This is a genomic window from Actinospica acidithermotolerans, assembly GCF_018139625.1.
Classification (GTDB): Bacteria; Actinomycetota; Actinomycetes; order Streptomycetales; family Catenulisporaceae; genus Actinospica; species Actinospica acidithermotolerans.
Map to the genome: position 1 here is coordinate 1 of NZ_JAGSOH010000020.1, position 57,671 is coordinate 57,671.

31 protein-coding genes (1 of these 31 running past the window's edge) are annotated in these 57,671 nt (G+C 67.4%); 21 read left to right on the forward strand and 10 right to left on the reverse strand.

The features are described 5' to 3' along the window. Positions 1-51: 51 nt before the first annotated feature. From KDK95_RS09870 to KDK95_RS09910, 9 genes are all read left to right on the forward strand, one after another. Positions 52-1,038 (forward strand): TRM11 family SAM-dependent methyltransferase, encoded by a 987-nt coding sequence (locus KDK95_RS09870; protein ID WP_212517765.1) that lies wholly within the window; start codon positions 52-54, stop codon positions 1,036-1,038. After that, positions 1,035-1,313: a hypothetical protein gene (locus KDK95_RS09875; protein WP_212517766.1), complete on the forward strand. Its 279-nt coding sequence runs from the start codon at positions 1,035-1,037 to the stop codon at positions 1,311-1,313. Before KDK95_RS09870 ends, KDK95_RS09875 begins: the two co-directional genes overlap by 4 nt. A 33-nt stretch (positions 1,314-1,346) precedes the next feature. Beyond that, positions 1,347-1,838 (forward strand): hypothetical protein, encoded by a 492-nt coding sequence (locus KDK95_RS09880; RefSeq protein WP_212517767.1) that lies wholly within the window; start codon positions 1,347-1,349, stop codon positions 1,836-1,838. 86 nt (positions 1,839-1,924) lie between these two features. Next, complete coding sequence (locus KDK95_RS09885) at positions 1,925-2,893, forward strand: adenine nucleotide alpha hydrolase family protein (protein WP_249160810.1); 969 nt, start codon at positions 1,925-1,927, stop codon at positions 2,891-2,893. After that, a complete protein-coding gene (locus KDK95_RS37635) occupies positions 2,890-3,300 on the forward strand; it encodes a helix-turn-helix domain-containing protein (protein ID WP_212517768.1) in 411 nt (136 codons plus the stop codon). Before KDK95_RS09885 ends, KDK95_RS37635 begins: the two co-directional genes overlap by 4 nt. Positions 3,301-3,438: 138 nt before the next feature. Next, positions 3,439-4,761: a tyrosine-type recombinase/integrase gene (locus tag KDK95_RS09895; RefSeq protein WP_212517769.1), complete on the forward strand. Its 1,323-nt coding sequence runs from the start codon at positions 3,439-3,441 to the stop codon at positions 4,759-4,761. A 628-nt stretch (positions 4,762-5,389) separates the two neighbouring features. Continuing rightward, the gene (locus tag KDK95_RS09900; RefSeq protein ID WP_249160813.1) at positions 5,390-11,707 is read left to right on the forward strand and encodes a protein kinase domain-containing protein; all 6,318 of its coding nucleotides are present in this window, start codon (positions 5,390-5,392) and stop codon (positions 11,705-11,707) included. Beyond that, on the forward strand, positions 11,708-14,629 hold the full coding sequence (locus KDK95_RS09905) for a DEAD/DEAH box helicase (RefSeq protein WP_212517771.1): 2,922 nt from the start codon (positions 11,708-11,710) through the stop codon (positions 14,627-14,629). Next, on the forward strand, positions 14,629-18,750 hold the full coding sequence (locus tag KDK95_RS09910; RefSeq protein WP_212517772.1) for an Eco57I restriction-modification methylase domain-containing protein: 4,122 nt from the start codon (positions 14,629-14,631) through the stop codon (positions 18,748-18,750). Before KDK95_RS09905 ends, KDK95_RS09910 begins: the two co-directional genes overlap by 1 nt. Before the next feature lie 70 nt (positions 18,751-18,820). Here KDK95_RS09910 and KDK95_RS09915 read toward each other — a convergent pair whose 3' ends face one another. Beyond that, the gene (locus KDK95_RS09915; RefSeq protein WP_212517773.1) at positions 18,821-20,491 is read right to left on the reverse strand and encodes an N-6 DNA methylase; all 1,671 of its coding nucleotides are present in this window, start codon (positions 20,489-20,491) and stop codon (positions 18,821-18,823) included. A 132-nt stretch (positions 20,492-20,623) separates the two neighbouring features. Between KDK95_RS09915 and KDK95_RS09920 the strand changes: the two genes are divergently transcribed. From KDK95_RS09920 to KDK95_RS09930, 3 genes are all read left to right on the forward strand, one after another. Then, positions 20,624-21,406, forward strand: a complete 783-nt coding sequence (locus KDK95_RS09920; protein ID WP_212517774.1) for a Hachiman antiphage defense system protein HamA — start codon at positions 20,624-20,626, stop codon at positions 21,404-21,406. After that, the gene (locus KDK95_RS09925; protein ID WP_212517775.1) at positions 21,403-24,990 is read left to right on the forward strand and encodes a DEAD/DEAH box helicase; all 3,588 of its coding nucleotides are present in this window, start codon (positions 21,403-21,405) and stop codon (positions 24,988-24,990) included. The genes KDK95_RS09920 and KDK95_RS09925 overlap by 4 nt, the downstream gene beginning before the upstream one ends. A 489-nt stretch (positions 24,991-25,479) precedes the next feature. Next, complete coding sequence (locus tag KDK95_RS09930) at positions 25,480-27,033, forward strand: endonuclease NucS domain-containing protein (protein WP_212517776.1); 1,554 nt, start codon at positions 25,480-25,482, stop codon at positions 27,031-27,033. A 3-nt stretch (positions 27,034-27,036) separates the two neighbouring features. On the opposite strand, the gene KDK95_RS09935 is transcribed toward KDK95_RS09930, so the two are convergent. Continuing rightward, positions 27,037-28,488 (reverse strand): hypothetical protein, encoded by a 1,452-nt coding sequence (locus KDK95_RS09935; RefSeq protein WP_212517777.1) that lies wholly within the window; start codon positions 28,486-28,488, stop codon positions 27,037-27,039. Between the two features lie 373 nt (positions 28,489-28,861). Here KDK95_RS09935 and KDK95_RS09940 point away from each other — a divergent pair, with 373 nt between their 5' ends. From KDK95_RS09940 to KDK95_RS09965, 6 genes are all read left to right on the forward strand, one after another. Next, positions 28,862-30,049, forward strand: coding sequence for a restriction endonuclease-related protein (locus tag KDK95_RS09940; RefSeq protein WP_212517778.1), 1,188 nt, complete (start codon positions 28,862-28,864; stop codon positions 30,047-30,049). Further along, entirely contained in the window at positions 30,046-33,384 is a 3,339-nt protein-coding gene (locus tag KDK95_RS09945; protein WP_212517779.1) for a hypothetical protein, read from the forward strand. Before KDK95_RS09940 ends, KDK95_RS09945 begins: the two co-directional genes overlap by 4 nt. Further along, complete coding sequence (locus KDK95_RS09950; RefSeq protein ID WP_212517780.1) at positions 33,378-35,966, forward strand: RNaseH domain-containing protein; 2,589 nt, start codon at positions 33,378-33,380, stop codon at positions 35,964-35,966. The genes KDK95_RS09945 and KDK95_RS09950 overlap by 7 nt, the downstream gene beginning before the upstream one ends. A 567-nt stretch (positions 35,967-36,533) precedes the next feature. After that, on the forward strand, positions 36,534-37,133 hold the full coding sequence (locus tag KDK95_RS09955; RefSeq protein ID WP_212517781.1) for a hypothetical protein: 600 nt from the start codon (positions 36,534-36,536) through the stop codon (positions 37,131-37,133). After that, on the forward strand, positions 37,099-38,691 hold the full coding sequence (locus tag KDK95_RS09960) for a hypothetical protein (RefSeq protein ID WP_212517782.1): 1,593 nt from the start codon (positions 37,099-37,101) through the stop codon (positions 38,689-38,691). Before KDK95_RS09955 ends, KDK95_RS09960 begins: the two co-directional genes overlap by 35 nt. Positions 38,692-38,820: 129 nt before the next feature. Then, the gene (locus KDK95_RS09965; RefSeq protein ID WP_212517783.1) at positions 38,821-39,900 is read left to right on the forward strand and encodes a hypothetical protein; all 1,080 of its coding nucleotides are present in this window, start codon (positions 38,821-38,823) and stop codon (positions 39,898-39,900) included. A gap of 28 nt (positions 39,901-39,928) precedes the next feature. On the opposite strand, the gene KDK95_RS09970 is transcribed toward KDK95_RS09965, so the two are convergent. The 5 genes from KDK95_RS09970 to KDK95_RS09985 all read right to left on the reverse strand — a co-directional run bounded on the left by KDK95_RS09970 (position 39,929) and on the right by KDK95_RS09985 (position 49,730). After that, positions 39,929-45,109: a sacsin N-terminal ATP-binding-like domain-containing protein gene (locus KDK95_RS09970; RefSeq protein WP_212517784.1), complete on the reverse strand. Its 5,181-nt coding sequence runs from the start codon at positions 45,107-45,109 to the stop codon at positions 39,929-39,931. 216 nt (positions 45,110-45,325) lie between these two features. Then, a complete protein-coding gene (locus KDK95_RS09975; RefSeq protein ID WP_212517785.1) occupies positions 45,326-47,329 on the reverse strand; it encodes a hypothetical protein in 2,004 nt (667 codons plus the stop codon). A 392-nt stretch (positions 47,330-47,721) separates the two neighbouring features. Then, complete coding sequence (locus KDK95_RS09980; RefSeq protein ID WP_212517786.1) at positions 47,722-49,119, reverse strand: competence protein CoiA; 1,398 nt, start codon at positions 49,117-49,119, stop codon at positions 47,722-47,724. A gap of 187 nt (positions 49,120-49,306) precedes the next feature. After that, positions 49,307-49,432, reverse strand: a complete 126-nt coding sequence (locus KDK95_RS36800; RefSeq protein ID WP_282971289.1) for a hypothetical protein — start codon at positions 49,430-49,432, stop codon at positions 49,307-49,309. A 7-nt stretch (positions 49,433-49,439) separates the two neighbouring features. Continuing rightward, a complete protein-coding gene (locus KDK95_RS09985; RefSeq protein WP_212517787.1) occupies positions 49,440-49,730 on the reverse strand; it encodes a hypothetical protein in 291 nt (96 codons plus the stop codon). A 300-nt stretch (positions 49,731-50,030) separates the two neighbouring features. Between KDK95_RS09985 and KDK95_RS09990 the strand changes: the two genes are divergently transcribed. From KDK95_RS09990 to KDK95_RS10000, 3 genes are read left to right on the forward strand one after another with little or no spacing between them, the layout of a single operon-like run. After that, positions 50,031-50,354 carry a CU044_2847 family protein gene (locus tag KDK95_RS09990; protein WP_212517788.1) on the forward strand — a complete coding sequence of 108 codons (324 nt, stop codon included), beginning with the start codon at positions 50,031-50,033 and terminating at the stop codon, positions 50,352-50,354. A 13-nt stretch (positions 50,355-50,367) separates the two neighbouring features. Beyond that, positions 50,368-51,174 carry a S1 family peptidase gene (locus KDK95_RS09995; RefSeq protein WP_212517789.1) on the forward strand — a complete coding sequence of 269 codons (807 nt, stop codon included), beginning with the start codon at positions 50,368-50,370 and terminating at the stop codon, positions 51,172-51,174. Continuing rightward, the gene (locus KDK95_RS10000; protein ID WP_212517790.1) at positions 51,171-53,621 is read left to right on the forward strand and encodes a S8 family serine peptidase; all 2,451 of its coding nucleotides are present in this window, start codon (positions 51,171-51,173) and stop codon (positions 53,619-53,621) included. Before KDK95_RS09995 ends, KDK95_RS10000 begins: the two co-directional genes overlap by 4 nt. A gap of 789 nt (positions 53,622-54,410) precedes the next feature. On the opposite strand, the gene KDK95_RS10005 is transcribed toward KDK95_RS10000, so the two are convergent. From KDK95_RS10005 to ltrA, 3 genes are all read right to left on the reverse strand, one after another. Then, the gene (locus tag KDK95_RS10005) at positions 54,411-54,659 is read right to left on the reverse strand and encodes a hypothetical protein (protein ID WP_212517804.1); all 249 of its coding nucleotides are present in this window, start codon (positions 54,657-54,659) and stop codon (positions 54,411-54,413) included. Between the two features lie 171 nt (positions 54,660-54,830). Next, a complete protein-coding gene (locus KDK95_RS10010) occupies positions 54,831-56,036 on the reverse strand; it encodes a hypothetical protein (protein WP_212517791.1) in 1,206 nt (401 codons plus the stop codon). A 936-nt stretch (positions 56,037-56,972) separates the two neighbouring features. Further along, positions 56,973-57,671, reverse strand: partial view of a group II intron reverse transcriptase/maturase gene (gene ltrA, locus KDK95_RS10015; RefSeq protein WP_372463297.1) — the 3' portion only. 573 nt of this gene lie beyond the right edge of the window; 699 of the gene's 1,272 nt are visible here — the last part of the coding sequence; the start codon falls outside the window, past its right edge; the stop codon is at positions 56,973-56,975.

Below are 57,671 nucleotides of genomic sequence, written 5' to 3' on the forward strand. Positions count from 1 at the left end.
CCCCCGCCCATATCGACCTGGTCATCACGACCCTCACCGGCAAGGAGCCGCGTGCCTGACACCCCCGCCCACCGTCCCGGAACCGACCGGCTCGGGGCCACCGTGTGGCTCACCGCGCAGCGCAACTCCCGCGCCCAGCGCTCCGGCCGCTACCTGCCCGCCTCCGTCGCCCACCCGGCGAAAATGCTCCCGGCGATCGCCCGCGAAGCCATCGAGCGCTACACCGAACCCGGCGACCTCGTCATCGATCCGATGTGCGGAATCGGCACCACCCTCGTCGAAGCAAGCCACCTGAATCGGCGCGGTTTCGGCGTCGAGTACGAGCCGCGCTGGGCCAAGCTCGCCGAGAAAAACCTCGCCCACGCCCGCGCCCAAGGCGCCACCGGCGAGACCCGGATCGTGGCCGGAGATGCGCGGAACATCGCCGCACTCACCCCCACCGAACTGCTCGGAACGGCGGCGCTGGTCATCACCTCCCCGCCTTACGGAGCCTCCCTGCACGGGCAGGTCCGCTCCACCGCCGAGACTGGACAACGCGGGGTGAAGAAGTTCGACTACACCTACTCCCGCGACCGCGGCAACCTCGCCCACCTCCCGGTACACGAGCTGATCGAGGGCTTCGCGCGGATCCTCGAAGGCTGCGCGGCCCTGCTGCGCGACGGCGGAATCATCGCCATCACCGCCCGGCCGTGGCGCGCACACGGCGCCCTGATCGACCTGCCCGGCGAAGTCCTGAACGCCGGCGAGATCGCCGGGCTCACCCCTGTCGCCCGGTGCGTCGCACTGCTCGCCGGAATCCGCGACGGGCAGCAGATCGCGCGCCCGTCCTTCTTCCAACTCCACAACATCCGCACCGCCCGTGACGCCGGCGAACCCCAGTCCGTCATCGTCCACGAGGACCTGATCCTGCTCCAGAAGGACCCGAATCCGAGCGGACGCGACAACGAAGGCGCCGCGCTGCCGCTGCTGCACCCGGGCATCGAGGCGGACGACGCAGATCCTTGGGTGGACGCCTGCTGCACCTCGAGGACGGCGTGAGCGTACCGGGCGAGCCGGACCGGGTCTGCGCCGGCCAACCGCCGATGTGCCCGCACTGCCAGGTCCCGCTCATCGCCGACCCCACCGGGCCGTGGTGCCGACGATGCCGCCGCGCCTGGCCCGGATTCCGGGCCCACCCCCGCTGCCCGAACACCGCGATCGCCACCGGAAACACCCCGCGCACCCGCGGACTTCGCCTGTGCCGCGCCCACGCCCGGCTGCTCACCGACCTAGGCGGACCCGGCACCGCGATCCTCGACAACCCGCCCCGCTAACCACCGCCGACACGCCACGCTCACGGGAGATCCATGCCTGAAAACACCCCACCGAACACGCCCCAACGGGTAGCGCCCGCCCCCGCGAACCACGCCGACCAGGCGCAGAAGGCAGTCGCCGTCGCGGTCGGCGCCAGCGCGATCCTCACCGCCGGATGGGTCCTTCTGTCCGGGCTGACCGGGCGGCACTACACGATCGTGCTGCCCCTCATCGGCGCCGCCATCGCCCTCGCGCTCACCTCCACCCCGGCCCGCCGCCCGTGGTTTCCGGTGCTGGCCGCCGTGCTCGGATTCGCCGTCGGATACCTCGGCGACATCGCCGCGGTCACCCTCCTGCTCTGGCGCGACGGGGTCAGCCTCACCGTCATCGCCAACCATGCCCCGGCGCTGGTCCGCGCGGTCAACGACGGCCACTCCGCCTCTGACTGGGCCTTCTTCCTCGGATCCGCGGCCATCGCCGCCGCCGCGACCGCGGCGCGACAAAAGGCCCGTCCGACCCACGCCGAGCCCGCCGAGCCCCGGTAGCCGCACCGCCTGGTGCGGGACGGGATCACCCCCGCCGCGCACCGGGTTCCACCGGGTCTGACCGCTTCGAACAAAGGTCTTCGCTGTTGCCTCGCACCCCCTCCACAACTCCCACCGCGCCGCTGTTCCAGGCCCTCTCGCTCGGCGCCGGCGTCCAATCCAGCGCCCTGCTCCTGCTCTCCGCCCACGGAGTCCTGCCCAAGCTCGACTACGCCGCCTTCGCCGACCCCGGATGGGAACGACCCGAAACCTACGCCGCACTCGACCGCCTCGAACGCGAAGTAGCAAACCCCGCAGGTATCCCGATCGTGCGCCTCTCGGCCGGCGACATCCGCCACGACGCCCTCGACCCGCACTCGCGCTTCTCGACGATGCCGCTGTTCGTGAAGAACAAGGACGGCAGCCGGGGCATGCTCCGGCGCCAGTGCACCTCCACCTACAAGATCAAGGTGCTGCTCGCTGAAGCGCGCCGCCGGCTCGGCGCCGAACAACTGCCCGAAGGCCGGGTCGGACGCACCAAGCGCGGCCTGTTCCTCGAGCAGTGGGTCGGGATCTCCACCGACGAAATCCACCGCGCGAAAGACTCCGGCGTCTCCTACGCCCGCAACATCTTCCCACTCCTCGACCTCGGAATGTCGCGCACCGACTGCGAGAACTACCTCGCCAAGCACGGCTTCTCCGCCGTCTCACGCAGCGCCTGCGTCGGCTGCCCCTACACCAGCGACAAAGGCTGGAGAACCCTCCGAGACGGGCACCCCGAACAGTGGCAGCAGGCCGTCGAATTCGACCGCGCCATCCGCGCAGGCTCCGCCCGCGCCAACGCCAACGGCATCCCCCTGCGCGGCCAGGCATACCTGCACCCCTCCCTCAAACCCCTCGACGAAGCACCCATCGACCCGCCCCGAGTGGACCGGAAGTTCCGGCACCTACGCCTCGTCGACACCAGCGAGAGGTGGGAAGGCGACCCCGACGGCTGCTCCCCGTGGGCGTGCCGTTCAGGATCATCGATCGCACGGGAACCGGGTCAGGCACAACCGCTCGGGAGGGCAGCGTGAGCGGCTCCAGGATCCTCGGAACCGGCCAGAACTCGCACGGCACCGCCCCATCCGATGCGCGATCACGCGGGCTGCATGTCGATGGCGGCAGAACGGGCTTTCACCATCCGCTCGCCGACCTCCCGGGCCGCTCGGATCTCACTCCGGAACCAGAACGCGAGCAAGCTAATCAGACGAGTGCCGTTCCCGGCCTAGAGCTTTTCCCATGCACTCCGCACGGCATCCGGCAACTGCTTTATACGCCGGAACAAGCCGCAGTACTGCTCACCGTACGCCCTTCGTGGCTCCGACGGGCCGCGGCTGAAGGCGAGATCGCGTGCACCTATCTCGGCAAGCACCTGCGCTTCTCCGACGCCGACCTGCACGCGATCATCGCCGACAACGCGTTCGGACCCCGCTCGGAATAGCAATGCCTCCACACATCACGAAGAACACAAGGACTTGATCCCCGCCGGGCGGCGAGCGTGGATGGACCCGCCCGCCGCCCGGCGGGAGCCGAACGCGGAAGCGTTCGCCCCGAGAACCACTTTCCAGGAGCACACCGCATGGCATGGGTCGAACCCAAGGGCGCCGGATTCCGCGTCCGGCACCGCCACCCCGACGGCACCGTCGAAACCCTCGGCCGCTACGACACCAAGATCGAAGCACGCCGCCACGCCAAGAACTTCAACGCCGACCCCACCGGCCCCGCCCCCACGCCGGACCGGGCTTCGGCGACGCATGCGGACTGCGATCCGGCGCTCACGCCGCCCCCCTCCGAGACCGCCGTCTCCATGCCCACCGTCGGGTTTGGTGCCGTGATCCCCGCACCCATCCGTCCGGCGCGCCGCACCGCGCCCAAACGCCCGCGCCAGGAATCACCCGTGAATCTGACGGCCACCACCGGGCCGCTCACCCTCGGTCAGTGGGTCGAGACGTGGAGCCGTGCACACCAGGTCGCCCCCACGACCGCGGCCAGATACGAATCCCACCTGCGCCTGCACATCCTGCCCAAGTTCGGCGCGACCCCGATCGCGGCCATCACCAGGATCGAGGTCAAGGCCTGGGCCAAGGAGCTGACCGAGCGCATGGCCACCTCCAGCGCCCACTCCATCCTCACCCTGCTCTCCACCGTGATGGCGGAGGCCGCAAACGACCGGCACGTGCTGGCAAACCCCTGCCAGGGGCTGCGCCTTTCCCACCGCAAGCGCGACGAGAAGGTCATCGCGACCCCGCTGCAGGTCCTGCAGATCGCCGACCGCATGGACCCGCTCTCGGCCGCCATGGTCATCACCGCCGCCTACACCGGCATGCGGTGGGGCGAACTCGCCGCGCTCGCCTGGCACAACGTCCTGCTCGATCAGGACACCCCGGAGATCGTCATCGACCCGGACGAGGGCAACCTGCGCGAGCTCGCTGGGAAGGTATGGCTCGATGTGCCCAAGACCGAGAACTCCGTGCGCACCATCCCCATCCCACCATTCCTCGCGAAACTCCTCACCACCAAGCTCGCCGTCGCCCGCCACGACACCGTCTTCACCGGAGCGCGCGGCGCCTACCTGCGCCGCTCCAACTTCCGCCAACGCGTCTGGGACCCCGCCGCCGGCGGTGTACCCAGCCACGACAACCCCGACCGTCGCGAGCCGATCACCCCCGGCATGACCTTCCACGGGCTGCGCCACTCGCACAAAACCTGGATGAAAGAAGACGGCATCGACGGCTTCGTCCAGGACAAGCGACTCGGCCACGCCACCCCCAGCATCGGCGACCGCTACTCCCACATCACCCCCGCCATGACCAACACCCTGCTCGACAAGCTCGAAACCCGCTACCAGCAATCCGTACGCGAGTTCGCCGCGCTGCCGAAGACACCGGGCCACGCCGTCTAATCGGCTCGGCACAGACCGCAGGCGAGCGCGCGCACGGTCCCGCACCGGCGTGTGAGCGTTCCGTTGCGCGCCCCAGCCATCGGGGCCCGGGTAGTCCCCCGCCATGTCGGGACCGACGATCGCATGGCAGAGCGCCATGCGCCCTGTGGCGGCCACGCGCAATACGTGACAGATCGCGCTGCACGCAGCCGTTACGAACGGGTGCGGGCAGGCTCTTGGACTTGTGCCGGGGCGGCGCGATCGACCACATCTCCGCCGGATCGTCCCCATAGCCGCCCATCCCGCGAGGTCACAGCGCCGCCCATGGCGTCGGTGTATGTTCACTTTCGCAATGTTCGTCGATACGAGGCGCCACCATCCAGCCACGCGTCGACCTGACAGGTGTCCGCAACAGGCTGCCTTGGCGCTCGCCGCGCCGTAGCACGTGTGACACGGCGGGACGCGGGGCGACGCGGAGCGATCACAGCCACCTCCTGTGTGTTTACTAAGTAAACAGCTCGAAGAGTATCCATTAGCGGCAACTTCGTGTACAGTGGCGGAGCGTAAGGCCTCGTTCGCCCAGCCTTCGGGCACCGGAGTCCGGGGGTTGGGACGAGAATGGGAAGCGCGGCACCTGGGGTGCTGGTCGATGAGCAAGGGAGTGCCCGTGGACCGGGAGAGTATCGCTGGGCGATTCCGCCTCGAGGGTGTGGTGGGCCGCGGCAACGTCGGTGAGGTCTATCGAGCCGAGGATCTCCACGCGCCGGAAGGCTCAGCTGACCGTCTCGTGGCGGTCAAGACGCTGCTGCGTCGCCGTTCTGGCGCCTCGTTCGACTCGCAGGCTGATGCCAAGGCGGTGGAACGGTTCGCGCGCGAGGTGCGGATCATGCGCGTGCTTGGGCACCCGAATCTTCCCCGGATCGTCGATGGCGGCGTGGACGAGCGGCTGGGCGGGCTTCCGTACCTGGCCATGGAGCTGTTGGACGGCCGGACCCTGGCCGATCTGATCGCGGAGGAGCCGCAGCTTCCGATCGCGTGGGCGGCGGCGGTCGGCGCCCAGATCGCTGCCGGGCTTACAGCCGCCCACGCCGAGGGCGTTGTGCACCGGGACCTCAAGCCGGCGAATGTGATGCTGACACGCGGCGGGATCGTGAAGGTGCTGGACTTCGGAATGGGTCGGCTCGCGGATGATCCCGAGGGCACCCGCTTGACGAGTACGGGGATGACGGTCGGTACTGCCCGGTATATGGCGCCCGAGCAGTTCGAGGTGAGCCGGGTGACCCCGTCGGCGGACCTGTACGCGCTCGGCTGTGTGCTCTACGAGCTGCTCGTCGGGGTGCCGCCGTTCGTCTCGCAGAGCGCGTTCGAGCTCGGTATGAAGCACCGTCAGGACACCCCGCCCCCGCTGCGGCTGATCCGCGGCGACATCCCCCTCGAGCTTGCTCGGCTGGTTGAGCGGCTGCTGGCCAAGAAGCCCGAGGACCGGCCCGTCGACGCGGTCGCGGTGCGCGAGTCGCTGCTCGAGATCGCCCAGGAAGCGCCTATCTCTTCCGGGGTCGCTGACTGGGCCGAGCTCGATCCGACTGCCTACCTCGCCACGCTCGTCACGCACGCGGCGGCGTCGGCCGATCCGGGCTCTGGCGGCGAGTTTGTGCTGCCGAGCGCGCCCGGCATGGATGTGTTCGAGGTTCACAGGAAGCTGATCGACGACTATCGCGCGTTCACCGAGGGCGGTACGACCATTCGCGACGAGCGCATTCGTGCGTTCGTTCAGCAGGATCTGGACGCCAAGTCTCAGTGGCCTGAGCCGTGGCTCTCGCTCAACCCGTTCTTCGCCTCGGCGGGGACGGTCGCCGAACTGGCTGCGCAGGGCGTGCTGCATGCCGAGTGCGCGAAGATCTTTCAGTTCGGTAAGCGCCCCGACAAGACGGTGTGCGACGGGCGGCCGCTGAGCCTGCACCGCCACCAGCTTGAGGCTCTGGAGGCGGCGAAGACCGGCGCGAGCTATGTGCTGACCACGGGCACTGGATCGGGTAAGTCGCTCGGCTACATCGTCCCGATCGTTGACCGGGTGCTGCGCGAGCGTGAGGCCGAAGGGCCCGGGGCGCGCAGGCGGGTGCGGGCGATCATCGTGTATCCGATGAACGCGCTGGCCAACAGCCAGCTCGGTGAGCTGCGCAAGTACCTGCGCGACGGATACGGGGAGGGTCATGAGCCGGTCACCTTCGCGCGCTACACCGGGCAGGAGGATGACGCGCGGCGCAAGGAGATCCGCGACAACCCGCCGGACATCCTGCTGACCAACTACGTCATGCTTGAGCTGATGCTTACCCGCCCCGCTGACCGGCAGTCGCTGATCCGGATGGCGGCCGGGCTGGAGTTCCTGGTTCTCGATGAGCTGCACACCTACCGCGGTCGGCAGGGCGCGGATGTCGCGTTGCTGGTGCGGCGGGTGCGTGAGGGCTGCCAGGCGGAGAACCTTCAGTGTGTGGGCACGTCGGCGACGATGTCCACGGAGGGCAACGCGGCCGAGCGGAAGCTGGCGGTCGCGCAGGTGGCCGGCAAACTCTTCGGCGCCGCGGTCGATCCCGAGCGGGTGATCGGCGAGACGCTCGTGCGTGCGACCGCCGCCGCTCCTGCGGCCGTCCCGGCTGCCCGGCTGCGTGCTGCGCGCGCGCCGCGCAGCTATGACGAACTGGTGGCCGATCCGCTCGCCTGCTGGATCGAGTCGTTCTTCGGCCTGACCACCGATGAGGAGGGCAGGCTGGTGCGGCAGAGGCCGGCCACGGTCGCGGACGCCGCCGCGGCCTTGTCCGCCGAGAGCGGCGTGGAGGCCTCCGTGTGCGCCGCGGCGATTCGCGCGACCCTCGAGGCTGGATCGCAGGCCGAGCACCCGGTCACGGGTCGACCGCTGTTCGCGTTCCGGCTGCACCAGTTCCTGTCCAAGGGCGACACGGTGTATGTCACGTTGGAGGACCCGGAGGTGCGGCATCGCACGCGCACCTACCAGCGCGAGCAGCCCGGTTCCGGCGGGAAGATCCTGGTGCCGCTCGCGTTCTGCCGCGAGTGCGGTCAGGAGTACCTGACCGTGTGGCGGACCGTCAAGGGCGGCGACACGGTTTACGAGCCGCGCCGGGACACGATGGCCACCGGCGGCAGGGCGGGCGATGGCTACCTCTACATCGACGCGGACCGGCCCTGGCCCGCCTCGGCCGAACAGGCGGTGGCCGAGCGGCGCCTTCCTGAGTCCTGGCTGGAGATCGATGACAAGGGTCAGGAAGTGGTCGCGAAGTCCTATCGCGACCGGCTGCCGGTCGCGGTGACCGTCGATGCGTACGGAACCGAGGGGCGCGGGGAGCTTCAGGCGGCGTTCATTCCCGCGCCGTTCCTGTTCTGCCCGCACTGCAACGTCAGCTACGAGCAGACCCGCGGTAAGGACTTCGCGAAACTCGCCACGCTCGATCAGGAGGGCCGCTCGTCCGCGACGTCCCTGGTGTCCGCCTCGATCGTCCGCTCGCTCGACGCGGTCCCGGACCAGGCGCTCGACAAGGCGGCGCGCAAGCTGCTCACCTTCGTCGACAACCGGCAGGACGCTTCGCTGCAGGCCGGTCACTTCAACGACTTCGCGCAGGTCACCCAGCTGCGCAGCGCCCTGTACCAGGCCGTGCTCGCCGCCGGGTCTGCGGGCATCGCGCACGAGGAGCTCGCCACGCGCGTCGCGGAGATCCTCGACCTCAAGCCGATCGCCTACACCGGGCAAGCAGACCTCTCCCCCGCCCTGGCCCGCAACGCCGCCAAGACGCTGCGCGACGTGGTCGCCTTCCGCCTGTACCTCGACCTCGAACGCGGCTGGCGGGTGACGATGCCCAACCTCGAGCAGACGGGCCTGCTCACGATCGGCTATGCGGATCTGCACTGGCTTGCCGGCGAGGACGAGCGCTGGCAGGGCACGCACCGCGCGCTGCGGGAGGCGGATCCGGCGCTGCGGGCGGAGGTGATGACGGCGCTGCTCGATGAGATGCGCCGGAACCTGGCGATCGACGTGCAGTACTTCCGCGACGACTTCGAGGTGCTCCAGCGCGCGAGCGAGGAGCGGCTGATCGACCCGTGGGTGCTCACCCGCAGCGACCGGCCGAAGGTCGGCACCGCCTACCCGCAGCCGTCCCGGCCGGGCATGGACCGCGCCGGGCTGTTCCTCTCAGCCCGCGGGAAGTACGGCAAGTACCTGCGCCGCGCCGACGAGACATTCCGGGCGCTGGACCGCGACGACCTGCAGGCGGTCATCGAGCAACTCCTGCAGGTGCTCGCCCGGGCCGGCCTGGTAACGACGGTCACCAACGCCCCGGCGCAGGCGCGCGGCTTCCACCGACCGTCAGGACCGGCTATCACCGGCTACCAGGTGGCCGCCGCCGCGCTGATCTGGCGCGCCGGGGCCGGCGAGACCGGCTCGCACGACCCGCTCACCCGCACCTACGCCAGCGGCGACGGCCCGCGCGTGAATACCTTCTTCCGCGACCTGTACCGCAGCGGAGCGGGCGCGCTGGCGGGCCTGTACGCCCGCGAGCATACCGCCCAGGTCGACCCGGCCACCCGCGAGCAGCGCGAGCAGGCATTTCGCCGCGCGGACCTCAAACTGCTCTACTGCTCGCCCACGATGGAACTGGGCGTGGACATCTCCTCGCTCAACGCCGTGATGATGCGCAACGTCCCGCCGACCCCCGCGAACTACGCCCAGCGCTCTGGTCGGGCCGGGCGAAGCGGACAACCCGCGCTGGTGACCACCTACTGCGCGACCGGCAACAGCCACGACCAGTACTACTTCCGCCGCTCCGAGCTCATGGTCGCCGGATCCGTCGCCCCGCCGCGCCTGGACCTGTCGAACGAGGACCTGGTGCTCTCGCACCTGCACGGCATCTGGCTGGCCGAAACCGACCTGCAACTCGGCCGCGCCATCCCGGAGGTCGTCGATATCGGCCAGACCGAGGGTTCGGGCCAGATTCCCACCGATCTCGCCCTGCACGAGCACGTCACGGCGAAGATCGCCGATCCAGGGGCGCAGGCGCGCACCATCGAAGCCGCCTACCGGGTCCTCGGCGCGCTCCTGCCCGAGTTCGCCAAGACGATCTGGTGGGACGAGTCGTGGATCGAGCAGCGCGTCCGACTCGCACCGGAGATGTTCAAGCAGGCCTTCCGCCGCTGGTGGGGACTGTACACCGCGGCCCTGTACGACCAGCACGCCCAGAACAAGCGGGTGCTCGACCACAGCCTGACAGAACGCGACCGACGCCTGGCCGTGCGCCGCCGGGACGCGGCCGAAACCCAGCTGCGGCTGCTGAAGAACGAAACCCCGGATGCCAAGTCGGTGCTCTCGGACTTCAACCCGTACCGGTACCTGGCCTCCGAGGGGTTCTTGCCCGGCTACTCCTTCCCCCGCCTGCCGCTGGCCGCCTACATCCCGGACTCGGCGCGCCGCTTCGGCGACGGCGACTACCTGCAGCGACCCCGGTTCCTGGCCATCCGCGAGTTCGGCCCCGGCGCCCTGATCTACCACGAAGGCGCCCGCTACCAGGTCACACGCATCCAACTGCCCCCCGGCTCGACCGGCGAGGTCGTCACCACGGAGGCCATGCGCTGCGGGCAGTGCGGCTACCACCACGACCCGGCCGAACGCGCCGACCGCTGCCAGATGTGTGGCATGCCGCTTTCCGCGCCGACCGTGGGACTAATGCATCTCGACACCGTCTACACCACGCGCCGCGAGCGGATCTCCTCCGACGAGGAAGAACGGCGCCGCGCCGGGTTCCGCCTGGTCACCTCCTATCGGTTCCACCACCACGGTGCGCGTCTGGGCCGCCAAGACGCTCAGGTCGCCGACACGCACGGAACGCTGGCGACGATCTCCTACGGGGATTCGGCGACCGTGCGGATCACCAACCTCGGACGGGCGCGGGCCAAGCCGGGCGAGCCCGACGGGTTCTGGCTCGATCCCGGCGACGGACGCTGGATGAACGAACGGGACGCCGCGGAAGCCTCCGGCGACTCGAGCGAGATGCCCGTCGTTGACGCCGAGGGCAACGAGAAGCGCCAGAAAAAGCGCGTCATCCCCTACGTCGAGGACCGCCGCAACATCCTGGTGCTCACGCTGGCTTCCCCGCTCGAGGAGGGTGCGGCGCTTTCGCTGATGTACGCGCTCGAGCGTGGCATCGAGGCCGCCTTCGAGCTCGAGGACGCGGAGCTGACCAGCGAACTGCTTCCGCCCGACGAGGGGCCGCGCGAACGGATGCTGCTGACCGAGGCCGCCGAAGGCGGCGCCGGCGTGCTGCGGCGGCTGCAGGCCGAGCCCGACGCGCTCGCCAGAGCCGCCCGCTACGCCCTGGCGATCTGCCACTTCGACGAGCACGGCAACGACCTTGCCGACCCGGCCACCGGCACCGATCGGCCGTGCGCCCGCGGCTGCTACGACTGCCTGCTGACCTACGGCAACCAGCTCAACCACGGCCAGATCGACCGGCACCTGATCAAGGACCTGCTGCTGCGGCTGGCCGACTCCCATGCTGCGAGCACCGCGGCCGGCGAAACCCGCACCGAGCAGCTCGCGCGGCTTGCCGCCCAGTCCGACACCAGCCTCGAACGCGACCTGATCACCTGGCTCAAGGAGCGCGGCCTGCGCCTGCCCGACGCGGCGCAGCTCTACATCCCCGAAGCCGCATCGCGCCCCGACTTCGTCTACCGCCTGCCCGGCGCGAACGTCGCGGTGTTCGTCGACGGACCCGTCCACGACGACGCCACGATCGCCGAACGCGACCAGGACGCCGAGGAACGGCTCTACGACCACTCCTGGGACGTGGTGCGCTTCCGCTACGGCGGGGCCAGCAACGGCGAGTGGCAGGCTATCGTCGAACGCCACGCCCGCTACTTCGGCACACCCACCCGGCCCCGACTGAATTCACGGACAAGGACACGCTAGATGCCCCCCACCTTCGCCGTCGGATCCCTGGTCACCGCGCGCGGCCGGGACTGGGTCGTACAGCCCGCCTCCGCCGAGGACCTGCTCGTGCTGCGCCCGCTCGGCGGCTCGGACGACGAGATCGCCGCCGCGTTCCCCGACGAGGTCGAAACCGCCAGCTTCGCCCCACCCCAGGCTAGCGACCTCGGCGACGCCCAGGCAGCCGGGCTGCTGCGCAGCGCCCTGCGCATCGGCTTCCGCTCCGGCGCGGGCCCCCTACGCTCGCTAGCGGGCATCGCCGTCGAGCCGCGCGCCTACCAACTCGTCCCGCTGCTGATGGCGCTGCGCCAACCCACCGTCAGGATGCTGATCTCCGACGACGTCGGGATCGGCAAGACCGTCGAAGCAGGGCTCATCGCCAGCGAACTGCTCGCCCAAGGCGACGCCAAGGGCCTGGCGGTGCTCTGCGCCCCGGCGCTGGCCGAACAGTGGCAGCAGGAGTTGCGCACCAAGTTCGCCATCGACGCCGAGCTCGTCCTCGCCTCCACCGTCTCGCGCCTCGAACGCGACCTCGACCTCGGCCAGTCGCTGTTCACCAAGCACCCCAACGTCATCGTCTCCACCGACTTCATCAAATCCACCCGGCACCGCGACGACTTCGTGCGCTACTGCCCGGACCTGGTCATCGTCGACGAAGCCCACACCTGCGTCGCCGCCGACGAGCGCACCGGCTCCCAGAACCAGCTGCGCTACGAACTGCTCAAACTGATCGCCGCCGAGGCGGACCGGCACCTGCTGCTGGTCACCGCCACACCGCACAGCGGCAAGGAAGCCGCCTTCCGCAACCTGCTCGCCCTGGTCAACCCGAAACTCGCGGACGCCGACCTGGACACCGACACCGGCCGGCGCCTCCTGGCAGAGCACTTCGTCCAACGCAAGCGCGCCGACGTGCGCCACTACCTCAGCACCGAAGACGGCCTCGACGACGACCGGCTGAAAGAAACCACCGCCTTCCCCTCCGACCGCCAGTTCAAGGACGAGACCTACAAACTCACCCCCGCCTACCGTGCCCTGCTCGAAGACGCCTTGACCTACGCGAGCGAACGCGTGACTGCAGCTGGAAGCCAAGGCAAACGCGAAGCGCGCATCGCCTGGTGGTCCGCCATCGCCCTGCTGCGCTCCCTAGTCTCCTCCCCACGCGCCGCAGCCCAGACGCTGCGGACCCGCTCGGCCACCGCGGCGGCCGCCTCCGCCGAGGAAGCCGACCGCCTCGGCGCCCCCCTGACCTGGGACTCGGCCGAGAACGACGCGCTCGAAGGCCTGGATGCGGCACCCGGCGCCGACCCCGGCGACACCCCAGGGCCGCTGGCCGAACTCGCCGCCCGCGCCGCCGCCCTCGAAGGCCCGACCGGCGACGCTAAACTCAAAGCCCTCATCACACACCTCAAGGCCCTGCTCAACGACGGCCACCACCCGATCGTCTTCTGCCGCTACATCCCCACCGCCGAATACGTCGCCGAACACCTCGACGGCAAACTCGGACGCCACACCGTCGTCAAGGCCGTCACCGGCACCCTCTCCCCCCAACAGCGCATCGCCCGGATCGAAGAACTCGCCGACGCTGCCGGCACCGACCCCGACGCGCGCCGCGTCCTGATCGCCACCGACTGCCTCTCGGAAGGCGTCAACCTCCAGCACCACTTCGACGCCGTCGTCCACTACGACCTCGCCTGGAACCCCACCCGCCACGACCAGCGCGAAGGCCGCGTCGACCGGTACGGCCAGAAACGTGATGTCGTGCGCGTGATCACCCTGTACGGCGCCGACAACGGCATCGACGGCAAGGTCCTCGAAGTCCTGATCAAAAAGCACCGGCAGATCCGCAAGGACCTCGGTATCTCAGTGTCCGTGCCCGACGAGGCATCCACGGCGGTCACCGACGCGATCCTCGAATGGATGCTTCTGCGCGACGCCAAACCCGGTCAAGAAACCCTGTTCGACCTCGAAGCGCTCCAGCCGATCGAGGCGGAGGCCGCCGCCCTCGAGCAGGAATGGAACTCAGCCGTCGAGCGCGAACGCACCTCTCGCTCTCGCTTCGCCCAGCGCTCCATCCACCCCCAGGACGTCGCCCGCGAAGTCATCGAAATCCGCCAGGCACTCGGCGAGCCCGGAGAAATCCGCGCCTTCGCCCACCGCTCCCTCACCGCCCTCGGCGCCATCCTGCGCGAAGAGCCCGGCGACGGCGAAACCCGCACGCCCGAGTTCACCGCCGAGCTCAGCGGCACACCCGCCGGCCTGCGTGATGCGCTCTCCCCCGTTCTCGGCGGCGGCATCATCGACCGCGCAGCACACCTCCCGTTCTACGCCGACGCCGCCGTCGCCCGCGGCGAAGCGGCCCTCGTACGCACCGACCCCGTCCTCGGCGCCCTAGCCAGCCACGTCCTCAATGCCGCCCTCGACCCGCACACCGACGGCGCCCGACCGGCCCGCCGCTGCGGAGTGATCACCACCGACGCGGTTGCCGTCCGCACCACACTCCTGCTGGTGCGCTACCGATTCCACCTCACCCTGCCCTCCCGCCACGGCGAACGGCAACTGGTCGCCGAAGACGCCCGCCTCCTCGCCTTCCAAGGATCCCCGCGCAGCGCCACCTGGCTCGACCCCGAGCAAGCCCGCGCCCTAACCGACGCCACAGCCACCCGGAACACCGACCCGCTGTTCGGCGAGAACACCATCGACCGCATCCTGAGCCAGCTCAGTGAGACCGAGGGGCACCTCGCCGCGGTTGGCGAACGCCTCGCCAACGACCTCTACGAATCCCACCGCCGGGTGCGCCGCGCCTCCCGCGAAATCGTCCAAGGCCTGAAAGTCGCCGTCCACGAACACGCCGACATCCTCGGCGTCTACGTCTACCTGCCCGCCGCACCCGGAGGCACCGCCTGATGTCCGCCACCTCCCGCAACCAGGTCTCCTCCGCCGTGCACACCGTCGGCGGGCTCCTGCCCAACGACATGCTCACCCGCATCGCCGAAGAGAGCGTCGCAGGCTGCGAACCCGCCACCTACCACATCATCGGCACCCGCACAGTACGCGACGAAGCCGAACGGCACTGGGACTACCTCAAAGCGATCTGGCGCGAACTACGCGAGAAACTCCAACCGGCACCTGAAGCCGAAACACCGCCCGACCCGACGGGCACCGCCGTCAGCGACTGGATCGAGCCGCTCTTCGCCGAACTCGGCTACGGCCGGCTCACCCCGCTCGCCGCCACCGGCATCCCCGCCGACGACGGCACCAAGACTTTCCCCGTCAGCCACTGCTGGAACCACGTACCCATCCACATCACCGCCTGGAACACGACGCTCGACAAACGCCCCGGCGGCCCCGGAACCGTCCCGCCGCAGTCACTCCTGCAGGAATGCCTCAACCGCACCGACGCACACCTGTGGGGCATGCTGACCAACGGCCGGCAACTCCGGTTGCTGCGTGACTCCAACGCCCTGGCCAGCGCCGCGTACGTCGAGTTCGACCTCGAAGCCATCTTCGACGGCGAACTGCTCAGCGAGTTCGTCCGGCTCTACCGCCTGGCACACGTCTCGCGCTTCGAAGTACCCGAAAAGGCGGCCCCTGCAGCATGCTGGCTCGAGAAATGGCGCCTGGAAGCGATCGAAACCGGAACCCGGGCCCTGGACCACCATCGCGACGGCGTCCAGAACGCCATCACGACCCTGGGCACCGGCTTCCTTCAGCACCCCGCCAACACCGCGCTGCGCCGCGACCTCGACGTTCAGAAATACCACGCCGCGCTCCTGCGCCTCGCGTACCGGCTGATCTTCCTGTTCGTCGCCGAAGACCGCGACGCCCTGCACCCCCCGAACACGCCGGCCCTCGCCCGAGAGCGCTACAAAGTCTACTTCTCCACCTCCCGCCTGCGCCGACTCGCTTCCCGCCGCCGCGGCACCTCCCACACCGACCTCTACCAGACCCTGCGCATCGTCCTCGACGCGCTCAGCGACGAAGACGGCAAGCCCGCCCTCGGCCTTCCCGGACTCGGCGGCATCTTCGACAACACCGAGGCAGACGCCCCACTGCACGGAGCGCTCATCTCCAACGCCCACCTCCTCGAAGCAGTCCGCCACCTCTCCAGAGTCCGCGACGCATCCTCGTCCCGCTGGCGGCAGGTCGACTACCGCAACATGGGCGCGGAAGAACTCGGCTCCATCTACGAATCGCTCCTGGAACTCGTCCCGCAGCACAGCGCTAGCGACTCCACCTTCGAACTCGTCGACCGTCTCGGCAACGACCGCAAGAAGACCGGCTCCTACTACACGCCGGCCTCCCTGATTGAGACCCTGCTCGACTCGACGCTCGATCCGGTGATCGACGACGCGGTCAAGCGCGGCGAACAGCGCGCCAGTGCAGAAGGCAAGGCAGACGCCAGCGATGCGATCATCGCCGAACTGCTCTCGCTGACCGTGTGCGACCCCGCATGCGGATCCGGCCACTTCCTCGTCGCCGCCGCACGACGCATCGCCAAGCGCATCGCCGCCGTCCGCGAGGCCAACCCGGAACCTACTGCCGAGTCCGTCCGTCACGCCCTGCACGAAGTCGTCGCCCGCTGCCTGTACGGCGTCGACCTCAACCCTATGGCCGTTGATCTCGCCAAGATGTCGCTGTGGATCGAATCACTCGAACCCGGCAAGCCGCTCGGCTTCCTCGACGCGCACATCCTCCACGGCAACGGCCTGATCGGCGCAACCCCTGCCCTCCTCGAAGCCGGAATCCCTGACGCAGCCTTCAAGGCCATCGAAGGCGACGATCCGAAGGTCGCCAAGACCTTCGCCGTTCAAAACGAGAAGGAGCGCGGGAAACAGGAGAGCCTCTTCGATATCGAAGTCGCCCTCACGGCCGCAAACACGGCGATCGCCGCGAGTGCACGCCGCATCACCCACGCCCCGGCCGACACGCTTCGCGACGTCCGCCGCCAGGCGGCTGCATACCGGGAGCTCCGCCGCTCCCCCGCCTACCTTCGCGACTGTCACATCGCGGACGTGTGGTGCTCAGCCTTCGTCTGGCGTAAGACCACGGACGCCCCTGCCCCGCCCACACACGACGTCTTCAACGCGCTGCAGAAGTCGCCTGACATCGTGACCCCGGATCTCGTCCGCGACGAAGTCAAACGCCTGCACAAGCAGTACCAGTTCTTCCACTGGCACCTCGAGTTCCCGGAAATCTTCAACGTCGGGGAGGGCACGTCGTCTGCCGACCCGAGGACCGGTTGGGAAGGCGGATTCAGTTGCGTGGTCGGCAACCCGCCGTGGGACAAGGTCGACTTCGAGGACAAGAAGTACTTCAGCGTCATCGAGCCGTCGATCGCATCGATCGCGGGTACTGCACGCCGCACGCGCATCCAGACGTGGAGAACCGAGAACCCCGAAGCCGGCAACCGCTACCACGAAGCGCGGCGCACCGTCAAGGGAACATTTCATTTCGCGGGCGACTCGGGCTCGTTCCCGCTCTGCGCGAAGGGACTCAGCGTCAAGGGTGTCAACTCTCTGCAGACCGACCAATTGTTCGCCGAACGCTTCGCGACGATCGCTGCCACGGATGGGCGCGTCGGCTGCATCATCCCGACCGCTATCGCCACGGGAGCGGGCGCGCAGTACCTCTTCCAAGATTTCACCCGACGTGGAGCGATCACGTCGCTGTACGACTTCGAAAACCGCAAGCCCATCTTCCAGGGAGTCGACTCCAGGTATAAGTTCTGCCTCCTGTCGCTGGTCGGCCGTGCTTTACACGAACCCAAGGCGCAACTCGCGTTCTTCCTGATGGACACCTCGGATCTACGGGACTCCTCCCGCACATTCGAGCTGAGCCCAGATGAGATCAGGCTACTCAACCCCAACACGGGGACACTGCCCATCTTCCGTCGTAGGCGTGACGCCGATCTAACCCTTGATATCTACCGACGCCTTCCAGTGTTTTGGAATGAAGGCGAACGATCCGGTAACCCATGGGGCGTCACATTCAAGAACCTCTTCAACATGACCGATGACTCGGACATCTTTCGCAGCCAGCATCAGCTTGAGGCCGAAGGATGGGAACGACGGGGCAACGTCTTCTTAAAGGATCAAGAACGTATGCTCCCGCTATTTGAGGGCAAGATGCTCCATCACTATGACCACCGGTGGAATTCTTTTTATGGCGCCGCGGACGACGATCGGGTGCGTCGTGTACCTGATGCGGCGAAGCACGACCCTGCCGAAGCAGCGATTCCGCGCTACTGGGTTGCTGACAAGGGCTCCGTAGCAACTCGCCGGAGAGGAGCGCACACAGAAATTCCTGGTGTAGAACTGCGGCTTGCTGACCTTCGTTGGCACCACGACTGGCTTCTCGGATGGCGCGATATCTGCCGCACAACTGATGAGCGCACGGCAATCCCAGCTTTCTTACCTCGCACAGCCGTCGGCCACACCTTTCCGCTTATGTTGCCGCGGGTTTCGCCATTCCTGATCTCAATACTTATCGCCGCACAAAGCTCGCTTGTTTTCGACTTCGTGAGTCGACAGAAGATCAGCGACGCTCACATGAAGCTATTCGTCTGGAAGCAGCTTCCGGTACCGGATCCGAACATAATGGAGCCGCATAGAAGCTTCATCACGCCACGTGTCCTCGAGCTCGTTTACACCGCCTACGACATGGCCGCTCTCGCTCGAGACCTAGGCGACCAGGGCGAGCCGTTCTGCTGGGATGAGGATCGTCGGGCGCAGATCCGTGCCGAGTTGGACGCGTACTTCTTCCATCTCTACGGGATCAGCCGCGAAGACGCGGACTACATTCTGGAGACCTTCCAGTCCGACTCCGGCGGCGGTCTGAAGAATAACGAGATCAACAAGTACGGCAAGTTCCGCACAAAGAAACTTGTGCTGGCCGAGTACAACCGAATGGCGCCCGCCAAGCCAGGCCTCGAGTCTCCCCTGCGCGACGGCGACAACTACACGTCGACCCTGTCCCCGGCGCCAGGATTCGGACCTCGACACCCGGCCTGTTCGGCAGCGGCCTGACCTCCGGGTACGGACTGGTCAGCCGTACGCCACCGGGTTTGGTGGCGTACGGCTGACCAGTCCGTCGTCGTCAGTCTTCGGATGCCGGTGGCTCTAGTGCTCCATTGCCGAGGCCTTCGCGTGCCAGGTTTAGCGCTTGAGTACTGAGTTCGGCCAGGCGGCGGGCGCGCTGTTCGAACTCGTTGAGAGCCCGGAAGGCGCTGCCATAGCGGCGCTGCTGCTCCACCGGCATCTGCGGAATCCGTGCCGCGCGCGTGTCCGTTCGGTAGGTGCCACTGGCGCTGGTTGAACGACGCGTGTTGCCGGGGCTGTGCAGGAATCCGCGCAGGAAATCCGTGTCGAGCTGCTCGCTCGTGGACGTGGGGTCGTCTGCCTCGAGATCGACGAGTCCCGCGCGGGCGAGTTCGGCAAGGCTAACGGCCGGCCCCTCGACTGTGCCTGTTCCGTCTCCGGGATCGAACTCGGGAAGAGATTGAAGCAGCTCGCGGGCCAGCGCGGTTAGTTCATGCCGGAGCTCGGCGTACTCGACGGGGTAGTCACGGTGCAGCGTGCCGACATAGCCGCCTGGCGACAGATCGACGGTCTCATCGAGCAGCTCGATCAGCGGTACCTCCGCTACCTGCGCCGGATCAGGATCCCATGGCCCGTCTGCGGCGTTAGTCGTGAGGTCTACCATGCGTACGTGACCGGCTGTGTCGGCCGGCGCTGTGGGGCGTTGCAGGTGCCAGATGTGGATGGGTTGCGCGTGGACTGCGGACATGCCGGGGGGCAGGGCGGTGACTTGGGTCAAGGCGCCGCGGCGGACGAGTTCGGCGCGGATGCGCCGTCCGGCTTTGCGATAGGCGACCGATGTGGGCATGACGATCAGCGCACGACCGCCGGGAGCCGTGTGGGCGTAGCAGTGTTGGAGCCAGGCGAGTTCGTTCTCAGCCCGTGAGGGTGTGCCCAGCTCCCAACGTGGGTCGAGGAGCAGCTGCTCGCGGCCCCAGTCCGGGGCGGCGGTGGGCGGATCGCATACCACGAGGTCGGCACGGAGGCTTGGCCACCGGTCGTCCCGCAGGGAGTCTCCGACCTCGACCTCGACGTCGGTCCGACCGGCCGCCAGGGCGCGGGCGCGTGTCAGAGCCGCGAGGCCCGGTTCCTTATCTTGGCCGCGCAGCACGACCGGGCGATTAGGCGCGGCGAGCGCAGCGGCAGACAGCAGCAGCGTTCCTGTGCCGCAGGCGGGATCCAGGATGACACTGGGCGGGGTACTGCTCGCGGCCAGGTGAGTGAGGGCCTTGATGAGAGGCGGCGGGGTGACACGGCCGGAGCCAGCTCGGCATTCCGCGTCCAGGAGCCGGTCGGCAAGGCCTGCGACAACTCCCGCGGCGCCGCTCTCGTCCGCGAGCTCGTCGACCATGGTCTGGATCTGCGTGCCGATTCCCGCCTCGTCGTTCTCGCTCAGATATCGAGCGACGGCTGTCACTGCGGCGGTCATATCGTCGCCGAACTCGGCGCGCAGAGCCTGCCAAAGGCGTACCTCGCCCGTCACCTCGTTGCCCTTGTTCTGGCGCTTGAGCCACGCGCGGACCTCGCTGAGTGGAAAGAGCGGGCCGTTCGAGCCGCTGCGCACCGGCTGCGGAAAGTCGGAATGGCGCCGTCTCCAGTTGGACACCGCGGCCCTGGTCACCCCGGCCAGCCGGGCAACCTCAGCACTGGTGAGCAGGGGTTCCGCCATCGAACGAGCATCGCGTGTCATGCCCCAAGTGTACACGCGCAGCCTACATGACTCCATGGGAGACATGTGTTTGCAGCGTAAACGCATAGCGTGTGCTCTAATGGAGTAAAGGCCGCGGAGCGCGGCTCGTGCTAGAACGGGATGGGAGGGTCGATGCTGGATCGATGGCTCGGCCGCGAACGTCGGCGCCAGATCTCGCCGATGCTGGATCTGTGCGAGGTTCTGGTCGACGACGGACTCGACGAGGCGGACGTCCAAGAAGCCCTCGGCCGCGAGCTGGCGCGCAACTATCTCAACCCTGCGGAGCGGGCCGTCCTCGTCGACGTGTTCGCCGACCTCGGCCTCGACGCCATGGCCAGGCAGCTGGCTGCGAGCAAGCTGCCGACCTCGGTGGCGGTGCGCCACGGCGACTTCGGCGAGGCGCTGACCGGCGTCTTATTCCGGCGGGTGCGCCGGTACTGCGTGCCGATCATGAAGCTGCGCTATAAGCACCGGCCGAACCAGCCGGTGCAGAGCTGCGACTTGATCGCATTCCGGCTCACGCGATCGCCCCAGGTGGTGGCGGCGCCAGAAGTGAAGACCCGCACCAGCAAGAGGTTGGGCATCGGCGAGGAGGCGGCCGTAAGCCTCGAGTCGGCCATCGCGACGTTGCCCTCGGCGATCCAGTTCGCTGCCGCCCGCCTGCTCGAGGCGGGGCACGCCGCGATCGGATCGCGGATCATGATGCTGCTTGCCGCGGACTATGTCCTCGAACGTCACATCGTCTTGGTGCATGACGAGGACCTGTGGGACGAGCGGATCGTGAGCCGCACTGATGCGGCTGTGCGTGAGAAGACGGATGCGACCGTGATCCGGGTCAAGGGCCTGAAGGACACGATCGCCTCAGCCTATGACGCGGTGCCCCAAGCCGTCGTCGCTGTGGGAGTCGGCCGATGAACGCGGTGCGCGATTACGGCGGCCGGATTCGGCGCGCCGGGGCCGCGGCGTTCGCCGCGGCCGGCCGCTCGACTTGGCGGCGTCAACTTCGCTCGGCGACATTGCTCGGCCAGGTTCGACGGCCCGGAGAGTCCGAACCGGTGTACACCTTCGATGAGGTCAAGCTGCGCAGCGCCACCGACCTCGCCCGCCAAGGCGAGCTCACCCGCACGGCCCGCGAGCGGCGGCGCGAGCCCGGGCAGCTGCCCCAGATCGCCCAGACCTATGCGGACCTGGCCGAGCGCCGCCCGCCGGGCTCGGCGGAGCGCGCCGAACTGCTGGCGTTGGCCGCATCGACCTGGAGCCTGGCCGGCTATCAGGCGAACGCCGCCGCGCTGGCCGCGTCTTACCTCGGTGAAGTCCGGGCCGCGGCGGGTGAGTCAGAGGTCCGCGAGCCGCGCGCAAGCGAGCTGGCGGCCGCGGCGATCCCGGAGCTGGTGGGCGCGATCCTGGCACGCGATGTCAGCGCCGTCGCCAGGCTGGGTGCGTCGACGCGAGAAAGCGCCGTAGGGTTCGAAGCGATGCTGCTCGATGAGGCACGCGGCACAGGGCCGGACGAGACCGATGCGGCCATGCTCGCCGTGTACGCGCTCACCGGCCGGGCAGCACGCAGGCTCTCCCAGTTCTGGCGCACCGGATTGCTCGAGGCCGGCCGCGCTGCGGCAGACGATCTCGAGACTGCACGCGGCCTGGTGCTAAACGCGGGCGTGGTCGATACCTGGGTCTTACTCGACAACCTCGTGCACGTGGTTGAGGACATGGTGGCGACCTCCCCCTGGCGGCTGCTGCGCCGCGCCGGAAGCTGGAACGCATTGTGGCACCAGTATTTGCGCGTTCTTGTCGCTGCGCAGCGTGCGGTGGTGCAGGTTTGGCCATCTCAGCAGCGCGTGCTCGATGCCGGGCTGCTGGATCGGGATCGGACCAACCTGACCGTGACGATGCCGACGTCTGCGGGCAAGACCCACCTCGCCGAGTGGGCGATCCTGCACGCCCTCGCAGGCTCCACCGACGGCTTCGAGTCCCCGCTGGCGGTGTATCTCGTGCCGAGCCGAGCCCTGGCCGGGCAGGTCGAACACGATCTCGAAGGCCACCTGTCCGCGGTGGGCCTGCGCGTCTCAGCACTCTTCGGCGGATTCGAGCACGCCGCGTTCGAAGACCATCTCGTGGCTACGACCGACGTTCTGGTTGCCACCAGCGAGAAGTTCGACCTGCTGCTGCGCAACGACCCGACGATCACCAGACGCCTGGCCCTGCTGGTGATCGATGAAGGCCACCTGGTCGGCGACCACTACGGCGAGCGCGGACTGCGCCTGGAGATGCTCCTGACTCGGGTGCGCCGGACGATTCCCGCGGCTCGGATCCTGCTGCTGTCCGCCGTGCTGCCGAATCCGAGCGACCTCGCGGACTGGCTCGATCCCGGCCGAGCGCATCTGGCCAGCGTCGATTGGACCCCTTCACGCCTACGGATGGGTGTGTTCACCTGGCGCGGCCCGGCGCGCGAAGGACAGCAAGGGTTCGTCGAATACCGAGCCACGGACGTCGAGGCGGGCTTCTTCGTCCCGTACGTTCTTACCCGCACCGTACCCAAACGCTCGGCGCTCTACCCGAAGGAACGCAAGGACATCGCCGCCGAGCTCGCCGTGCACTACCAGCGACTCGGCCCGGTGCTCATTTCCGTTCCGACCAAGCCGTCGGTCTCGGCCACCGCCCGAGCCGTGGACCGCGCAGTACGCGCAGCCGGGTTGAGCCTCGGTGCTAACGAGGGTGGCGGGCTTCCGCCCGAGGTGGTCGAGGAGCGTGGACGGCTGCACCAGCTCGTCCTCCAGTACTGCGGCAGCGGGCACGAGCTGGAAACTCTTGTTGCGGCGGGCATCGGGTACCACCACGCCGATGTTCCCGAAGCAGTGCGTCAGGGTATCGAGCGCGCCTACCGCTGCGGCGCGCTGCGGGTGCTGTGCGCCACCAGCACCCTGAGCCAGGGGGTTAACCTGCCGACCAAGACCGTGCTGGTGTCCGGCACCTCGCGCCAGGGTGTCCCCGTCTCCATCCGGGAGTTTCTCAACACCGCGGGTCGCGCGGGGAGACCGTTTCGCGAGAGCGAAGGTCACGTGATCCTCGTCGCCACCGACGCAGCCGAGGCTGAAGATCTGCGTGAGCGTTACCTCGACGACCCCTGGCTCGAGCCGGTCGAGTCGCACCTCGTGCAGCTCTACCGGGCCCTCGTCGCGGCCAGGATCGACCCCGAGGCGCCGGACCAGTCCCATCCGCTTCTCGAGCTCGACCCGGACGAGCCGACCGCGCACGATGCCGCGCTGCAGGCGCTCGACCTGCAGCTACTGGCCGCGCTCATGGAGGAAGCGGTGGACACCGGCGACGAGGAGCTGGTCACCAGCGGCATCCAAAAGGTGCTCGGCGACACCCTCGCTGCCGTGCAGCTCGGGGCCGAGCCGATGGCGGCCGGAGCCCTGCGGCAGGTGGCCGCTCATCGCGTGCGCGCCGTGATCGCCCGCGTGCCCGACCCGCAGCTACGCGCCGCGTTTCTCCGTACCGGGCTGAGCCTGCGCGGCAACGAAGCAGCCCTCGAAGCCGCGCGCGCCCTGCACGCCGTCATCACCCAGGACCCGACTCTGCTCGAACACGACCAGCGGCATCGACTGATCAACCTGGCCATCGCCTTCGCCTGCACCATCCCCGAGGTGAGCCGCGCCGCCGAGGAATCACATGTCACGCTCGATGCCGTACCCGCATTGGCCAGTGATTGGATCGGCGGGCTGGCGATCGACCAGCTGCGTGACGGGCATGTCGACAGGCTCGCCGTGAGCGACCCGATGCGTTTCGCAACCGTCCTTGATCGGCTGATCACAAAAGAGTTGGCCTGGGCGCTGTCCGCCCTGCTCCATCTGCTCGAGCATGCGTGCGCGCAGCCGCTGACACCTGTGCTCGAAGCGCTGCCAGCCATGGCGAAATATGGGGTGGACTCTCCCGCCGCGTGCTTCGCCTCCGCCATCGGGGTGCGCGACCGCGGCGACGCTATCGGCCTGGGCGAACTATGCCCGATCGAGGCCTCAACCTCCTTTCGGGCGTTTCTGTACTGGGTAGGCACCGACGCGCCCTGGAATACCTCTGGTTTGAGCCCTGACACGCTCGCTCGGCTCGCCGGACATGCCGCGACGCTCGCCGCTCCTCGCGCGCTGCTCGCGTTCGTCGCCGGGCGCATCCGCACGATCAGCGTCCCGCTCGTGCCCGCACAAGGCGGCTTGGGCTCGGATCCCGCGCCACGCAACGGCGCCCCGCTTCGCCTACACCGCGAGCACGACCAGGCCAACGGTCCCGACACGATCGCTGTGACCGACGAGAGCACGCGGACGCTGGGACGCCTCGACCCCGCCTACTCCCGCGTCCTCGCACCGCTGATGGACAATGACGCGCTCCTTGCGAGCGCAAGTTACATCGATCCGCCTGCATACACCCCCAGACTTCAAGACCGCCGACCGCGCGTCCTCGTCCGCGCTGAGCAACTGGGCATCGCCAGGCTGGTGAGATAGGGCGGCGGATGGGCCGAGGACTGATCGGTGCCTCAGCTGCCAGTTCCCGCCGCGAAGCGGTAGCGGAAAAGCAGGCCTTGGCCTTTTAGTCCGCTCACCTCGGCCTCCGTCCGGGGTGAGCGGAGCGAGCATCAACGCCGCGTACAGTGCGCTCTCCAGGCTTTTGACGGCGGTCAAGATCAGCACCTTGTAGCACTCGCGGTACCAAACAGGGCCGTGGCCGGACCCATCGCTCCCCGGGCGAGGACCCCAGGCCTGTCCGTGGAGAGGTGGTTCAACGGCAGCAGACGCACTGTCGGTCGTGGACCCGTCGACGGTTGCGCCGCCGGCTCCGTGGCGACCACGTCAACGGGACGCGAACCGGATGAAGACAGCGGCCCGCTAGATCAGATGCCTGCTTCGCCTCCGCCAACGGTCGGCGATACGATCACTACTTGGCTTAGGCGCGGCGTCGGCTGCCGCATCGCATCGGCCGGATCGGAGTAAAGCGTGGCCGAACTGCCCGAGCACAAGGTGCGCGACCTACTCGCCGCGAATCTGCACATCCTCGAGACCGGACTCCGCCTGGTGCGCGTGGAGTTCCCTCTGGCCAACGACCACGGCGCTCGCGGCTCGATCGATATCCTCGCGCGCGACCGGCACGGCATGTACGTCATTATCGAAGTGAAGCGAGCCAACAGCTCAGCGCGCGAGGCGCTTCACGAGGTCGCCAAGTACTCCGGGCTCCTTGCCGCCCGCGGCATCGATCCGGTTGAGATTCGCGCGATCATCGTTTCCACCACCTGGCACGAGCTACGAGTCGCCTTCAGCGCGGCCGTTCGCTCCAGCGAGCTCGATCTGCGCGGATTCGAGTTGTCCATCGATACCAGCGTCGAGCCCCCCACGCTGACCGCCCACCCGATCGCGCCGCTTCCGGCACCGCGGCTGCGCCCGATTAGTGGTTGCCATCTCATCTTCATCTGCCAGCGCCCGGAAGAGCGCGCTGCGACTTGGCGGCGCCTGCACGACCTCGCTAAGACACAGGGCATCGAGCACATGGTCGCCGTCGACATGACCTGGACCGGGCCAGCCCACCGGGTCGTGGGCAAGTACGCCTTGTACCTCGCACTCGCCGAGATGGACTACGACCTTCCCCATGTCGCTGAGCTGGCCGCATACGCTACCGAGTTCGGCTGCGATGATGAGCAGTGGCCCGCCGAATCCGAGGCCCTCGCGCGCCTCGTGCGCGACGTGCGGACCCGCAGTCAGGAGATGGGGAGCTTCACCGTATTCGCCAGCCTACTCGGCAGTCATTGGCATTTCGAGGGATTCCGTGGGACCGGCCTCTACCGCGAGGACGGCCATCTCTCGCTCATGGACGTCGTGCACGAGCTCGCGGGCACTGCACGCAGCCTCAACCCCTACTTCCTGTCTGAAACTGCCACTCCCAGCAACCGACGGCGGTGGATGGACTACATCGAACGGGTTCGACCCATCGTGGCCGGCTGCGGAGCCTGGGAGCTGCTACCCGCATGGCTAAGTGACGCGGGCCGGGCCCACCCCAACGCGGACTTCCTGATCACCGTCAACAATCCGCTCGATCTCGTCTCCTCCGTTATCCACGGCTACCCGGACCGGATGACGGAGTACGCCCCCATGCTCAAATGCCAAGTCTTTGAGGCAGGACAGCGCGTCATCGCTCTGGAGGGCGCGCTCGTGTGGAACGGGCGGATGTCGTGGGATCTGCACGAACGCATCGACGAGTTGTTCGGCGGGAAGCTCGGCTGGGCCGCGCAGAAGGGCGACGTCGAGCTGGAGCAGATCGCGTTGGAGATCGCAGGACTGCGGCACGCGATGGTCGAGGTCGACACGGACGGTGCGCTGCACATGATCGAGCCCAGCGCTGAGGGATACACACGCGTGCGCCAAGGCAGGCGGGCGTCTGGTGAACAGGCGCTGTCGATGGCGCCACTTCACGACTTCTACGCCGGGCACCGTGACGTGCTGAAGATGCTGTGGTTCGCGTTCGACGGGCCCTACATCGGCCAGACAGCAAACCGCTAACCGCTAACCGGCGCGCTTAGATCCGTCCCACTCGAGATCCATGCGGATCATCTGGCGCAGGTACCAGCTGAGCCGTTCGGTGACCTCGGGATCGCGCATGTCCTGCTCAGGAAGGTGCGCGATACTCAACGGGCCGATCGCGCTGATCGCATCGTGGATGGCGCCGGTGAGCGCCGTCGAGGTCCACAGCTTGGAGACGCTCTCCGTGGTCATGGTCCTTAACGCTGCCGAGCCGGCGAGCTTGCCACCTGCGGAATGCAGCAGCGGAGATAGCCACCAGGCGAAGTCCGGCAGCGTGGGGTCCACGAATCTCGGCTGGCCCAGATCGAGGAAGTTCACCCAGAAGTGCGCGATGAGGTGCGGGTCCTGCTTTCGCATGCGGTGAAGGCGATCGGCGTAGACGAGGGCTACTGCGCTGGTTGTAGAGCTCGGGCTTCTCGCTGCGGTTACGGCTTCGTCGATCGATGTGGCCTGGGTCAGTCGGTGCGTCACCAGGCCGTAGCGCATGCCGGTTCGCTCTGCGATCTCTTCGCAGAACGAGGCGTGCAGTTCGCCGGTGGGCAAGAAATGCTCGATGCCGGAGCTGCTCTCGCGTGCCGCCCGTGCGGCTGCCGCGAACCGGCTACCGGCGCATAGTTCGCCGACCTCGACCTCGGTGACGCCTTCGGTGAGGCCGGGCACCGGTGGATTGAGCGCGAAATCGATCAAGGCGAGCAGAAGTCCGGGGGCGAGGTGCCGTCCGGCGAGGTCCTCAGCACACTGCTCGACCAGGTCGAAGTGCCCGTCGCCGCGCTTGGCCGGAACGCGTGGGCCCAGGCGTGGCGCAGCGAAGCGGCTCACATAGCCCGAGTACGTCGCATCGGACTCGTCCAAGGCGCTCGCGCACTCCAGAAGGTCAAGCACGGTGGGGAGCCCGCCGTCCTCGGATGCGCCGTCGCTGTAGACCAGGGGCCCGCGGGGCCGATAGAGACGCATCGCATGGTTCGAGTTCGCGCTCCACGTCAGGTCCAGTGCCTCGGCCAGGAGACCGGCCACTGGGGCATCCGAGCCCTGGGTGCCCAGCAGTACTTCGTAAGCGCGGTTCAGATCCAGCCAGTTCTGGCCGCGCACTGCCACACTCATCCCTGCTCGCGCCAACAGATTCGTGGCGTCGGCGCCGATGATGGGTATGTCGGCCGCGCGAAGCTCAGCGAGGTCATTGACCGTATCGTCGTCGAGCGAGAGAAAGATCTCCATGGCCGCCTGGTCCCGCGCGGCGCGCAAGAGCGTGAGCAAGACGCCCAGGGTCGAACCGTAGAACCGGGACCACGGGCCGTATTCGTGGACGCGCCGGGCGTTCCAGGTAATAAACATGTCCACGAGCCCTGCCCGGCTCGGGTGGGGGTCACTGCCGAAGTACACATCGCTGCGCAGGTCCAGGCGCGAACCGTCCGGCAGGTGAAGCGCAGGAGACACCCGACCGTCCCTCCCGCCCACCGCTGCTTGCCCTCCGTGATTCCAAGAGCCGTCTAAGCACTCTACAACAGGCCCCTGCGCTCTAGCCCGTCGCGTGGTCCGATCGGCCCGGATGCGGTGGTGGACGGCGTGCGGACCGCAGGGCCGAGCTGATGTCGACACGTCTGTCAAGCTGGCGCTCCAGGCGTGGACTCATCCCATCGGGTGAAGTGCTGGCATCGAGAACTGTCGCATTTGCCCTTGTGATCTGCAGGAGCACCGTGTGATCGATACGCCGCATTGTCGGACCGTCGCGTCTCTGTCGGTGGGCTCTGGCAGGATGCTCGATCACGGAAGGCCCCCTCAGGACACTCAGTAAAGTGGATGGGATCTTGTGATTACTCTTATGGACCCGTGCGCGCTGCGCCGGGACACCCTCGTGACCGCGATGGTCCGCTCGGGCTACGCCTATTCGGTCCGCGACACCGAGCCGGCCGCCTGGTTCGAGATGGCGCGCATGGCCGGGGTGGTGATGGCCACCTGCGGCCCGGGACGCGGCCCGAAGGGCGTCGACTCACTCATCACCGCGCTCGAGCGCCCGCTCAAAGAACTCGCCCCCGAACTGCTCGCGGACACGGCGGTCGCCGATGTGCAGGTGCTGATCGATGGAGAGCTCAACGACGAGGTGCTCGAGCGGTGCTGCGAGCGCGTGATCGATGTCCTGGGCAAGAACGATCGCACCTCGTCGTGGCTGCCTTCGTGGGCGTATACGCGCGGGGAGATGATCGAGAACGACGCCTTCCGGCGCCTGCACGACGGCGCGAGCCCGGAGCAGTACACCGCCGGTCGCAGATTCGTAATCGAACATCCCGCCGGCGAGTTCGACGCGCTGATCAACGCGGCGAACGCGCTCAAGTCGCTGCGACCGGCGGTCGAGTACCGGACGCTGCCCGGCGACAGGGTGTATCAGGATGCGTACTGGTGGGCGTGCCCAACCTGCCGGTATCCGATGCGGGTGGAAGGCAGCCGTGTGTGGTGCACCTACGGGCCGCATCAGGCGGACTACTTCGTCAGGAAGGTCGCCGGCTCCCGCGGTGGACCGTTGCTCTCGCGCCGCGATCCCGGCGTACCGGGGCGAGCGCCGGGAGCGCAGACGTTCCGCGCGGATGGCGAGCGCCGGAGTGTGTGCGTCCCGGTGTCGGTCTGGCGACACATCGTGGTCTCCGGGGTGACCGAGCTCGAGCTCTACCGATGGCTTGAGCGCCAAAAGGCCAAATACGAGAAACTGCTGACCATCGGGCTGTTTCCCGGCAAGGACAAGGCCGACGTCCTCGTCGAGATCGAGAAGGCTGGTTACAGCGAGCTGTTCGACGTCAAGGACGTTTTCGACGCGGTCCGCCTGGCCGAGGAGGTGCTCGCCAAACCTCTCGCAGCGAAGGTGATCGTGCTGCCCGACCACCGCGGCGAGTCGCAGCGGCGCCAACTGCAGAGCCTGCTTCCGGGCTACCGGATCGAGCTGGTAACGGGCGTGCGCAGGGAGATCGAACGCGCCCTGCGCCAGGCCGAGCGGAGCGCGGCATGATCGACGAGTTCGAAGACCGCGCGACGCCACGCGCAGACGAAACCGCCCTCTACCCGCGGCTTATCTCATGCTCCCTGCTGTTCGCCGAGCGGCATTTCGCCGTCAAGGACGACCATTTCGGCACCGTCGTGCCGCTCTCGGCAGCCCAGTACCTGCTGACCGGGCAGCTCGACGCGTGGAGTGGTGCGCAGGATCTGAGCGAACTCGAGGAACTGCTGCTCGCCCGCATGCTCAGGCACCGGCAGAACCTGCTCGCCGTCGACACGGAGTTCTTCAACTACGCCCCCTCGATGCTCGCCGAAGGCCGCATCACCCACTTCGGGCCGGCCGGCGAGGGCGCCGCCGCGCCCCATCACGGGAGCGATCCGCTTGCCTGCGCACGAGCCCTGCTCGACGAGCTCGACACCATCCGGGCCCAGGCACCCTCGCGCTCCGTCGTGGCTCCGCCCGGTATGTACACGGCTCCGCTGCGCGTAGCCAACCAGGACACCGGGGCGTCGTTCACCATCGACGCCCGCTACCACCTCCAGGAGCATCACAAGGCGCCGGAGGTCGCCGTGCCGCGAGTCACAACCGCGCCTCCGCTGCCGGAGATCGGGGTGAAGGTCCTCCAGTTCCAGCAGCTCGCCGCGACCCTCGACGGCCTGCAGGGCCAGACGTTTAGAACGACGAACACGCTGTTCGCGAACCTGCGCACCGGGCAGGACGAGCAGGTGCGCGACGAGCTGCGGCTTAGCGCTGGCCCGATGTCCGTGCTCAACGCCCCCACCGGCGTCGGCAAGTCCGTGATGATGCGCGGCCTGGGCAGCTGGTGCGTCCAACAGGACACGACCCTCGCGCTGGTGGTGCCGAACAACTTCGCCGCGCTCGAACTCGCTTACGGGATCATCCAGGACCTCGACGCTCTCGGACTGCCCTCCCGCGGCGTGGTGGTGCCGCTGATGTCGCCCGACTCGATGATGGCAGTGCGCGAGAAGGTCACCGCCACCAGCCGCGATCCCGGATTCATCGCCTGGGTCAACCGCACGCTGGGCTACGGCTGCGGACTGACCGGCACCGCAGAGCTCGACGAAGAGGTCGACGCGTGGGTGCCCGGCGCGGAGCCGTGCCGCGATCTGATCCCGATCGGCACTCCCGCGCCTGAACGCGCCGGCAGCGGACAGCCGAGGAGGCCGAAGCTCCCGGTCATCCACACCTGCCCGTTCTACCAGAGCTGCGGCAAGCACACGCTGGTCGAACAGGCGGCCACCGCGAAGATCATCGTGACGACGCACGCCAACTTCCAGGTCGGGCGCCTGCGCATCCCGGTGGCGTTCGACGACGGTGAGCCGGTCGAGAACGAGAGTGTCGAGCGGCTCGTTCTGGCCCGCAGTCAACTGGTGGTGATCGACGAGGTCGACGCGTTCCAGGACACCGCGTTGGGCCGAGCCGGGCGCGAACTGGTCTTGATGTGGGGCGGGCGCACCGACGGGGTCCCCCTGCACGAACTGGACCGGCAGGTCACCGAGGCGTTCACCCGCGTCCCGGGCTCGATGGACGAACCCACGCGCGGCCACCTGTTCGCCGCCCGCCTGTCCTCGATGGACTACGCCAACCACCTCGCCCGGGGCCGGCTGGGGCCGACACCGGCGCGCCGAGCCAAGGGCGGCAAGCGGGCGCAGCGCGGAGTCGACCAGCATCCGCAGTGGATCATCCCCAACCGGTGGGACGGGTATCTCGCGGTCATGCTCAAGGCGTTCTTCCGACAGGACAAGGCCTTCATGGTCACCGATCCCGAGGCACACCGCCACGAGCAGGCGGACATGGTGATGCTCAAGCACCTGACCCGCAGCAAGACCCCGCTCGAGGACCTGCCTGCCCACGTCAAGCCGATCGCGGAGGCATTGCGGGCCCTGACGGCGCCGAGCGCGGTCGGCGGTGTGCTCGAGCATACCCGCCGCGTGCTCGATGCCGAGCTGTCCGAGTGGATCGGCGACCGGCTGCGCGTGGAGACAGTGGACCGGCTGCTGCGCCGCTCCTACCTGGTGCCGCTGCGCTCGACCCTGTACTGGTTCGTGAACAACGCCAACCGGCTCAACACCGCCGGCATCCCCGCGGCCCGGCAGATCGCCGACGCGCTCGGGGCCTACAGCACCTGGCGGGCGGCCCCGTATGGCCCGCAGGGCCGGTTGATGTTCGCCTTCACCGAGCACGTACCGGAGGGAAACCCGGGAGATACCCGCCTCGCGGTATCCGGGTTCGGCGGCGACCCGCACGTCTACACCACCGGACTCGGCTCGGTCACCGCGCTCGCCCAGGCCGGGCACTCCAGGGCGGTGCTCGGCCTCTCGGCCACCGCCTACTTCCCCGGAGCCCACCGCCACCACATCCACACCCCGCCCACCTGGTGGGTACCGGACCTGGACGCCGGCGGGGTGAGCGTACGCGCCGAGCCGATCCCCGGTCTTGACCGCGAGATGATCCGCATCAGCGGCAAGACCGGAAAGAAACGGCGGGAGGCGACCCGGCTACTCGGACGCAAGCTCGCCCCCCGCCTGGGCCGTGAGCTCGAGGACCTCGCGCAGGCCACCGACACCCCCGGGGTGCAGGACCGCATCGCCTTGGCCACCACCTCCTACGAAAGCTGCATCCTGCTGGCCGAGGGGCTTCGCCAGGGAGGGATCGACCCGGAACTGATCTGCGTAGGTGTACGACCGGACGCGCAGGCGTGCCTGGACCAGCCGGGCATGTGGAACGAACTTCCCGGCGACCGGCTCGAGGACTTCGGACGGATGCGTCGGGCCCGCATCATCATCGCCCCGCTCGGGCGCATCGAACGCTCCTTGAACATCCTCGCGCCCGCCCAGACCCGCTCCGCAATCGGGTCGATCTGGCTCGCGATCCGCCCTGTCCCGCTGATCGACGATCCCGCGGAACTGCTCGCACACGTTAACGCCGCCGCATACGCCCAGGCCCGCTCCAGCGAGACTCCCTGGCTCGAGCTCAAGCGACGCCGCGATATCGCCGGGCACTACTTCGAGGACCTGGCCACCAGCCAGCGGTATATGAGAGCCCTGCCCAAACGCGCCCAGATGGCGCTGGCCGCGGAACTCATCATCACCCTGATCCAGCTCGTCGGGCGCGCGCGGCGCGGCGGAACCCCCGGGGTGGTCAACCTCGTGGACTACGCGTTCCTCGACCCGCGCGGCGGATCGGACCTGCCCAAGCTCATCCAGGAACTGCGCGCCGACTGGGAGCGCACCGGCGAGCTGCCGCGGCTTCGCGCCTACTACGGGGCCACCCTCCAGGCCTTCTTCGACTTCGCCGACACCCACCGCAAGGACCGCTCATGCTAGCCACGCTCGGTTTCCTCATCCCGCCCACCGAGCTCGGCTCCGTCACCCTCTACCCCCTGACCGAACAATTCGGGGCGGCGTGGCGGCAGCTGCCCGGGTACAGCGACAGCGGCGCGCGCCCCCGCACCCCCGCCTACGCCGCCCTGGCTACCGCGCTCAGCGCCGTGACGGGCCAGCCCGTAGTCCTCATGCCCGACACCGCTGGCCTGGTAGACGACGAACTGGCCGAACCCGCCGTCCTCGTCACCACCGACCCGATCTCCGCCGACACCCTCGCGACCGCCGCACGCGCCTGGGAGCGCCTGATCCGCGCGGGAGATGACGCCGACACCATCGGGCCGCTGCTCGCCGCCGCAACCCCGCGCCGAGCCCCGCTCGCCGACTACGTCCGCAACGCCGAGCACGGCCGCCCCCAGGCCAACGGGTGGTTCTACCGGGTAGCGACCTGGTCATTCGCGAAGCGGCTCGCCGCAGAGCCCTTCCGCCTGGCCGGCTACCCGAAGCCGATCACCTGGCGGATGGACACCGCCGGCAGCCTGTGGAGCTGGAACGACGTCGTCACGCGCACCCGGTACCGCGGACGCGAGATCGGGCGCGCCATGCACAAGCTCGACCTGCGGATGATCACCCTCCCCGGGGAGTCGTGCTACGCGCTCAACATCCTGCCCACCTTCACGCGCCTGGCCGCGCACTGGGCCGGCACCCGCACCGCCGTCATGGCGCGCGGCGGGGATGACGGCACCGTGCTGCGCCTGCCGGTCGGCCACCGCAAGAACGGCGAAGGGTGGGAACCGTACGTGCGCAACTACGCCGCCCAGGTCGTCGAGGCCTGCGGCCTCGAAGCACTGGAACTGGGCACCAACGACGACCTTCGCCAGTTGAACGGCTCGACCCGCGTGCTGGTGCCGGGCCCGACCGAGTTCCCCTTGGGCAAAGGCACCGGTACCCGCTTCGACCTGGCCGTGGCCAGGCACGCCAAGGAGGCGCTGGCGGGACTCACCCCGGTCGAATACGAAGACACCGGTTTCCGGCTTCCGGAGCAGACCACCGGGAAGATCGCGCCGCAGGACGTCGACCTCGCCATCGAGGCCACCGGCCATCCCCGCGCCCGCATCCTCGCGCTCTACACCCATACCCACACCCGGCAGCGCATGATCGAGACCCTGGGCGACTACGCCGCGGGCGAGCAGGCGCCTCACATCACCGACGGCACGGACGTCGCGCTCACCGAGCGGCTGTGCGTACGCTTCCACCACGTGCCAGCGCTTTCCCACACCGGGCAGGTCGACTGGGACGAGCAACTCCGCATCCTGCTACCCTCCCCCACCGACCCGGCGCTGAGCACGTCGTGGCTCGAGACCCCGTGGAAACCGCTCACCGCCCGCCAGGCCCGAGCCCAGTCCCGCAGTGCCACCCAGCCGGTCGACCACAAGCGCACCCTGCAACGCCACCTCGCCCGCCAGCAGATCGTCACCCAGTTCCTGCGCACCCTCGACCCACCCAACCTCGACGAGACGCCGCCGGGCGAACCCGAGAGCGAGACGGCCACGACCGTCCCCAAGCAGCGCGCCGCTCGCGACTACAAGGCCGAAAACGCCCTGCGCGACCTGCTGTTTCGCTCCGGAATCCTTGACACCCGCCTGGCCCGCTACTCCAGCTTCGACGAACCGACCCTCCTGATCGGACTCCACCTGCGCCAACAGCGCGAATCGAGCAGGCGCCCGGGCGGGGCCGACCTCACCCAGATGGTCGAAGTCCTCACCGCCGTCTACACCAGCGGCGCCCCGGACAAGCCCTGGCGGATCGAGGCGTACGACCACGACAGCGGCCGGTGGATCGCCCAGGCCGAAGGCCAAACGGCCTTCCACACCCAGCCGATCGGCCAGCCCGGACACGCCCGGCACCGCGATGGCGCCGAGAAGGTGCGCGAGCACATCGAAGCAGCCCTGCGCGTCCTGCCCGGCGACCTCCCCACGGCGATCTTCGTCGACGCGGAGGCCGGCCGCACGATCTGGCCAGGACTCCAACACGCCAACCTCGGTCAAGGGCTGCTGCCCGGCTACAGCCTGCGCGAGCGCGGCCGGCAGGTCGCGGTCGTGAGCGTCAACACCTCCTACGGTGAAGTGCCCCAGCCCGTCGACCGACCCGACGGGCGCCACAGCGACCCGAACAAGCCCCTCGAACCCCAGGACTCGCTCTACCGGCGCACCAGCAGCACGGGGATCACCACCTGGGTACTCGGCCAAGCCTCCCGCACCTACACGGGGTTCGGTAGCGTTGGGCGCGCCGGCGGGAAATACACCCGGTTCACCGTCCCCGAAGACGACTCCGCCTTCCTCGGCAACGACTGGCACTCGTTCACCGCAGTCCACTACACCATCGTCGACCGCGGCCCCTGGAACGAGCGCGAACCGGCTCTCGCCGAGGCGATCGCCGAGCTGTGTCACCAGCCCATCGCCGGGGACTACCGCACCAAACACCCCGTGCCCCTACACGCGGCAAAACTCATCGACCAAGGCCACCCCGAATACCGCGGACGCAGCCTCCCCGACGGGGCAGGTGCCACCGACCAAGACGACTAAGCGGCGTCTGAACAGCCGTCATGGGGCCGGACGCCGCAGCCCATGACGGCGTTCAGACTCCGCCGATCAGAGCTCTACCATTTGCTGAAGCACGCGGTGTCCCTCGACAGCCGGCTCGCGGAAGAGGAACAAGATGAACTCTGTGCCAGCCGCAGGGTCCTCCGCATGCCGCCGGAGGTGGCGGCGCGCCCTCGAGACCCACGGGGGCTACCCCGTGCCGGCGATCACTCCGTGGCGCGACGGCCAGCCGATGTTCGCCGACCAGAGTGCCATGCCGCCTCGTGATTTGCCTCATGCGCGGGCTGTGTTCGGTCTCCGGAATGAAAATACCTCCCGGTCCCGTATGGCGGGTCATCGACGAGGAAATGACAGCACTCGGAGTGCCACCCAGATGACCATCGGCTTGACCAGGCCATCGAGAACGGGCGAAATGCGTACAGCGCAGCCTTCGGCGGGTAGTCCCGCCGCCCTGGGCAGCAGCGCACGCATAATATCTGTGCCGCTGCTTCGGAGAGCCCAGGATTTTCAGCCACGTCCGAACCCTGTCTAGCAAGGAGGTCGAATCCTTTGACACTACCGCTGTACCCGCAACTGAAGCTCAAGATCGAAAAGCTCCTTGACACTCAAGCTAGAGCCGCTGCACGCGGTCAGCTTGGCATGTTCGCGCCTATCCCCAGATCCAAGCAGCATGAGGGAAACCGACTGCAGTACACGACCATCGATGGCGCCGTGAAAGCGGCGGAATACCAGCGAGCGGCCGCAGCGTGCACCATCGAGCTTGCCGACATCCCCACCATGTCTCTCGATGATGCCGTCGCGCTCGCGCGTAAGCGCGGCGAGGAGTTGGGAGTACAGCAGGCGAAGTTCAATTTCGAATCCTTCAACCAGGCAGTTGAAGAAGTCGGCAACTCGGTACAGATGAACGGCCAGCCGCTCACTGTCGAGGCCGCGCTGCAGCTGTTCGAGAAGATGCAACTGCCCTTCGATGCAGCCGGCAGGCCGCTGATGCCCACGTGGCACACCGGGCCAGACCTAGAGGCGAGCGTTGCAGACGTGCTTCGCCAGCTGAACGAGGACCCGGCGGCGCAGGCGCGCCTGCAAGAAATCGTCGACCGGAAGAGGGAGGAGTGGAATGCTGAGCAAGATCGTAGAAAACTGGTTGCCTAATGTTGGCGAGCTGACCTTCACTGTTCCGTTTTGCCAGCTCCTGCTACGGCAGGGCAAGCGGGTCATTCATATTTCCAGCCAGGGGCCCATGGAGCAGGGAAAGGACATCATCGCGATTGACGGCGAAGGTCGAGTCCACTGCTACCAGCTCAAGTGCGGGCAGATCACGAGCAACTCGTGGCGGGAAATCAAAGGAGAAATCGATGAGCTCGTAGAATTGCCGCCAGTCCATCCATCGCTGCCAGGAGAGGTTTTCGAGTGGGACGCCTACCTCGTAACGAATGGCAACATCGCAAATCCTGCCGTCAGGACAATCAAAGACTACTCCGACGCCAAGGCGGGCGCGGGGCATCGCCCACTCAAGACGATCGTCGCAGGCGAGCTTGCCAGAGACTTCACGGACTGTTTCGGGGGCTTCCTCCCCGTCGAAATCACCGACCTGCAAGTGTTTCTCGAGCTCTACAACCAGCCCGGGGACGAAAGCCTTGACTGCGGGAAGTTCAAGCAGTACTTCGAAGTCTTCTTCGCAGGCCACTCGAGCGGCTCCCGTCAAAAGAAGAGCGAAGCCATCCAAGCGTCCCTGATCCTCACCAGCTACCTGATGACGTACAAGTACGCTGCGGGGAATAGGCTCGATATCATCAAAGCCCATGTCTTGCTGCTCGTAAGCATCTACCAGTTCGCCGAAGCGAACGGCTTGAAACCGTCGCTGTACAGAGGCACTGAACGCCTGGCTTACGGGGCCATCGAACTCGAATTCCGCCAGCTGATCGACGAACTCGCGGAGCATTCAAACAATTTCGTCGAAGCCAAGTACGGCCTGCTCTCCGAGGCCGTCACGTATAAGCTCCGCTGCACGGACCTCCTCGGCTACGTCGCGTCATACCTGAACTACTGCCGCATCTTGCGCAAAAACCCCCATCGAGCCGGCGAGATTGGCGCCATCATGGAGAAGCTGGAGGCGGGGAAGGTTCTAGCGGGTGAGTACGCCGTGCCGCTCTTGGTCAACGCGTGCTTCACGGCATGGGCGAGTGGGCGGGAACAGGAAGCCAACGACCGGCTGTGCGGCCTGCTGGGCGGCATTCTGGTGGCCAGCCTCCAACAGCGCGGTCTTCCTAGCCCGTACTACGCCGCGGCCGAGGCCGCGGAATGGCAGATCGGCATCGCCGGGGACGACGTCGATGAGGACTTCCGGTTCAAGTCGTATTCTCTGCAAACGATCCTCCTGTTGCTCGCCCGGAGCACGCAGCGAGACTTCCTCGCCCGCAACTGGAAGCTCATCTCCACTCATTCTATGATCGAACTGGTGCCGGACGACCCTGCGGACTACCTAGCCTGGAGATTCAGCAACGGTACGCAAGTCGACCGCTTCCCTGGGGCGCCGCAGAGCTGGGCGCGCCTGGTGGCCGATGCTCAGACGGACCACCTCGCCTCCCTTCCCCCGGTACTGCGTGACCGGCGCCACTTCCTGCCGCTGTTCGTCAACGCCATGCCTCAGCGCTTCAACCACAAGGTCGCACTCACCCTCCTCGACGCGATCGTGTCCGCCCCGGATTGACTGTCCGAGAACCGTGCAGCACCGAAGCGAATCTCGCCATGCGCGCGCAGTGATCGCTGCGCCTTACACTCACTTGCTTCAATCCTCGCGGTCACACCCTCGGGCATCGCATCGACAGGGGCCGAGCCGATGGCGGCCGGAGCCCTGCGGCAGGTGGCCGCTCATCGCGTGCGCGCCGTGATCGCCCGCGTGCCCGACCCGCAGCTACGCGCCGCGTTTCTCCGTACCGGGCTGAGCCTGCGCGGCAACGAAGCAGCCCTCGAAGCCGCGCGCGCCCTGCACGCCGTCATCACCCAGGACCCGACTCTGCTCGAACACGACCAGCGGCATCGACTGATCAACCTGGCCATCGCCTTCGCCTGCACCATCCCCGAGGTGAGCCGCGCCGCCGAGGAATCACATGTCACGCTCGATGCCGTACCCGCATTGGCCAGTGATTGGATCGGCGGGCTGGCGATCGACCAGCTGCGTGACGGGCATGTCGACAGGCTCGCCGTGAGCGACCCGATGCGTTTCGCAACCGTCCTTGATCGGCTGATCACAAAAGAGTTGGCCTGGGCGCTGTCCGCCCTGCTCCATCTGCTCGAGCATGCGTGCGCGCAGCCGCTGACACCTGTGCTCGAAGCGCTGCCAGCCATGGCGAAATATGGGGTGGACTCTCCCGCCGCGTGCTTCGCCTCCGCCATCGGGGTGCGCGACCGCGGCGACGCTATCGGCCTGGGCGAACTATGCCCGATCGAGGCCTCAACCTCCTTTCGGGCGTTTCTGTACTGGGTAGGCACCGACGCGCCCTGGAATACCTCTGGTTTGAGCCCTGACACGCTCGCTCGGCTCGCCGGACATGCCGCGACGCTCGCCGCTCCTCGCGCGCTGCTCGCGTTCGTCGCCGGGCGCATCCGCACGATCAGCGTCCCGCTCGTACCCAAGCGAGGCTATGGCGACCTGCCCCTCATACTCAGTAATGGCGATCCACTTCACCTGCGCCGCGACCATAGCCGCTCCGATACTTCCGACGCAATCGCGGTGACCAACTACAGCAGGCGGACGGTGGGATACCTCGATCCTGCCTACGCCCGACCCTCGCGCCGCCCGCATACGGCCCCGGCTTTCACGACCGCCGGCCGCGAATCCTCGTCCGCGCGAAGCCTTCGGGTGCAGCCAGCCCGGTACGGCGATGCAGCACGAGCAATACGCGCGCAGGCATCGTGACGACGTGGACGCCACTCTGATCGAAGCGTCAGTCACCCATTCCCGCTCCGAAGCGGTAGCGATAGCGCAGGCCGTGGCCCACGAGTTCGGCCACCTCGGCTCCGGCTGGGGTGAGCGGATTCGGCATCAACGCTGCGAACCGTGCGCCCTCCGGGCTTTTAACCCCGCTGATAATCAGTACCTTGTAACCGTCGTCGCTGGTGTGCTCGGTGGCCGCGCGAACCTCGGATTCACCGAGGGCAACGTCAACAGCGTCGCGGGACTCCGCGAAGGCTTTGACTTCGATGTAGTAGGTCATACCGCGCCATTCGACAATGTAGTCGTAACCGTGGGCGTCCGAGGCATCGGGCCTACCTTCGCGCGCAGCGTAACCTGAGACCCAGCAGATGTGCGCACCGGGAAACTCGCGTTCTAGCCAGGCTGCGGCGATTACTTCGCCTGCCAGACCAATAGCACTCCGCTGCTCCTCAGACACCTTTGGAGCGGCAATGTACACGCCTGCAGAAGAAAGCCCTCCGCTGTACACCGTCCGATCCGCTGCGGGGAGGGCGATCGGCGAAGTCTGCGAGAGGAACTGCTCGCTGACGCTGCCGCGTGCGGCGCGACGAACAGCAGCCGAATCCAAGGCGTCGATGGCGACGCCGCCAATCTGGACGATGTTGTGTCTGGATGGCGTGATTGGGTTTGGCAGGGCAGGCTCCGACGCGGCGGTGCTCTCTGCCGACGGGGTGGGCACTGTTATCGGCGGCTGTTCACGTAGCGCCTGTTCCGAGGGGAATGGCAGGCCCTCAGGCCAGCCGAGGTTGCGCGAGACCACCTCGACGAGGATTGCGGGCTCTAGATCGAGCAACCCGGCTTCCGGCAGTGCGTCCAGGATCGGCCACGCCCGGTATTGGGCGTGGGCCCAGGCGGACGGCATGGGCATGGCGTGCGTGTCGCACCAGTGGCGCACGTACGCCGTGAGGGGCGCGAACAGTGCGGTGAGCCGGTCGTTGTTTCGGTCGCGTACGATCGCCTCGCTGTCTAAGCGCGGTGGTGCGTACAAGTCTGGGTCGGCGCCGAGGCCGTTGAGCCAGTCAACGGCGTGGGCGTGGAGAACCTCCTGCGGCGGCTCGACGTACAGCTCCAGCCAGGCCGGGTCTGGCTCGAGCCCGTCCAGACGCGAGCACGACTCGTACGTCGAGATATCGAGTCCTGTGGTAGCCAGGGCGTGGAAGTGTTCGCGGATCCTCGCTTCTAGCGCGCGTCCGTGAAGGCGCAGGAAGGTTTCGAAGGCTCTTTTGTGCTCGGTTGGATATGTGACGGGCGCGGTCCCGAGCGCCGCGAGCACGAGGTTGAAGCTGCGCAGGTCGAGGGCGAGCGCGGTGCAGGTGTCCGCAGGGGTCGTGCAGAGGCGGAGTGCGGCGAGGGCCTTTGTCGGCTCGAGCAGGTAATCGCCGGCCGCTGCTTGGACGATTTGCTCGAGGTCGGCGACCGAGGCGGCGGCGTTCAGGTCGGCGTCGATCTCCTCGATGGCGTCGATGCCGCGGTGCAGCGCGAGTACGGGCCGAAGGAGGTCAGCGAGTCGCGCGACGTCTCCGGTGACTTCATCGCGCAGTTCGGTTACCCGTTCGAGCCGTTCCTCCATGGCCGCGGCAAGGTCGCGGTCTGTGGGCTTATCGCGCCCGGTGACTTTGAGGAGCTGCTGGAGCTTGTAGAGGACGAGTTGAAGGCCATCGCTCGCGGAAGGGTAGCCAGCCAGACGCGCGAGCGCCGGAGCGCACGCCTCAAGCTCTGAGTCGCCTGGGCTGACATGCGTGACGATCGAAGGGCAGTCGGCATCAGGTAAAGCGAGGGCGCGCGGCAATGCCGTGGTGGGGACGGCGCGGTCTCCCACCTCCAGGCGAAGGTGGACGGTGCGGATCACGCGGATTGCACCGATGAGCGCTGCCTGGTCCCGTCTGCGCTCGCCGTTCAGTCCGTCGCGTATGTGGCCCTTGAGTTCAAGGACCATGGTCACCACAGCCGGAAGCCAGGGGTATTCCTCGCCGAGCGGTCGCTGATCCGGATTGGCTTCGACCGGTTCCGGTCCGTCGAAGACGCGGACGGGTGTTTTTGAGATGCGAATGACACTGTCGGAGTGCTTTTCCACCCATTTCGCCACACTGCTGGCGTCCGCTGTTCCGCCGTGGCTCAAGAGCACGGGCAGTTGGGCGGCGATGAGCAGTGACCTTTCGAGCGGCGATGGCACGTCCTCGATGTAGACAGGTTCATCGTCGTTGAGCATGTGCGAGCGCAGCCCGATGTGGGTGTCGACGGCCACGGTCGCGCGATCGCTCGGGTGCCAAGCCCACGTCCCCGTCTTGGCGGCATCCGCCAGGGCTTTGACGTAGAGTCTTCTGAACTCGGCGAACAGGTGTTGAGGTACCTGGTTCTCGTGGAGGGCGAACCCCAGGGCTTTGAGCCGTGCACCGCTGTGGTGCGGGTTGTCCCAGGAGAGCAGACCGAGGTCAGCGAGCAACTGGGCGGTCTTCTCTTGCCCGGCGAGCGTCCGAATGTTACTGGACAGGGTCCTTATATATTCGGGGAGCTCGTGGTCTGCGTACCAGATCTCACTGGGTGCAGCGAATCCCGTGGCGCCGCTCTCCTCATAAGGCAGCCATCGCCGTGTCCGCAGGTACGTTGCGAGGGGCGTTGGCCAGGTCTGCCAGTCTGGCCGCCGCTTGTTCGGCTGATAGACGCTTACCGTAAGCGAACTTTGGCCCCAGTCTGAAAGCGCGCGCAGGATAAGCTCGGCGTAGCGCGCTCGGCTGGATGGCTCCATCGCCTCTACACTCGCTGCGCCGGTTAGATACTTTACCTGCCCAGCGAATGCGTAGTCAGGCAGGTACCAGCTTCTTCCGGCCGCATGCACCGCTGCTATCCACGCGTCCGCGAGGGATTCGTCTAGCCCCGCCTCGGTAGCGATCGCCTTCGGGTCGATGTCCGCTGCTTGGCTGGAATAGCCGCGGGTGGATCCGATCGGCAACGCGTCGCGGACCCCGATCGTGCGTAGGAACCTGCGGAACCGGTCGCGCTCACGGACAGGGAAAGGCCAGTCCTCGGGGCCCAGCAGCCAGTGGGTTTGCATATGCCTAATATCGGACGCCGTGCCGCCTCCGTCTGCGATAAGCTCGCCGGTAAGCTGCGCGACTCGACTATCCCACCCGGGCGAGAGGAACGCCTCCTTGGCCGCGATCCAGCCGAGAGTCGCCGTCGGAACGCGGAAGGCGATCTCCGCCAGCGTCGAGCGTTCGGCGGCGGCGGCAGGGCCCAGCGCAAGTCGCGAGGCGTAAGCCAGAGCGGAGGCATGCACCTCGTCTGGTTGTTCTGTGTCCAGGATCCCTTTGATGTGCGCTAGTACGTGGCCTGGCGTGAAGTCTTGAATCAGGCCGCCCATCTGGAAAAACAGCTTCGTCAGCAGGCTCCACGGGACCGCCGGGTGGGTGAAGCAGAACCATTCCTGCATGAGCCCAAGGTCGCTGATAGATCCCCGACTTTCGCCCTCGGGAGCGAAGAAGGCAATCCTGCGTGTCGAGTCCGGGTCTTGAGTTGGGACGAGCGTTCCGTTCTGGTCGATGACCAGCAACCTTCCGCAGAGCAGCTGAGCGTTGGATCTGAACTCGTGCGCAAGGTCGTCGTAGAACCCGGACCAGGCCGAGCCATCAAGCGTACCTGGTTGTTCTGCCATCCGCCGGGCCACGTGCTCGGCCCACTCGGCGACGGTGGCAGAAGGTGGCTGCATTCCCCTCCCCGAAAGGGATCTGCGGACAGGCTCGATCCGCTGGGAGCGTCCCGCGAGCGCCCGAGGATCCAGAATGAGCGCACCCGCTTCGGTGAGGGCCGTAGGAGTCAACGCCGCCCACGTACGCGTGGCCGGCCACGCGTACGCTGCACCGAACCGGCCCCAACGCTCACCTACGAGAGGCGCAAGGGACAGGTCGAGGATCCCCGGATCCGCCTTTCTCAGCCGCGCCGGCTCCTCGCTCCAGGAGAGCAGATCGAGCACGCGGGGCGCAGCCTGCTTGAACGGCAAATGGTCCTTGACCAGCAATGCGAATTCCAGGCACGCGGACGCAAGTTGATCAAGGAGAAAGTCATTGAGAGCCACGTCGGGGCTGAAGGCGAGGCGGGCGAGCTTGGTGAAGAACGGTGCGTGCACGTGACCGTGCATCGGTGACGCCGCGCTCGGCCCCATGGGTAGGTACGTGTAGGCGCGCCCGGCTTCGACGTCGCGATCTAGGCGCAGTGCAACTCCGACTTCCGCGGGCCCCTGAGATGCGTTCAGCCACCGCTCCCCCACCTGGCGCGCCTGAACGCTGCGGGCGATGGCCTCGTGGAGCTCCAGTGCGTCGATAGCGCGCCGAAATACGAGAAACCGGCCGTGCCTCCCGAGGTCGACGGTGTGCGCAGCGCAATCGGCTCCGCCTTCGAGCGTCCGGTGCTCAACTAACCGGGTGAGCTCGGTGCGGGTTGGAGCCCGGTCCGCTTCGCGTATCTCAACGTCGAGACGCGCGATCCGGTCAAGGAAAAGCAGCAGCGGCGCTTCGGCTTCGACCACCTCACGAAGTTGGGCGGCCGCCGACTCAGCAGCGGCGGCGTCGCGCAGCGGTAGCTTGACGACGGTGCTGAAGTCCCCGCGTATGAACTCCTCGAGCGTCGGGTCACTCTGTTCAGCCGGAAGCGGCAAGAGGAGCGGGTGGTTGCGCTCCCGGACGATCCGTCGGGAGAACTCGTCGTCGATGAGGTCGAGGAGGTCGTCGTCTTTGGCAGATCGGAAGCTGTATCCGTCGAAGGACGTAGAAGCGGTGGTGAGCTTCGAGTAGATCTCTGGATAGTCGGTGAGTTCCAGCACGCTGCGGAAGCCGAGCCCCTTGTTCCCGATCCCCTCGCCGGGGTTCTTGTTGGAGGTGGCCAGCTGGGAGATGGCCTTGAAATTCTCGAATGTGAAGGGGCGGCCTTGATTGGCCGCGTAGAGGGCGGGCTGTTCCGTGTCGAGGTCCAGCAGCAGCACGATACGGCCTGGGTCGGCAGGCTCCAGCGCGTCGTGACCGTTCTGAATCAACTCGATTACCGTGCGGTGCTCGTACTCCCACGCGGTGTCGTCGCTAAGCGCCTTGAGGCTCGCGCCGATGTCGTAGACCTCCGGCTGCAGAATCAGTTCAACTCGCTGCCGCGCAACCTGCAGCACCCTCTCACCGGGTGAGGCATCGGACAAGTCACTAGTAATCACGGACACCGCTGACCTTCAGGCAGATGGTCGACACGGTGCCGCACCACATCCGCTGCTCGAACCAGCCTCGCACCAATATCCTCCCGGTCTAGGCCACTTCGGGCCGCCACGATGGTCAGGGAAATCAAAGCACGTTGTTGTGGCCGCGCGCCGGGTTTTCGCATGGAGGGCTCGTTACGTTGAAGGGCCCGCGCCGAAGCCGGAACCGAGAAAGACCTCGAACGCCGCATCCGGACCCGCTGAAAGCCCGGACAACGCCGCCGCTGTAACGCCGGCAGCAGCCGAGACCAAGCGCGCCACGGGCCAATCGGCGAGCAGGCCGGCATCTCTCCCGCTCGTCGAGAGCACCGCTCGGAGGTCGGCGGCCTCCGCAGCCGTGTCGCCCCCACCGGGGATCGCCAGCTCATCCGCGTGCACGCCCACAACCGCGAGAGCGTCGGTGACCCAGCGCATCGCCCGCAGCCTGGCCGCAGGCTCGATCAGCGGATCGCTTCCCGAAAGGTCCGGCAATTCACGAGCAAGCGCGCCCGCCAACGTGGGCTCGACCCAAGCGACCAGGGCCAGCGCGCCCAGACTCAGCAAGACGCTCTCATCCGTTTCCCTGCCCTGAATGACGCCAGCGTGCATCTTCGCGTTCGTCAGCAGTTCTGCGGACAACTCCTCGGGCGAGCTGATGTAGCCCTCCGAGTCTCGTCGGGGATTGGCGTCCGTCGCGCTCAGCGCGGCGGCTCGGTGAAGGATCTGCGTAAGCGCCAGAACGCGTCCTGCCTCGTGCGCGTCGCGGGCCAGCGCCGCATCGAGGGCGTGGCCCATTTCGTCATAGGGATCGCCCTCCGCGTCCTGCGGCAAGCAGGTCGCCTCCAGCGCCCGCACGAATGCTGCCATCGGCATCGCGACCGTGGCGGGCACGTCGAGTTGCTCGAGCGCCGCACCCACCGGTCCCGGGCCGAGCTCCAGCAGCGACGCATTGATCAGGCCAAGAAACGCTCCGCTACCCGCGGCGACATCCACCACCGCCGCGCCCCTACTTGTGCGCAGCGCCTCAGGAGCACGCACCGCCAGCCAGACTGCGGCGAGGCTGTAGCAGCCCTCGCGCAGCTCCTCGTTCTCCGCGTCTGCCCACTCGGCTACCCGCGCTGTTTCCCGTTGGGCCAGTTCCTCGACTACCGTGTCCTGGTCGAGAGCCGCGAGCAGCTGCCAAGGGTTGGTCACCGCCTTCTGCGACGCGCAGAGCGCGGCCAGAACGTTCATTCCCGCCCACAGGAGCTCGCGCAGTTGTCTGTCGCACCGCTCGTCCGCCAGGGGCCGTGGAAGGTCATCGGGCACCCGGTTCCAGGCAAGGCCGAAGTCCTCCATGAACTGCTCAAGCAGAACGTGCCCGCGCAAATCATCGCTGTCCAAGGCATCGTCCTCGTCCCCCCACTCCTCCTCGTCCTCGACGCCAGCGCGCACCCGCCCCAAGAGCGCCGCGGCGAGCTCCCTGTGGCCGCCCGCGGTCATCGTCAGCCGGGCCCGCTCGCCCGAAGCCGCCTCCAACCGAGCCGCCTGGACCAGAAGCCTCCCCAAAACCGCCGTCAGCTCCCTACCCCAGGGATGCTCCACCGCACCGAGCACGACGTCCCGAGCTTCGAGCACCGAGCCGTTCACCCGCCGGCCCGGCTCCCACAATGAACGCACCCCACCGGCCAGTAGGTAACCGGCCGCCAACTCGTGCAGCGGCGAATCCATCAGATCCGTGAGCGAGAACCGCGCCGCGAGATCCTCCTCGACCTCCAGCGGCTTGAGCCAGTTGTTCTCGTCGTACGGCTGGTCAACCTCACTGACCTGGACCGAAGCGATCGTGCAAGCGAGAAGTTCTGGGCTCCAACCCGTCAAATGCCTCGCCAGCCCAGTCGCGCTCAGCGCAGCCTCCTCCAGCCCCAGGCCAGGCCCGCCTAGTACAACCTGAACATCGACGCTGCCGGGGCGACCGACGATCTGCTCATCGAGCACAACCCGCTCCGCCTCCTCGGGACCGTCGGCTTGCGCATGGCCGTCCGCGTCATCCGCGTCGAAGAACGTGGACCACCGCGACTCCCAGCCTTCCGCGATCGCTGCCGCAATCGCCTCCATAGACCGGGAGCTCTCCCTCTCATTGAGGCCGGTTCCCGAGATCATGACCTGCACCAAGAACGGCATCGTCTTCTCCTTACCACCCGCTTCAGACCGACTACCGGACCGGATGACACACCAAGACCATAACGACCGCCACAGACAGGCGTGGGCGAAATTGAACATGCCCGCGCCCCTGCCCGGAACCCAGAAGAGTTCCGTAGCGCGCCTCTCAGAGCGCTTCCCCGTCGCGGAAGCGGCCAGCGCGCAAAGCACGGAAGAGATCAACAACTCCAGACCCGCGAGCGCTCCGCAGTGCGCTGACTGGCCGTCAGGTGGATCGCAGCTGCGTCGAACCACAGTGTGGCCTGGAGCCCGGGGTGCTCTCGGTCGCCGTCGTGAAGTCCACCAACGTCATGGTGGAGCGGCTCGAGCACTGACCGGCGGCCCCACGGCCGCGCCGCCGGCTCACCGTGGGCTTAGGTGAACTGCAACTGTTCGTGCTCGGGCAGGTCGAAGTGCACGACCTGCTCGGGCTCGATCACGCCGCGCGCCAGGACCTGTTCGACTTCGTGCGCGTTGCGCACGAACACCGCCAGGCCTGGGGGTAGGCGGTTAAGGTTCGCCGGGTGCGGGCGTACGACGCCGTAGAGCCGGGTGCCGAGGTAGAGCGCGATCCCGTAGGCGAACGCCGGGTCCGGCTGGTGCTGGCGCGGCAGTGCCGTTATCCCGGTGTGATTGACCGCGTGGCGGGCGATCGCGGTGAGCAGTTCGCGCAGCTGCGCCTCGGAGACTTGCGCCCACCATGTGTGGGCCGCGTCCTGTTCGAGCCGCTCGCGCTCGGCCCGCTCCGCATCTTCTCGCGCCTCGCGCTCGCGGCGTTCGGCTTCGGCTTGGCGCTCGAGTTCCTGGCGTGCTAGGCGCTCGGCTTCCAGGCGTTCTTGCTCTCTGTCCCATTCGATCTTCCACAGGCGGTGCTTCTCGGCCGCCTCGAGCTGCCGCTTGCGCTCCTGCTCCTCGCGCGCGGCCTGCTCGCGTGCGATCCGCTCCCGTTCGGCCTGTGCCGCCTTGCGTTCTTGTTCCTGCCTCCACTCCTGCTGGCGTTGGCGCATCGCGTCGTGGCGCTTCTCCGCGGCGATCGAGCGCCCGCTCGTCCAGATGTCGATGCGCCGTGCTTTTCGCCCTTTGCCAACCAGTACGCGCCGGTAGCGCGTGAGGATTCCGTGGCAGGAGATCTTCTCTTCCATCACCCACCGCACGAACGTCGCAAGGCTCGTACCCTCCACCACGACCCAGGCTCCGCGGCGCTCGTCGAACCGGCCCAGCCCGTCGGCAACAGACCAGCCCGCATCCCCCTCGGGCTCGGCCACGCGAATACAGGGTGAAGCCCCAATCCACGGTGTGCCGGTGCGCGGGGTGACCCAGCACACGTCGATCCCGGCGTCGTAGTACTTGGCGGTCCGAGTAAGCAGCTCGAACGTGGTGATCGGCGAGAGCTGCGCCTCCCACGCCCAGCGGGTGCCCCGGTCCGCGCAGTCGGCCAACACGTCCGCCCGCCACGCCCCGTCTTCGCCCCTGACCTCGAGCTCGGCGTGCCAGCCCGCGGCCCGGATGGAGGTGGCCAGCTCGAGTTTGAGCAGATGGTGCTCCATCGACTCGCTCGACAGCTGACACTCGGGCGGGCGGCCGGGATCGTGCGCGAAGTACTGCAGGCCGCGCGGGGAGAGCTTGGCGTGCACCCCGTGCCCGCACTCAGGGCATCTGAGCGCGATGCGCGGGCGCACCCGGTAGACAGCCGTCCAGTCCAGGCCGGCGCCGAGATCCAGCAGCGAGGCGTCGATCCGGCCGAGATCCGGGTGGATCGCGGTGAAGGCCATACGCAGGCTCCTTCCCGCTTCCACCCTGGATCAAATCAGAACCGGACCACACCCGCTGCCGCAGTGCCTCAGGCGGAAGCAACGCGGCAGCGATTGGCTGACCCTGTGCCGTCGTGAACCGGCCCTGTTCGGGGCGCGCGGGAGCAGGGGACCTTCGCCCCGGGGGCCGGGTCTGCTTCGGAGCCGGTTACTCGCCGGAGGGCTGCGGCGGGGCCGGGAACTCGGGCAGAAGGCCGCGCCGGGCGAGCTCGTCGACGACGTGCCTTTGCCGCCTCAGGAGCTCGCCGGCGTGCGCGGCGAGGTCTCCGGCCATTTGCATCCTAGTGAGTGCGGAGCGTTCGGTGCGCCGATCTACCTCGCCGGAACTCCTCGATCCCGGCGTGGAAGTCGGGGCTGGTGACCCCGTCGGCGAGCACCGAGAGCTCGGCGAGGGTCTCGCGGAAGCGCTCGCCGAGCTCAAGCGCCGAGTCCGATTCGCGCTCCATGGATTCGGTGTGCGCGACCAGTGCGGTGCGGAAACGCTGATACTCGGCACCCAGAACCGAATACAGGGCCAGCAGCGGCCCGTCGTCGAGTGCGCCGCAGGTAGCTTCGAAGTCTGAGAAACCCATACGAGAACCGTACCGCCTGCCCCTGTCATCCCCGGTTGGGCGCCGGCGGCCTCGGCTCGATCCGCAGCCGGCATCGGCGCCGCGGCCGCACTCAATGCCAAGCGCTCGCTCGCCGCCTCCACTGGCTAAGTGCTGCGGCCGTGCTGTGTTGGGGAGTCTCATCACCGGTGCGCGCCGGGCCGCGCGGTTCGGCCCGAGGTTGGGTCGGCTAGAGTGGCAGAGAACTGAATCATGCGAGCATCCCGCACGCTGGCGCTCTCGCAGCTACGATCGGGCTGATCGACCTTAGGGTAGTCGAGCGTGCTGGAGGTGGCGACGTTGGCAGAGGTCGAGGTCCGCGTGGAGACCGTACTCCTCGACAATGCGGGCCAGCGCCAGATCGGCGCGAAGACCCGGACCACCGCGCTGCTCAAGGAGCGGCGTGAAGATATCGAGGCCGCGGTCGCCGAGGCCTCTGCGGTGCTAAAAGACTCGGCCGCGCGTCTTCAGGACGGGGATGGGTGGCGCGTGGCGAGCGTCGAGGCCAAATTCGGCATCACGCTCGGCGCAGAGGCAGGGGTCATCCTCTCGAAGGCGTCGGCGGAGGCCTCCTTCGAGGTGACCATCACGGTCGAACGCGGTTAGGGTCTGGGCCAGGATGAGCAGCAGCCAGTACTGGGTGCACATCTACCAGCACGGGACTTGCCTGGGGGCCGGGTTCTTCATTATGCCCCGCTACGTGCTCACTGCCCGCCACTGTCTTCGAGGGATCGGCGAGGATGACACGGTCGACCTGCATAGCGCGGACGAGAAGGAGGTGCTCGTCGGCCGGGTGTACCGTAGTCCGCTCGATGCGGACGTGGCACTCATCGAGACACTCGCGCCACGAAGCGCCCCGCTCGATCTGCCCCGCGCCTGCGCGCCGAGTCCGCGCGAGCGCTGGGAGAATCCGTATCAGCCGCCTCGCGTACAGCTAAAGCTCACTGGCATCGTCACCGATCCCGCGTTCAAGTTCGAATGCGAGGACGGCTCCCTGATCGAGGCGCTCCAGCTCAGCTGCGAGCAGGCGCCGGGCACCTATGCCGGATACTCGGGGAGCCCAATCGAGAGCTCGGACGCCGGCGGTTTGGCGCTGCTGGGGATCCTGCTCGAACAGTATCCCGACCGTGAAAACCCGGATCGAGCCACCAATGTCCTGTTCGCCGCGACGATGAGGGACGCGCTCAGCCGCTTCGACTGTTTCTCCGTCGGGCATCTTCTCGACGTGATCGACCCCCCATCTCTACCGAACGGCGCTGCCGTCCGGGATAGGGAGCGGAAGGGTCTGGAGCTGGTCTCAGAGCGGGTGGCGTTGTTAAAGACATGGGCAGACGAAGGGCTGCTGGACTCGGCCACGCTTCGCCAGATGGTCCTCGAGATTGCGATGAACGTCGTCGAGGCGAGTATCTCGGAGGTAAGACGATGAGTGGACCTCTCCAGCAGCTCGTAACAGACCTCGAACGTATCCTGACCGAAGACGCTGGCACGGCGTCGCACGGCGAGCTCGCGGACATCCCAGGTCGGCTCGAAGCAGTGCTCGACGCAATCGCCGCTCAGCCGCCGCTGACAGAGATCACGGAGTGCAACAGGCTAGCCGTTCTGCTTGACATGTGCGGCTACTCTGGCGAGGCGGGCCGGTTACTCATCGCCACACACGAGGCGTGCCAAGGCTTTGGTCCGGAACAGGCTAGGGTGCTCAACCAGCGAGGCATGCTCGCCGCGCTACGCGGCGATGATGAGCAGGCCGCCGAATTATTCGAAGAGGCCCTGTTTACTCCCAGCCTTCAAAGTCCTGAGCTTCGGCAGATCCTGCAAACCAACCTCGCGGAGGTGGCCCTTCGCCGGGGTGATCTGGTAACGGCGAACCAGTGGGCCAACCGCGCCAGGGCCGCTACCCCCGCAGTCAATTCGGCGCTCCTGGAGCTCGTATTGGCACGCATCGCCTTCCAGACAGCGCGACACCGCGCCGACCGGAACGCGATGGCTACCTCCGTTCAAGCACTCGCCGCGGCGACACGGCGCCGGATCGGCGAACTCGACCCGCACTCGATCCAGGCACTCACCCTTGTCGGCAACCTTGCCGCGGCTCAATCGGACGTAGCCTGGTCATGCGGTGAGATTGCCCGGATCGAGGTGATCATCGACGCGCTCTCCGTCACCGCACTGCGGCTTTCGGCGGCTGTAGGCGGCGGCGACCCACGCGCACTTGAGATCTACGCGGCCATCGCGATCGCCCAGTCCCGCCTCGCGTGCAACGACGGCTCGCCCCCTCGTATCGATCAGGCCGGCCAGCAACTCAAGTCCCTGTACGAGCGGGTTGTCGCGATCACGGACCCGCGCGATGTGCGCATGATGACGCTGACGCTCGACCTCGCGATTGCCCGCGTCGAACTGGCACGCACCCATGACGCGTCCACGCTCTCGGAAGCAACCAATGATCTACGCAAGATGGCGACGCGGCTCGAAGACGCTCTTGGCCCGCAATCGGCGACGACACTCGAAGCGTTGGCCAACCTGGCGATTGCTGATCTCGAGATTCTGCGCACCTCGGGAACTGGTGAGCTAGCCGTCCCCGCCGTCGCGCGGCTCAACGGTATTGCGGAGCGGGTTGACAGGGGGTTGGGACTCCACCACCCGTTGGCCGCGAAGCTCAATGTGGCCTTGCAGCGTGGACGCCGCTCGACCGCGTTTCGCCGAGTGGGCGACGGTGGTTCCGCAGTCCGCACCGAACCGGTGAGCGCGACTGCGAACCTCGGAAACTCGTCGAGAAGGCGCGCCTTATCCCGAGACACGTTAGAACGGCTGCTTAGCCGCCATCCTGATGCGATCTTCACCGACGGTGCCGTGCACCGTCGCGATCAACTGCTTGTCGCCGAGCACCAGTCGGAGCACGCCCGCGAGGCCGTCGCCGACTACGTGGAACGCATTGACGAATATCCGGAAATCGGCGTGCACCGGCTGAGGCTGAGAGCCTCCGCCCGCGTGGACGTACCGGAACTCGCCGCCAACCTGCGCGACCAGGGCATCGGCGCGACACCGAACCACCTGCTGCGCGGCGAGCCGAGTTACGGCGTGCCCACGCTATGCGCGCCGGTCGCCGCGCCGGTCGCGAACGGCGTGGGCCGCAAGGTCACCGTTGCGGTGCTGGACACCGGAATCACCCCGCATCCCTGGTTCACCAACACCGACTGGTGGTCGGAGGTGACACCGGAGCAACTCGACCCAGTGGACGCCGGCTGCGACTACGAACTCGACGCCCAGGCCGGGCACGGCACCTTCGTCGCGGGCGTACTGCTGCAGAAGGCGCCGAACGCGCGGTTGTGGATCGACCGACTGCTCGACGACATCGGCGTCTGCGACGAGCTCGAGCTGCTGCACAGCCTGGGCCGGATTCGGCGCCGGGAGCAGGCCACCGGCACCAAGGTGGATATCGTCAACCTCTCACTCGGCGGGTACGCGCACGCCGATCACCCGTCCCCGCTGGTCGCCGATGCGCTGCGCAGGTTCGGCAGCCACACGGTGGTGGTGACGGCCGCGGGCAACAACGGCTCGGACCGCCCGTTCTGGCCGGCCGCTCTGAAGGACTGCGTCGCCGTCGGCACCAAGGCCCCGTTCTCGGACCGCGGCTGGTGGGTGGACGCCAGCGCCCCGGGCGTGGACGTGGTCGGCCCGTTCCCGCAGCGCCGCCCCGACGGCGAGATCGAGCTCGGCTACGCGCGCTGGAGCGGCACCTCCTTCGCCGCGCCGTACGTCGCCGGCGCGATCGCACACCTGGCCAACGACAAGAACATCACCGCCCGCGAGGCGGCCGAACTCCTTCTCGACACCGCCCGCCCGAAGACCGACCCCGACTTCGGAGTGGAGATCGGATAGCGCTCGCCGCGGTGCCCTCGAGCAGTTGGGCGCGATGTTGGGGCCGCTGAGTCCTGTAGCAATGGGCCGGAATATTCCCGTGCCGGTCCCCGTGCGAGAGATTGAACCTTGGCCTCTTCCGGGAACGCGGAAGAGGCCAAGGCCCGGAATGCGGAAGAGTTCAATGAGTTGAGACCGGCGGAGCGCTCCGCGCCACACTAACTCGCCGTCAGGCGAGCGAGGATTTCGTCGTCTCGGGCGGGGAGCATGCTCCCCGCCCGCTCCCCGTTCCACTCCCCCGCGGCTCCACCTCGATCGACCCGCGCCCCTGGGTGACCGCTCCGCGCGCTACGCCGACGATCAAGTACATCGGTCCAGGTAGAGACGCCGAAAAGTCCGCGCCGAAGGTGCCCGGGACTCGGGGCCGCTTCCACTCGAAAGGGGAGGTCTGTGCGAAAGAGATGCCACTGACGGGGCGTCAGAGTAAGATTCCCGTTGGAGAAGTGCTCACATTCTGCGCGTCGCCCATAGGGTGCGCCGGAGGGAGCAGTAGCGGGGAGCAGCGGTGTGCTCAACTGCACGGAACTGCGGTGAACTGCAAATCTCGCGGATCGTCAGATCAGAGAAAGTGCAGGTCAGTGGCTTGCAGCGATTTCTCTCGATCGCAGAATAAGAGGAGACCTCCGTACTGACACAGAGGTGCTCGAAATTAGAGCTCGTTTGAGCGCCGTTGCCGTCGGTTGCAGGCAAATCCGAGCAGGTCACGGCGTTTCTCGTCACCGAGAGAGTCGTACTCGTCGACGCGCCGAATCACGTCACGATCCCGTTGAGCACTTCCGCGTTGAAGAAGTGCTCTTCGGTCGAGGCGTGGGGTGGTGCCAGTGCCGGTAACGATGAACTGGTGGCGGTATTCCTCGGTCGTGTCGAAGAGGCTCTGTTGAGCGCGGCCAGGGTGCGGGCGCTCGCGCGGACCAGGAATCGGGTGCCTGCGGGCAGGTACGTGCCGTATCCGAAGAACAGCCCGGCGACCTTGCGTACCTGTCCGTCAGACTCGATCACGGGCGCGGCGTCGTACCCAACAACTTGCGCCCTCCGCTCTCGAGCCATAGGCATGGACCAACAGAGCGGCCCGGTCCTGGAACGGGGTTGCTATTCGCGGTTACAGCGTGCGGGCTCGCGGATCGCTGCGGCGGCGTCGGACGGCGCCCGCTTCCCATGCCGCGAGGTCGATCACTCATCTTTCGTCGTGGCGTTCTTCACCGCTGATAAGGTCACCAGACCAGCCGCGACTGCTCCAACCGCCACTGCTACGCGCCCCGCCTCCACGCCCGCAGTCTTCCACTGCATAGGGTCTTGCGCTGCGTCCCACCAGCCTCTCGGCTCCATCGCCTTTCGACCGGACTCGACTCCGAGCGGCCTGTGGAAATCGTCCACGGCGACTCTCAGTTGGTTTATCGAGCCCACCGCGGCCCGGTGGGCGGATAAATGAAGCAGCACATGCGAGCTGGCCGGGCCAGCGGCCGAATCCATCCGCGCCATCAGACCCGCGGTGACACCCAGGATCTCCTCCCTCCGCTCCCGGCGGATCCTCTTCAGGCCGAGCCGATGCGCGTCCGCCTCGTCCGGGGACTCGTCGAGCACCCGATCCAGTTCCAGCACGTCGATTTTGTCCTGCAATTCGAAGCACCGAGCCAGCACGGCGAGCCAATCGCGAACCTCGGGCTCAGCTCTGCTGGTCATCTTGGCGATATCCCGGATATTAGTCGCGCCCTCCGGGCTCCTCACAAGATCGCCGAGCTGATACAAAGCGTACCGTTGGACTGTCGCGATCGTTTCGTTCGTAGGCTGCACCTTCGACCAGGTGATCGCGTCGACTCGACCCTTCGTCTCGCGCATTATTGTCGCGTCCTTGATGACCCTGCCGGCCCCGTCCATGTCCGCCCACTTGTCGTAGCCGTGGTCACGGAGGATCTTGTCGGCCTTCTTGTCGATCGTTGCGAGATAGGTCTTAATCTCGGCCATCTCGTGCTGGCGCGCGAACTGCGCCATGATCCCCGCCGCACCGGACAGAACCGCCGGGTTGGTCAGAAGCAGTCCTCGGCCCTCCTCGACCTGGAGCCATTTAGCGATCTTGCCCGGTTCCCCCACCAACGCATGACTGACGCCCGGAGTCTTCGTTGCCATCAGCCCATGCTGCTTGCGAAGGTGCGCTGACTCAGGGGTCAACTTCAACCAGCGAGCCGAGTCGGCACAGATCTCCGAGCCTGCGCGCATGACCTCGGCTCCGATGCCGAAGAGCGGCTTGAGGCGTCGCAGGTCGAACTTCTTCGTGGCAGCCCACAGCCCCTCCGCGCGGAGGAACTGCTCGACGGCCGCTGGGTCGCCAGCGGCCAGGAAACCATCGCCATCGCTGACTAGCTCGACCGTGTCGTTCATCGTCGGCTCCTGAGTCGTGGGCAGGGCAGTCCCCTGCGGGAGTGAAACAATATCCGCGGTACCGCACGGCAGAAAGTTGCGATAGTCGAAAGACGGGCGTCGCACCGGGGCGGCGGGACTGTCCGCGACGACGACGTACGCCACGACCCGCTGATCGAAATCAGCATCTTCGGATCCGACACCTCAGATCCAGCAAGCCTTCCGTCCGGCAATGCTCGCCGACCTGGCATCACCGTGACTCGATCCGACGTCAGATTGCCACGCTCGATCCGCCAAGCCGTTAACTCACCCCCGCCCGCTCGGCCGCTGCGCGGGTCCCCGACTGACCCTGCTCGGAGGTAGACGAGGCGCGTACCGCACTCCATCAGTGCGCCTTTCGACACGGTTTCGGGTAATTAGAGGGCGCCGGGAGGACTGGCGGGCTATTCTCGCGGGATGTCGACCGATCCGTTCGCTGACCTGGCCAGGACGCTCGAAACCTTCTCGCAGGCGCTGCGCACCGCAATCAATGACATGGGGGCAACTATGTTCCCGGCTCGCTCGGCGCCGCCGAATGCGCGAGCGAGCCGTTCGCGGGCGAGTGGGGCAGCCGACCTGCGCAGACGGCGATCGGTCACGGGATGCTCACCACGAACTCGTGTATCGACCAACTCACCGGCGCGGCGTTGTTGATCCGCAGCCGGAAGGTCACGGTGAGCCTATACACGACGATGAGGGGCGCGAGCGAGTCGGGGTCAATCGCGGCCTACCTGCTGGACCCGAGGATCGATGCTCGTGAGCGGTGTCAAGGGCCATTTAGTCATCCATGTAGGCGGTCGTGAAGTCTCCCTGTCGGTGGCCAGCGGATCTCCGCGTGCGTGGCCAGGCGTCTTGGTCGGGTCGCCCAGGGGGATTGCACCCCTGGGCTCCCACGGAACCGTACGTAAGCCTCTCGGCTTATACGGCTCTTGTCGTCCTGGTCACCGCGCCTGCCGGTGGAGCCCAGGTCCAGTGCGCGAAGTACCGGGGTTGTCGGGCATAGCCGTCGATCATGCGGCGGCACGCCTGCCTGACGCCGATGCGGTACTTCTTCCTGATCCACCGCATCAACCTGTAGTTGATGCGGCCGAACAGCGGGTAAAGCGCCGAGCGGTAGAAGCGACCGTAGTACGCCATCCAGCCCCTGAGCACCGGATTGATGATCCGGGCCAGGTCGGCGGTGTCACTGCCGGTACGCCGGTGCAGTCTCCAACCCCGCACCGTCTCGCCCATGCGTTTCAGGGCGGCTTTGCTCACGGCCGGGGCGAACGAGGTGAACCGCACCCCGTTGCTGTTCTTGGCGGCTCTGGGCCGGAAGGTGAACCCCAGGAACGTGAACTCGATCTCCGGGAACTCCTCCCGGCGGTTGCTGTCCTTGCAGTACACGATCCTGGTCTTGTCCGGATGCAGTTCCAGACCGACCTCGGCCATCCTGGAGCGTAAAGCGGCCAGGACCTCCCGCGCCTGCGCCAGCGTGCGGCAGTGGATCACCGCGTCGTCGGCGTAGCGCTCGAACGGGCAGCCCGGATGTTCCCGGGACATCCACGCATCGAACGCGTAGTGCAGGAACAGGTTCGCCAAGACGGGCGAGACCGCAGAGCCCTGCGGCGTGCCCTC

Excerpts from the sequence above, each read along its gene's own strand:
- KDK95_RS09880 (WP_212517767.1), top strand. The coding sequence starts at position 1,347 with ATGCCTGAAAACACCCCACCGAACACGCCCCAACGGGTAGCGCCCGCC.
- KDK95_RS09895 (WP_212517769.1), top strand. The coding sequence starts at position 3,439 with ATGGCATGGGTCGAACCCAAGGGCGCCGGATTCCGCGTCCGGCACCGC.
- KDK95_RS09900 (WP_249160813.1), top strand. The coding sequence starts at position 5,390 with ATGAGCAAGGGAGTGCCCGTGGACCGGGAGAGTATCGCTGGGCGATTC.
- KDK95_RS09905 (WP_212517771.1), top strand. The coding sequence starts at position 11,708 with ATGCCCCCCACCTTCGCCGTCGGATCCCTGGTCACCGCGCGCGGCCGG.
- KDK95_RS09910 (WP_212517772.1), top strand. The coding sequence starts at position 14,629 with ATGTCCGCCACCTCCCGCAACCAGGTCTCCTCCGCCGTGCACACCGTC.
- KDK95_RS09915 (WP_212517773.1), bottom strand. The coding sequence starts at position 20,491 with ATGACACGCGATGCTCGTTCGATGGCGGAACCCCTGCTCACCAGTGCT.
- KDK95_RS09920 (WP_212517774.1), top strand. The coding sequence starts at position 20,624 with ATGCTGGATCGATGGCTCGGCCGCGAACGTCGGCGCCAGATCTCGCCG.
- KDK95_RS09925 (WP_212517775.1), top strand. The coding sequence starts at position 21,403 with ATGAACGCGGTGCGCGATTACGGCGGCCGGATTCGGCGCGCCGGGGCC.
- KDK95_RS09945 (WP_212517779.1), top strand. The coding sequence starts at position 30,046 with ATGATCGACGAGTTCGAAGACCGCGCGACGCCACGCGCAGACGAAACC.
- KDK95_RS09950 (WP_212517780.1), top strand. The coding sequence starts at position 33,378 with ATGCTAGCCACGCTCGGTTTCCTCATCCCGCCCACCGAGCTCGGCTCC.
- KDK95_RS09960 (WP_212517782.1), top strand. The coding sequence starts at position 37,099 with ATGCTGAGCAAGATCGTAGAAAACTGGTTGCCTAATGTTGGCGAGCTG.
- KDK95_RS09965 (WP_212517783.1), top strand. The coding sequence starts at position 38,821 with ATGGCGGCCGGAGCCCTGCGGCAGGTGGCCGCTCATCGCGTGCGCGCC.
- KDK95_RS09975 (WP_212517785.1), bottom strand. The coding sequence starts at position 47,329 with ATGCCGTTCTTGGTGCAGGTCATGATCTCGGGAACCGGCCTCAATGAG.
- KDK95_RS09980 (WP_212517786.1), bottom strand. The coding sequence starts at position 49,119 with ATGGCCTTCACCGCGATCCACCCGGATCTCGGCCGGATCGACGCCTCG.
- KDK95_RS36800 (WP_282971289.1), bottom strand. The coding sequence starts at position 49,432 with ATGGCCGGAGACCTCGCCGCGCACGCCGGCGAGCTCCTGAGGCGGCAA.
- KDK95_RS09985 (WP_212517787.1), bottom strand. The coding sequence starts at position 49,730 with ATGGGTTTCTCAGACTTCGAAGCTACCTGCGGCGCACTCGACGACGGG.
- KDK95_RS09995 (WP_212517789.1), top strand. The coding sequence starts at position 50,368 with ATGAGCAGCAGCCAGTACTGGGTGCACATCTACCAGCACGGGACTTGC.
- KDK95_RS10000 (WP_212517790.1), top strand. The coding sequence starts at position 51,171 with ATGAGTGGACCTCTCCAGCAGCTCGTAACAGACCTCGAACGTATCCTG.
- KDK95_RS10010 (WP_212517791.1), bottom strand. The coding sequence starts at position 56,036 with ATGAACGACACGGTCGAGCTAGTCAGCGATGGCGATGGTTTCCTGGCC.